The sequence below is a fragment of the Methylophaga sp. OBS1 genome, assembly GCF_026319365.1.
In genome coordinates, this window is the sequence record NZ_JAPDMS010000003.1 from 288,358 (window position 1) to 345,628 (window position 57,271).

Here is a 57,271-nt window from a genome sequence, read left to right on the forward strand (position 1 = left end):
TGCTGAAAACTGACATCGCGCTCTCGCTTCACCGCCAGTGCTGTCATAATCGCCGGTGGCAATGATTCCGCAGTCATCGGATGATAGAGCAGAGAAGTGACACCATGCCCCAGATCAGTCAGCACCTGGGCGTGGTCCCAATGGGATTCTCGACACAGACGGATAATCGGTATCAGACGCCACTCATCGAACTGATCCATCATCAAGCGGGTGGCTTCGGCATCAAAACCGGGCAAATCATCATCCACGATTAGCAAATCGACATCACAACGATCATCGTGAATACCTTGTCGCAGCATTTGCAGCACACCGTCACCATCAGCGGCAGTATCAATCTGGCTGAAGCCACTGACCTGAAGCAGGGTCTTAGTGAAAGCAGTGTCAGCAGCACGACTGCCACCGATAATGATTTTGGCATCAAGGAGATCAGCGACAGCGGCAGACGATGCCGGGTCGCTCTCACTCAAGTCTGCCCCTGGTCGCAGCGGCAAACGATCCTTGATTTCCGTCTTCATTTAATTATCGTCGCTACATCAGGGTGACCAAAAAGGATATGGTTTGACGATATATTTTTTATATATAAAAATCAACACTTAATGAGATTTTTATAATGCTATTTATAAGGTTTTTTGTGACCCAGTCGAGAAATTCAGGATCATTACCTGATTAAATTAACGGTTACCGCTCGGAATTTTCCTTTTTATTTACAGGCACTTTGCCCGAGACCAGATAGGCATACGCAATCACCTCAGCAATAACCCGATATAGCATCGGTGGAATCTCTTCGCCCAGGCTTAAGTCACTTAATAACTCGGCTAACAGCGCATCTTCCCTGAGCGGGATATTATGTTCTCTGGCTATTCTCAGGATTTCCTCAGCAATGGCGCCTTCACCGCTGGCAGTAACGATGGGGGCATTTTCGCCATCATATTGCAGGGCAATGGCGCGCAGAATGTCATCTCTTTCACTCATACTGAAATATCCAGCAAATGATGTGGCAGACTGACTTCTGGCTCGATCGTCAGCGGTTTGACCGGGGCTTGTCGGCAACTGAGAAGGCTCACATTGACACCCAGCTTTTCAAGACGTTGATTCAGTTCATTGATGTGACGAGACAGTAATTCAGTACTTTCCTGTCGTTCCGCCAATATCAGTACCTGTACATCCTGCTGATGCAACGTGATTCTTGCCTGCATCGGGCCCAGATTCTGCGTCTCCAGATTCAGTTGAACCTGCCAGATAGCCTCATCTTCCTGATTGCTATTGCTGCCATGCTGCTCCAGCCGCATCTGCAGCATCTCCAGTTGCTGTTTATCTTTCACCGGCAAATCAAACAACCAGACGTTACTACTGGGACTATCCGGATCACGTAGCATCGACAACTGGTTGAACTGTATTCGTGCTGACGCCGACTCCACGTCACGTAACAGCTCTCTCAATATCTGCCATTCCGCCGCTCTGATAGCGGCCTGCTGAGCCGGTGCGCCCGCCATTTCTCTCGCCTGAATAAATGCCTGCACTCCGGTCAGGTTGGCGGACTGCGATGGCTGAGCGGCAACCGGTGGTGTCTGGGTGTTTTGTCCGGCTAATCCGGACAAAAGTCCCAGTAATAATTGCATCGGTGTCTGACCACGACTCGCCAGCGCGGGTGGTACCTGAGCGGGCAGGTTTCTGAATTCCTGTGGCGTGCTGATTAACTGGCGCAGCGCTGTTTGTACTTCAGCAGGCAGCTTCTGCATCAATTGTGGATTATCCAGCACACGCGTCTGTCCAGGCTGGGCCAATTCCGTTCTGAGTTGCTGGGCAAGTTGCAGCAGATTGGCTTTCAGATCCTGTCCGACAATGCTTTGGTCAGCACCATTTTTCAGCCGGTTTTCCAGAAACAAACCACTGTTATTCAGCGCCTGACGAAGCCCCTCCGCCTGCTGTAGATTCTGACGCTCACTCAGCCCCTGCATTAGCTGGGTCAGACTCTGCCTGACCGGTTCGGACAATGTCATCGAGGAAGGTAATTGACCGAGGGTCGTCAAACTGGCTGCTGTACGGTTAAATTGCGGTAATAAATCCCGCTGGTATTGCTGAATCAGTTCCGCCCGGGTGGATGACCCTGCTTTGAGTTGCACTGCCAGTGGCTGCTCCTGCAATACTGCCAATGCCAGGCGTTGACCAGGGCGGAAGTTCTGATTTATCTGGCTGATATCGACTTCAATCTGCGATGGCAGTCTGGGCATGCCTGTCATCGCAGCTTGGCTTGCAAGGGGAGCAGCCAATGTCGGCGCCACCAGTAAACGGTTCTGCGCCAGCAGTTTGATGACTTCTACCGCAACTTGCTGGCCCTGTCTCAGCAATGCAGCAGGCTGAAAACTCTCGCCAGTCGCCGCACTGATACGAATCACAGGTTTGCCATTCTCAACCGCGCGTTCAAGCTGCACAGACTGACCTGGCTGCAGTGCCTGGCGAGTGTTCAACTGATACTGATTGTCACCTATCTGCACCCGGACTGTGTCTGCCGACACACGCGCGAGCACAGTCGCTTGCACCCGTTGCCCTTCTGCAACAGCAGCAAGCAAGCGTGTAGAGACATCCCTGACGACTTCCGGTTGCTGACCGGATGAGGGATTTATTTGCATGGATACGCTATCAGTTCAAACATAATGCTAGTATAGCAATGAGTAGATTGCGCAGAGCAACGGGCAATGAATCATTCATATGGACAATGGTATCTTCGCAGAAACGGAGAGATTTCCGGGCCTTTTAATGCGTCGGTGATCACTAAGCACTTGCAGATCGGCAGGCTATCCATGGAGGATGAAGTCTCTGCTGACAGTGAGCATTGGTTGCCACTGGCAAAACAACCGGCATTGCATCCAAGCCGGGATGACACTGACAAAGCCCGCCGCTATCTTGACGAGCGTACCGGACTGGATCGACGTAACAAGCGGAAAGCCCCTCCCCGGGAAGCGCGCAAAAGACGCGGGGATCGACGTTCACCTGAAGCCGAAGAGACCCAGTCACATCGTGCTTTACGACGATATCTGATGCAGCAGTTCCGTCAGCGAAAAGAAAAAATGTTCTGGCCGCTGCTGATGACTTTTGTCCTGTTGCTGGCGCTGACCATGATGGCGACGCTCTACCCCACCAAAATTCCGGTCCCCATGCCTAATTGCTCGGCACCGGCTGCGCCCGGCGTGAACTGGAATAATTGTCTGAAACCCGATCTTTCTCTGAACGGCAGCGATCTCAGCAATGCCAGCTTCCGCAACAGTCAGATGGTCAGGGCCGACTTGATGAATACTCTGCTAAGCAACGCCGACCTGGCTTACGTCAACCTGCATCAGGCTAATCTCAGTTACAGTAACTTGAGTCAGGCCAGTCTTTTCGGCAGTCAGTTGACCGAAGCCGATCTTGCTTACGCGGATTTGAGCGGGGCGGATCTTGCCTATGCCGACCTCAGTAACGCCAAACTGGGTGGTGCTGAACTCAGAGGAGCACGGCTGGATAAAGCCATCTGGATTGATGGGCGGGAATGTGCCCAGGGTTCTGTCGGTGAGTGTTTGCTCTCAAGCCAGTAGAGACTTTAGCTGGCGGTCCTGCGTTTTTGCCAGCAACAACTGCGACACAATGCTGCCCCATAAAGCCAGAAACATATCCCATTGCGCATCCCAGTTATCGCCCTGAGTGCCCAGAAATGCCTCTGCTGCCTGCTGGTTAATTTCAGCCACCCACCATTCGATAAATTCATAACAGGCACTGACGGCAAGACTGACGCAACAGAGTAGGAAAAACAGCCACTTGCCACGTTGTAAAGGTGAAGTCCTGAGTAACAACTCCCGCCCCAGCATCGCCGGGACCACACCCTGTACAAAATGCCCCAGCCGGTCGTAATGATTTCTGGCCAGATCCCACTCCTGCTGAATCCAGTCAAAAAGCGGATTCTCAGCATAGGTATAATGCCCGCCCACAATGAGAATCAGAGCGAACACGGCAATCACCCGGACAGTGATCAAGGTAAGTGGGAAAGCACGGTGACTGGCAAGTAATAGTGGGATGGCAATCATCACCGGCAAGACTTCCATCAACCAGGTAAGACGATCCGCAACCGGGTCAATTGCGGAATAGAGCAGACTGGCTGTGACAATCATCAGCCAGAGCAATTTTTCCCCGTTAATGCTCATATTGCGGCCTTCACCCAAAAATTCCGACCGCTAACAGGACTCAGTGCAGGGTTCTGGGGACAGCCAGCGTGAAGGCCGGTATCGCCACTTCGAATTGCTCACCATCATCCCCCACCATTTTGTAATGGCCCTGCATCATGCCCACTGGCGTGTCGAGCATGGCGGCACTGGTATAAGTAAACTCCTGCTCCGGAGCCAGATAAGGATGCAGTCCCACGACACCATCGCCCTCCACTTCCTGCTCATGGCCATCGCCACCGGTAATCTTCCAGTAACGGGACAACAGTCTTGCGGCAGCCTGACTGTGGTTTTTAATAGTGATGGTATAGGCAAACAGATAGCGGGCTTTATCGGGGTCGGATTCCTGATCCAGATAGGTGGTTTCTACATTAACTTGAATGTGATTATTTTCATCGCTCATACTTAATTATACATCGCTTTGGCCGCCAGCAAGCGGGCGCCGTTGAGTCCAACTTCCGGTTGCAGAACGAGCTTGACCGGGATGCCCTGCATCAAATCCTGCATCCGCCCTTTACTGTTGAAAGCCTCAAGAAAATTCGACTGCTCCAGTAACTCGAGGTTCTTGGCGGCGATACCGCCAGCGATATAGAGTCCAGCAGTGGGCATGACCGTCAACGCCAGATTACCGGCCTGCGCCCCGTAGATGCTGAAAAACATCGCCATCGCCTCACAGGCCAACGGATCCCTGTCGCGGGCGAAGACACTGATGGCATGGGCGCCATCGTCGTTGACCATAGCAACACGGCAGTCCGGATTTTCTTCCAGCTGTCGGTAATCACGCAGGAAGTTGTAAATGGTAACGAGCCCCTCGCCTGATACCACCCGTTCATAGGAGACATGACCGAAACGCTCCAGCAGGTGCTCAAACAATCTTAACTGCGTCCGGTCTGCCGGGGCGAAATCGCTATGCCCCCCTTCGGTCGGATACACCTGCCAGCCATTATCGTTAGCAATTAGATACGCCTGGCCCAGACCGGTGCCGGCGCCGATAACGGCCCGTGGTCCGAGGCGTTCATCACCAGCCTGCAGCACCAGTAACTCATCTTCACTCAGGCTCTCGATACCGTAGCCGACGGCCTCAAAATCATTGCACAGCATGACCTGTTTCAAATCAAACCGGGCCTTGATTTCAAGGCTGTTCAGTTGCCAGGGAAGATTGGTCACGCGGGCCGTTTCACCCTGCACCGGACCGGCTACGGCAAAGCAGGCAGTAATCTCACGGCAGTCAGTCACCGGCGTCAGAAACGCCGACAGCATCTGCTCAAAATCCGGGTAGTCAGCACTTTGATAGCGCTCTGCCAGAACCACTTCGCCGGCAGCCGTACTGAGCTGCATCAGCGTTTTGGTCCCACCAATATCGGCTGCGAGCAGATAGGCCATGATTACTGTCCGGCAGCGGCTTTATCCATAAACCAGTAATAATCATTTTCTGGTGCCAGACGCTGAACCGGCAGCCCGCTGACGGCATCAGTGGTGATGTCACGGACAATCTCGGCTTTGGCCTCGCCGGCAATAAACACGATGACCTGACGCGCGGCATTGATGACCGGATAGGTCATGGTCACCCGCCAGGAATCAAATTTCTCCACATAAAGGCTGGTGGTCAGCGTGTCGGTCACATCCAGCGCCGGTGTTTCCGGGAATAAAGAGGCGATATGACCATCGGGTCCCAGCCCCAGCAACAGCAAATCAAACGGCGCACCGTTCATCACTTCCTGCATGGTTTCAGCATAACGTTTGGCCACATCAGCGGGTTCATTACTCTCGGTGGGCATGCGGTGTACATTCTCAGCCGGGATCGGCACCAAATCGATCATCGCCTGACGCGCCATTTTGAAGTTACTGTCATCATGTGTTGGCGGCACGCAGCGCTCATCACCAAAAAACAGGTGGACCCGCGACCAGTCAATCTGCTCGACAAATGGTGATGTCGCCAGTTTCTGGTACAGACCTTTCGGTGTTGAACCACCGGCCAAAGCCACATAGAACACACCGCGCTTGGCGATAGCAGCCCTTGCGGTGGCGACAAAATGCTCTGCGGCGGCGTCAATCAGGCTGGCCGAGTCCGGCAGGATCTTTTGTTCTGCTTTCATGAATTTCCTCTATTACTGCTTATTTTCAAAATGAAACGTGAGCGGCTGGTGAACTGCCCGTTTTCGCACCCAGGTCACAGTTCTGACACAGCCTAATGGCTAGCATGATATATGAAAACAGCCCCCAGTTGAGATACTCTTGACGCTCACAAGCCAAATTCACAAGGACTGACTATGAAAGCTTTTTTCGTTCTGATTCCCCTACTGCTGCTGTCTCCTCTCGCTCAGGCAAATGATGCCATGCAGCTGGGCATTATCAATCTGGATGCCAGCGCGAGCCGCGAAGTGGAAAACGACGAACTGGTGACGCGGCTTGAGGTGACTGAAAGCGGTCGTGATCCGGCCAAACTCACCGATCTGGTTAATCAGAAGACCGCACTGGTGCTGGATGCAGTCAAAAACTTCAAAGCGATTGAAGCCGAAACATCCAGCTATAACACCCGCCCTGTATACAATGATGGCAAGATCACTGCCTGGCAGGTTTCTCAGCAACTGACGCTGGAAACCAGTGAGTTCGATCAGATGAGCCAGCTGATTGCCGATATCAGCTCCATGGCCAATATCCAGTCGATGCAGTTTCAGGTTTCCGACACTAAAGCCGAAGCCGTCAAACAGGAACTGCTGAAAGAGGCGATTGCCAAATTCAAATCCAAAGCACGAGACGTCGCCGGCGAATTTGATCGCTCCGGTTACGAGCTGGTGAACCTGTCGATCGATGGCAACGATTTTTCGCCGAGACCGATGATGGAACGTGCCACGATGATGGCCTCAGACAGCTTGAGCAAGGGCGCGCCAGCAGCCCTGGCAGGCGGTAAGAATGATGTAACACTGACGGTCAGAGGCAGTGTCCAGCTTAATCTGCAATAAACATTTCCGCTCAAAAAAGGCCTGCTTATGCAGGCCTTTTTTTATTTCAGGAACAAAGGGTAAGCCGGATTATCGGTCTCTTCCCAATAACTATAGCCCAGGGTATCGAGGAAAGTCTGAAACTCTTTCTCGTAGTCCGCCGGCACTTGGATCCCGACCAGCACCCGGCCATAAGCCGCACCATGATTGCGATAGTGGAACAGACTGATGTTCCAGCGCTTGCCGATACGAGTCAGAAAACGCAGCAAAGCACCCGGCCGCTCCGGAAACTCAAAACGGATCAGACGCTCATCAGTCACCTGCGGTGCATGACCACCGACCATGTAACGGATATGCAACTTGGCCATCTCATTATCGGTAAAGTCGACCCACTCGTAGCCGCCTTTATCCAGCAAATCAAATAGCTGCCGACGCTCTTCATCCTTGCCGTTAATGCGGACACCGACAAACACCTGCGCCTGTTGGTCATCAGCATAACGATAGTTGAACTCGGTTATCCCCCGATCGCCCAGTGACTTGCAGAACTGCTGGAAACTGCCCGGTTTTTCATCAATTTTGGTCGCAAACAAGACTTCTCTGCGTTCCCCGATTTCTGCACGCTCGGCAACGTGACGCAGACGATCGAAATTGATATTGGCGCCACTGTCGATTACCACCATGTGCTGGTTCTGCATCGGATTCTGCGCCAGGTATTTCTTGATACCGGCGACAGCCAAAGCGCCGGATGGCTCGGCAATCGAGCGGGTATCTTCGAAAATATCCATGATGGCCGCACACAACTCATCACTGTCAACGGTGACTACCTCATCGACAGTCTCACGGCAGATTCGAAATGGTTCTTCGCCGACCTGTCTCACTGCGGTACCGTCGGCAAACAAGCCAACCTGATCCAGTTTGACCCGTTCATCGGCCTCCAGTGCGGCTTTGAGACTGGCCGCATCGGCCGGCTCCACAGCGATGATTTTGATTTCCGGCCAGAAGGCTTTCACGTAAGCCGCGATGCCGGAAATCAGGCCGCCACCACCGACCGGGACAAAAATCGCATGCAGCGGATCCGGGTGCTGACGGATAATTTCCATCGCAATCGTGCCCTGACCGGCAATCACCTCCGGATCGTCGTAGGGGTGAATGAAAGTCCGCCCTTCTTTTTCGGAAATATCTTTGGCAAAGGCACCGGCATCGTCATAGCTGTTGCCGTGCAGATTGATTTCGGCGCCCAATGCCCGCACTGCTTCGATTTTGATCGGTGGCGTCGTTTTGGGCATAACAATAATGGCGGAAATGCCCATTTTATGAGCAGCGAGCGCCACCCCCTGGGCATGGTTACCGGCTGACGCACACACCACACCGCGGGCTTTCTCCGCTTCGCTCAACTGGCTCATGCGGTTGTAAGCACCGCGCAGCTTGAACGAAAATACCGGCTGCAAATCCTCGCGCTTGAGCAGAATCGTATTGTTCAGGCGCTTTGACAGCCTGGGCATCACATCCAGCGGCGTCTCCTGAGCAACATCGTAAACCCGGGCTTTGAGGATCTTTTCTACATAGGCTGTGAGCATTGCCATCCAAATTCAGTCAGTTATGAAAATCAGGGAGCCAACAAAGACGGCTCGTGACCGCTTACGTTACCATTGACACTGATTTATCTCTATAATTGCCGGGATAATTTTTTAAGCAATCTGAATTCAAGAGGAAGTAGATATGAACGCTGATGAAATGAAAAAGCAGGCTGCCTGGGCAGCGCTGGAATACATCAAAGGTGACGGCATCGTCGGTGTCGGTACCGGCTCTACTGTGAATCACTTTATCGATGCCCTGGCCACCATCAAAGGTCGCATTGAAGGGGCTGTTTCCAGCTCAGAAGCTTCCACTGAAAAACTCAAAGCCAATGGCATCAAAGTCTATGACTTGAATGAATGCAATGAAATCGAAGTCTATGTCGATGGTGCGGATGAATCCAATGCCTATCTGGAACTGGTCAAAGGTGGCGGCGGTGCACTGACGCGTGAAAAAATCATTGCTGCGGCGAGCAAACAATTTGTCTGTATCGTCGATGCCAGTAAACAGGTCGATGTGCTGGGCAAATTCCCATTGCCGGTGGAAGTGATTCCCATGGCGCGCAGCTACGTCGCCCGCGAAATCGTCAAACTGGGTGGTCAGCCTGTTTACCGTGAAGGCTTTATCACTGATAACGGCAACGTCATTCTCGATGTCCATGGCCTTGACATCATGGAGCCCATCAAAATGGAAAAAACCCTGAATGATATCGTCGGCGTGGTGACTAACGGCCTGTTTGCGATGCGCCCGGCAGATGTACTGCTGGTTGGTAGCGAAGAAGGCACCGAAACCGTTCACGCAAAATCCTGATAACCTGAGGCCGGTCGCCTGAAGCGGCCGGCCCGTTTTCTAACAATTGGCGACTCTATGTTCAGACCGCTCAGCCTCTATATCGGTATGCGCTACACCCGCGCAAAACGCCGCAACCACTTTATTTCCTTCATATCCCTGACTTCGATGCTGGGGGTCGCTCTGGGCGTCGCCGCCCTGATCACTGTCCTCTCAGTGATGAATGGCTTTGAAAAAGAACTGAAGGAACGCATTCTGGGCATGACCTCCCACGCGTTTATTACCGGTGCGGACGGTACCCTGCAGGACTGGCAGAGTCTGCAGGCCCGGATTCAGGACTTTCCGGACTTGCAGGACTCAGCACCCTTTGTTGAAGGTCAGGCAATGCTGAGTCAGGGCAACCGCGTTCGCGGCACCCTGGTTCGCGGTATTGATGTCGAACTGGAACAGACCGTATCCAGTATCGGTGACAAAGTGGTTCAGGGTCAGCTTTCAGCGCTGGAGGAAGGCAGTTTCGGCATTGTGCTGGGTAAAGATCTGGCCATGGCGATGGGCGTCGTCACCGGCGATAAAATCACCATGATTACCCCGCATGTCAGCCCGACGCCAGCGGGGGTGATTCCCCGTCTCAAACGCCTGACCGTGGTCGGTATTTTCGAAATCGGCATGTATGAGTACGACAGCGCGCTGGCGGTGATGAATATCCGTGATGCCGCCAAATTGTTCAAACTTCCCAATCAGGGTGTCACCGGTCTGCGGCTCGAGTTTGATGATGTGTTCCGCGCCCCGCAGCTGCTGAGAGCAGTGATGCAGGATGTGCCGACCCATTATCGCGGCGCCGACTGGACTTATCAGCACGCCAACTTTTTCCGTGCGCTTAAGACGGAAAAAACCGTGATGTTTGTGATTCTGATGTTGATTGTCGCCGTGGCGGCTTTTAATATCGTTTCCACCCTGGTCATGATGGTCACCGATAAACGCGCCGATATCGCCATCCTCAGAACACTGGGTATGACGCCGGGCAAGGTGATGGGCATCTTTATGGTTCAGGGTACGCTGATCGGCCTGATAGGTACCGCGCTGGGGGTTATCGGCGGTATCCTGCTGGCGCTGAATATCGAAACCCTGATTGCCAAGCTGGAAAACCTGATTGGCTACCAGTTCCTGCCTGCCGATGTCTATTACATCAGCAGCCTGCCCTCAGACCTGCAATACAACGATGTCAGCGTAATCGCCGTCACCGCTTTTGTATTGTCGATTCTTTCCACGCTCTACCCTTCCTGGCGAGCAGCCCAGGTGAAACCGGCCGAGGCGCTTCGTTATGACTGATTCCGTATTGTCTGCCAGCAACCTGGCCAAATCCTTTACCGATGGTGGCCTGGAAACCCATGTACTGGAGAATATCAATCTTGAAGTGAACAGGGGTGACCGGCTGGCGATTGTCGGCAGTTCCGGCTCCGGCAAAAGCACCCTGCTTCATATTCTGGGTGGTCTCGACAACCCGACTCAGGGCAAAGTGCTGGTCAGTGGCCAGGATATTCATGCCCTTGGCAACAAAGCGGCCTGCCGGCTGCGTAATCAGCAACTGGGCTTTGTCTATCAGTTTCATCATCTTCTGCCGGAGTTTACTGCGGTAGAGAATGTGGCGATGCCTCTGGTCATCGGTGGTATGGCGCCAAAGCCGGCGCAGCAGAAGGCACGTGAATTACTGGACAGAGTCGGCCTCGGTCACCGGCTGGAACACAAACCGGGCGAATTGTCCGGCGGTGAAAGGCAACGTGCGGCACTGGCTAGAGCCCTGATTACCGGGCCCACCTGCCTGCTGGCTGATGAACCGACCGGTAACCTGGATCACCGCACCGCACAGTCAATCTTTGAACTGTTGTTACAACTCAATAAAGATCTGGGCACCGCGCTGGTGATAGTCACGCATGACACCGAGCTAGCCGCAAAAATGGACCGGACGATGACCCTGATGGACGGCGTTTTACAGTCAGACGCCTGAGCGTGAATTGTGCTTGTGGGGGCGCTTGATCCAGCTGCGAATAACCACCAGCCGCCAACCGATGCGAACAAACAGCACGCCGACCAGCGCCGCCAGCAAGCCCAGAATAGTGCAGCCTAACAACAAGGGCTGCCAGATTTTCAGAAACTCGTAACTGAACCATTCCCAGGTGGGGCTGAAAGCATACTGCCCCATGGGGACTTCCAGAATCCAGGCCCCCAGTTTGTAGCTATAGAAGAAGATTGGCGCAAAGGTGAAGGGGTTGGTTACCCAGACCGCCATTGACGCCACCGGCAGGTTAACCCTGAGCCAGATAGCGAGTGCGGCGGCAATAAACATCTGACCCAGCACCGGCATAAAGCCGACAAATAAACCCAAGGCCATACCGCCCGCAACCGAACGCCGGTTCAGGTGCCAGAGCCTTGGCTCGGTCAGCCGTTGACCAAACTTGCGCAGATGGGGATGTTCGCGCATCGTTTCGTGATCTGGCATGATGCGTTTTAGGAATTTACGAGGCATCGTGTCTCAGTCGTGCAAAGTCGGCGTCATTATAGGGATATATGGTTAAAACCGCCATCGCGTTTTTGCTGGGCTGCACACTATGTCTGAACCTGAGTGAACTGCCCCGCTATGGATGGCTGCTGGCAGTGGCTTTGCCTTTTTTATGCTGGTTCAGACAAAGCGTGCTCAGCGCCTTCATTGTCGGCCTGTTATGGGCCGGATTTCAAGCGCAGCTCAGAATTGACCAGCGTCTGCCTGATGATCTCGTGGGTCATGACAGCGTGCTGACTGGCGTCATTGCTTCCATTCCTGAACAGCATGACAGGGTTTTACGTTTCAATTTCCAGCCCGACGATGATGCTTTCCCCAAACTGATTCGATTGAGCTGGTATTATCCCGGTGAGCGCCTGCCCGGCCCTGGTGAGCGCTGGCAGCTCGAGGTCAGACTCAAGCCACCCTCGGGCATGAAAAACCCCGGCAGCTTTGACTATGAAAAGTGGCTGTTTACAGAAGGCATCGGTGCCACTGGCTATATTCGCAAAAGCCCGTCCAACCAGCTGCTCGAACCGGCATCTGCCTGGCACCTCGATGCATGGCGACTGGATATTGAGCACCAACTCAACCGTTTGCTGGAGGATGCCCGACATCTGCCTTTTATTCTGGGCTTATCTGTAGGACAGCGTGAGCAACTGACGCCTGAACACTGGCAGGTACTGCGCGATACCGGCACCAGTCACTTGCTGGCGATCTCCGGCCTGCATATCGGACTTGCCGCCGCACTGGGCTTTTTTCTGTTTCGCTGGGGCTGGAGTCTGTCCCTGTATACCCTCAAGCTGTTACCGGCCAGACAGGTCGGCGCGCTGGGCGGGTTCAGCTTTGCCTTGTTTTATGCGCTGTTGGCCGGGATGGCTGTTCCGACGCAACGTGCGCTCATCATGGTCAGTACGGTTATGCTGGCCTTGCTGTTGAAACGCCCACTCTACCCCAGCCATATTCTGGCGCTCAGTCTGATAGTGGTATTGCTGTTTGATCCCTTTTCGGTGCTCAGCGCCGGTTTCTGGCTTTCCTATTCTGCTGTGGCGCTGATTCTGTTGACCTGCAGCTCACGGTTTCCGGCCAGCCGCATTAACTGGATTTCGATCCACCTGTGGCTGGCTTTAGGCTTAATGCCCTTGCTGATCATATTCTTTAATCAGGTTTCACTGATATCACCGCTGGCGAATCTGGTTGCGGTTCCGCTGGTGAGTTTTTTGGTTGTACCCTTGATTCTGGCCGGCATGTTGCTGTTGCCGCTGACTGTGACTATTAGCCAGTTTGTGCTGTCGGTGGCCGATGATTTACTTCACTGGCTCTGGCAGTTACTGAACTGGTTGTCTTCGTTGCCATTTGCCGACTGGCACGTAGCGGAAATGCCCTGGCAAATGACACTGCTGGTAGCACTGCTAAGTCTGCTGTTGTTATTGCCACGCGCCATGCCGGCAAAGTGGCTGGGGCTTTTACCTGTTGTTGCGCTCGTCAGCTATCATCCGGACAGGCCTGCAGCGGGTCAGATCTATGTCACTTTGCTTGATGTCGGTCAGGGTCTGTCTGCCGTCGTCGAAACCCACTCGCATACGCTGGTCTTTGATACCGGTCCCCGCTACAGCGAACGCTTTGATACCGGCACAGCAGTCGTTGCCCCCTATTTGCTGAGCCGTGGCATTGATCAAGTCGATACATTGGTTGTCAGTCACAGCGATAACGACCACATTGGCGGTGTGGCGGGCCTCAAATCACTGGTCTCAGTCACAGAGACGCTCAGCAGTGATACGGCGGCGCTGCCTGATGCCAGCCCCTGTATGGCAGGTCAGCAATGGCACTGGGATGGGGTGACGTTTGAAATCCTGTTGCCGCTTGGCAATCAGCATGGCAGTGACAATAACCGCTCCTGCGTGCTCAAAGTCACCGCGGCCAATCTCAGCCTGTTGCTGCCGGGAGATATTGAGCGCGATAGTGAAAATCAGCTGCTGGCCAGGTATGGCGGTCTACTAGACACCGATATTCTGGTGGTTCCCCATCATGGCAGCCGGACCTCCTCCACTACCAGCTTTGTGCAAGCGGTGAACCCCGTCTATGCGTTGTTTCCGGTAGGCTACCGTAATCGCTGGGGTTTTCCTAAACAAGACGTGCTTGAGCGCTATCTTGATCAGGGAAGCATCATTTTGCGCAGCGATCAGCATGGCGCAATTCTGTTCCGGGAAAATGGGGACTTTGTGACCTGGCGTCAAAACGCTGCCGGTCTGTGGACAGCAAACTACTGAGTCTCGTCTTTTTCAAGTATGATGAGCGCTGTCATCATTGGATCAACAGAGACGAAATATCATGCTGGAACTGTTTAAAGCAGGCGGTTGGTTGATGATACCGCTGTTTATCTGTTCGGTTATCTCCATTGCCATTATCGCCGAACGCTTCTGGAGTCTTCAGACCAGACGCATTGCCCCCTCAGAGCTGGTCACGCAGATCTGGCAGTGGCTGCAATACAATCAGGTGGATGAACAGCGCATCAAAGCCTTGCAGAATAACTCGCCGCTGGGCCAGATACTGGCTGCCGGTCTGACCAATCGCTACAGCTCCCGGGACATCACTAAAGAGAGCATTCAGGATGTGGGCCGCCATGTCACTGTGGCGATGGAGCGCAATCTCAATACCCTCGGCACTATCGCCGCGATCTCACCGCTTATCGGACTACTGGGTACGGTGGTCGGCATGATCAAGGTTTTTGCTGTGATTACGGCTGAAGGTGTAGGTAACCCGGAAACCCTGGCAGGTGGTATTTCAGAAGCGTTGATCACCACCGCTGCCGGTCTCGTGGTTGCGATCCCCAGCCTGATTTTCTACCGCTACTATCGTGGCAAAATCAGCAAGCTCGTCGTCGGCATGGAAGAGCAGGCCATGAAATTGATCGAAATTCTGCATGGCGAACGTCAATTTGATGTGGATGAGGAAACCCGTCGTGAATCTGTCACCACAACGCTCTGAAGATCCCGATGTCAATCTGACACCGATGATTGACGTCGTCTTTCTGCTGTTACTGTTTTTTATGGTCTCCACCAGCTTTATCCGCGAGAGTTCGCTGAAAGTGGACCTGCCGGAGGCGACCGGCGAAGCGATGGTCGAGCAGGCGCAGCCGATCGATATCGTGATTCAGGCTGATGGTCAGTTTCTGATCAATGATGAAGTGTTGGCGGTGGTGAACCGTGATAACCTGAAAACCCGATTACGCTCGGCTGCCGGGGACAATCAGGACCCGCACATCATCATCAGCGCCGATGCTGACGCTCAGTACCAGCATATTGTGACCGCCATGGATACGGCTCAGCAGATGGGCTACAGCAAGCTTACCCTGGCGACCCGACAAACCCGAACAGAGAACGAATGACAGATAACAATGTTGAAATCAGCGCTGTGCAGTTGTACAAGCGCCTGTTGAGCTATGCCAAGCCCTACTGGCGTGCCTTTGTGGCGGTCGTGCTGGCCATGGTGGTGTATGCCGGCACTGAAGCGGGCGTTGCCATGCTCATGAAACCCTTGATGGATCAGGGCTTTGTTGATCGCGATCCCAATATCATTCAGTATATTCCTGTCGCAATTATTGGCCTGTTTCTGGTGCGCGGACTGGCTGATTTTTTCACCACCTACGGCCTGGGCTGGATAGCGCGTAATGTGATCAAAACCCTGCGTGAGCAGATGTTCAACAAACTGCTGGTATTGCCTGCACCGTTTTATGATCACAGTACCTCAGGTCAGTTGATGTCTAAGCTGGTTTATGACGTAGAGCAGGTCGCATCAGCCGCCACGGATGCCGTTCTGACCATCATCCGTGACAGCCTGACTATCATTGGTCTATTGGTCTGGATGTTCTACCTCAGCGGCTTTTTATCCTTGCTGATTTTCTTTACCGTCCCTTTTATCGCTTTGCTGGTTTACTACGTCAGCATTCGTTTTCGCCGTATCAGCAAAAATATTCAGAACTCGATGGGCGATGTCAGTCATGTCTCCGGCGAAATCATTGAAGGACATCGTGAGGTAAAAACCTTTGGCGGCCAGACCTACGAAGCCAGACGATTTGATAAGGTGAATCAGGGCAACCGCCGCCAACAGATGAAAAAAATTGCAACCGATGCGGTCAGTCAGCCCCTGACCGCGCTGATTGCAGCTGTGGGGATGGCATTAGTGATTTATATTGCCACCCTTCCGCAGATGCTGGAACAGATCACGGTGGGCGACTTTATTTCCTTTATTACAGCGATGATGATGCTGCTGACACCGATGAAGCGACTGACCAAAGTCAATGCCAAGCTTCAGGCCGGGATTGCGGCGGCTGAGAGTATTTTCAATCTGCTGGATGAAGAGCCCGAAGTCGATGCAGGTCAGCGTCAACTTCAACGGGCACAGGGTCACATCGAATATCGTGATGTGAGCTTCAGCTACAAACCGGATAAGGGCCAGGTCCTCAGTCACATCAGCTTCAGTGCCAAACCGGGACAGACTATCGCCTTTGTCGGTCATTCCGGCAGTGGCAAAACCACCCTGGTCAGCCTGCTGGCGCGTTTTTACAACGTCAGTGAGGGGCAGATTCTGATTGATGGTATCGATATCAATGAACTGCAACTGGCGGATTTAAGACGCCAGATTTCATTGGTAAATCAACAGGTTGTGCTGTTCAACGACAGCATTGCTAACAATATCCGCTATGGCTTGCCCGACGAGATCAGTGAAGAAGCCATCATTGAGGCTGCCCGATCCGCCCATGCCTGGGATTTTATCCAGCGGTTACCGGACGGTTTGCATACCCAGGTCGGTGAAAACGGAGTACTGCTCTCCGGCGGACAGCGTCAGCGGCTGGCGATTGCCCGGGCGCTGCTGCGGGATGCGCCCATCCTGATCCTCGATGAAGCCACCTCGGCACTGGATACCGAAGCAGAACGTCATATTCAGGCAGCGCTGGAAAACCTGATGCAGCAACGCACCACACTGGTCATCGCCCACCGCCTGTCGACCATTGAAAAAGCCGATTTCATTGTAGTGATGCACAATGGTGAGATTATGGAAACCGGCACCCACGGCGAACTGCTGGCGAAAGGTAAGCACTATGCCGAACTGCATCGCCTGCAATTTCAGGAGCAGGCATAAATCCAATGAAATGGCTCAGTGACAGCTGGTACCGACCGCATCCGGTGCGCTGGCTGCTGTTACCGCTGAGCCTGCTTTATCGCCTTATCAGTGCCGCTCGCAGAAGCGCTTACCAGCGCGGTTGGCTGACCCGTCATAAAATGCGGGTCCCGGTGATTGTTGTTGGCAATATCAGTGTCGGCGGCACCGGTAAAACCCCCTTTGTCTTGTGGCTCTGTGCTCAGCTAAAACAAGCCGGATACACCCCGGGCATTATCAGCCGCGGTTATGGCGGCAAGGCCAAACAGTATCCACTTGATGTAAGGTGTGACACCGCCACGGGGGAAGCCGGTGACGAGCCGGTATTGATCGCCCGGCGCAGTGGCTGTCCGGTCGTCGTCGACCCGAACCGCAGTGCCGCAGCGGTACATCTGCTGAGTCAGCAGTCCTGTGATGTCATTATTTCCGATGATGGTCTTCAGCACTATGCGTTGGAACGTGATATCGAAATCTGTCTGGTCGACAGTGAGCGGCGTTTTGGCAATAAGCTCTGCCTGCCGGCAGGACCACTGCGTGAACCGATAGCTCGGCTGCAGTCGGTCGATTTTGTGGTTTATCACGGTGAAGCGGCGAGCCAGCGCTACCAGATGCAACTGGAGGCCCGTCGCTGGCATAATCTCGCCGAGCCGGAAAAGCAGCTACCACTGACCGCATTCCACGAGCAGGAAGTGCATGCTGTGGCCGGCATCGGCCACCCGCAGCGCTTTTTCGATTTATTGTGCGAGCAGGGCATCATTGTGCACCCGCATGCTTTTGACGACCATCATGACTTTTCTGCCGCCGATCTGGACTTTGCCGATGAGCTACCGGTACTGATGACTGAGAAGGATGCGGTAAAATGTCAGGCATTCACCCGGCCAAATCACTGGTATCTGCCGGTGACCGCGCGCATTGATGACAGCCTGGCCCAAGCCATACTGAACAAATTAAAGGATCCAAGCGATGGATAATGCCTTACTGGAAATTCTGGCCTGCCCCGCCTGCAAAAGTAGTCTGCATTACGACAAAGCCCGTCAGGAACTGGTTTGTCGAGGCTGCCGGCTGGCCTATCCTATCCGGGATGATATACCGGTCATGCTGATTGAAGAAGCACGTGAACTGGCCGCTGACGAAGAGATTTAAATCGGAATGAGTTTCAAAATTATTATCCCGGCCCGCTATGCTTCAAGCCGGCTGCCAGGCAAGCCTTTGCTGGACATTGGCGGCAAACCCATGATTCAGCATGTCTATGATCGTGCCTGTGAGAGTGATGCCGACACGGTTATTATCGCAACAGACGATGAGCGGATTGCTGCGTCTGCCAGCGCATTCGGCGCTGATGTCTGCATGACCGGCGTTGATCATCGTTCGGGCACTGATCGTTTAGCTGAAGTGGCGCAGACACGTCGTTTTGCCGACGATGACATCGTCATCAATGTGCAGGGCGATGAACCCTGCCTGCCGGCTTTGCTGATCAACCAGGTCGCGGCAGATTTGGCACAGCACACAGAGGCCGATATGGCCTCCCTGTTCAGCCGTATCCAACAGGAAAAGCAGGTTTTTGACCCGAATGTGGTGAAAGTGGTCATGGATGGCAGCGGCTACGCATTATATTTCAGCCGGGCGCCCATTCCCTGGATGCGCGACCACTTTAACAGTAATGCAGGGTTACCGCCGGAATTGCCACACTATCGCCATATTGGTCTTTACGGCTATCGTGCATCCTTTCTGAAACATTACGCTGAACTCACGCCTTGTCTGCTGGAAACCGAAGAATCTCTGGAACAATTGCGCGCGCTGTTCCACGGTAAGAAAATCCATATGACTGAGGCACTCATCAGCGCCGGTCATGGCGTCGATACTGAAGCTGATTTACTGGCTGTCAGGAAGATACTGACTGAGTAATCTGTCCAGTCCTGCCGCCACCAGTTCGGCATGCAGGTTACCCTCACCATCGAATACCGGCAACGTATAGGTTACCGGTACCGTGCGGTGCCCTTCACCGTACTGCGTGGCCTGTATGTCATGGTCGTTTTCCAGCACCTGCAATACCAGCTGACAGCCATCCAGCAATTCGATGATTTCACAGCGATGCTGATGATAAGTGACCTGCTGGCCGATTAAGGCCAGCAGATGTTCACAGGGAATATCACTTTTCCTGGGCATGAGATGTTGCACTCGCTTCGGGTTTGGCCTTGGACTTCTCTTCCTTGCCATTATCATCCGATGCGGTGTTTTTTTCTACACCCGATTCCTGCGCACTGGTTTCCGTCTTGTTTTTAGCCGGTGCAACCTTCTTGTTCTCAGCCGCTGACGCAGAGGCCGTGTCAGACCTTTTGACGGCTGCCGGTTTGTCCTGCTTGTTATCGGCAGCCGGCTTGTCGTCTGACTTGTCAGTCGGGCCTGATTTGCGATTGCTGTTGTCTGATGACGGACCATTGTCAGTTGAGTCAGATTTGGCCTTGCTATCATCAGACGCGTTGCTACCAGCCTTGTTCTCTCCGGTACGGCGACGACGGTTGCTGCCGCCGCCTGAGGTCGAACGAGTGCGCTTAGGCTTGCTGGCAGGCACTTTGTTGCCATCGACTTCAGGCTCTTTCTCCGGCTTGATCAGATTGCCATTGACTTCCGGCTCCGGCTCGGGAATCGCGTTGCCATTCACTTCCGGTTTCGGTTCAGGCGGTACATTGCCTTTTTCCTGTTCCTGTCTAATAGCCTGATCAGCCGTTTCCGGACGGGAGCGACGACGACGTCCGCCACGGCGTGAACGACGGCCGTTGCTGCTGCGTGATTTACCGTTGTCATCACTGTCAGCTCCTGACTTGTTAGCCTCAGGCGTTGTTTTCTTGTCATCAGACTTTTTATTGTCGTCTGCGGCGTCCTGACTATCTTGACGACGACGCGGTTTACGACGCTCATTTCCGCCGCGACCACCACGGTTGGCATTACGATTCTGCGGACGACCGGACTTTCTCTGTTCCGGCTTTTTATCTTTCTCTTTGGTTTTGTCGTCTTCTTCCACTTCAGGTTTACCAGTCAGGACATTGAGCAGACGTTTGAGCAAGCTTGGTTTTGGCTGCTCATCCTTTTCACGGGCGATAACAGGCGCCGGGGCCGCCGGTGAGATACCCGTCACAGCCGGTTGTTCCATGGTCGGTTTATCACGCAATACTACCGGCGTTTCGAGTTCGGGCGTCGTGATCATCTGGTGACTCACCTGCTGACGCACGGCGCCGTCTTTAATCCGTTCAATATCGTAATGCGGTGTTTCCAGATGCGGGTTGGGAATCATCACAATCTTGACGTTGTGACGTTGTTCAACCGCCTCAATCTGCATCCGCTTGTCATTGAGAATGAAGGTCGCCACCGGTACCGGCAGTTGCACCACCAGTTGGGTAATTTTGTCTTTGGTCGCTTCCTCTTCGACCAACCGCAGTACGGCGAGTCCCAGTGATTCGACACCACGAACATGGCCCAAACCGGCACAACGCGGGCAGATTTCCTGATGTGCCTCACCCAGCGCCGGACGTAGGCGCTGGCGTGACATTTCCAGCAGACCGAAACGTGAAATACGTCCCACTTGCACACGGGCGCGGTCGGCTTTTAAATGCTCACGGAGACGATTTTCTACTTCACGCTGGTTACGGCTCGGCCCCATATCGATGAAATCGATAACCACCAGACCGCCCAGATCGCGTAAACGCAATTGACGGGCAATCTCTTCGGCTGCTTCCAGATTGGTATTCAGCGCGGTTTCCTCGATATCACCGCCCTTGTTGGCACGGGCCGAGTTAACGTCGATGGAAATCAGCGCTTCAGTCGGGTCGATCACCAGCGCCCCACCGGAAGGCAAGCGCACTTCATGGCGGAAAGCGCTTTCTATCTGGCTTTCTACCTGGTAGCGGGTAAACAGCGGCACCTTGTCCTGGTAGAGTTTAAACTTGCTCAGTTCATGCGGCATCACCATACGCATAAAGTCATAACCGGTCTGGTAGACCTCGGGCGAGTCCACCAGGATTTCACCAATGTCTTTACGTAGGTAATCGCGCAGCGCGCGGATAATGATATTGCTTTCCTGATACACCAGAAACGGTGCACTGCGATCACGGGTCGCGACATCAATCGCGGTCCACAACTGCAGCAGGTATTCCAGATCCCATTGCAGTTCTTCGGGCTGCTTGCCGACACCGGCGGTGCGAACAATCATGCCCATATCATCGGGCACTTCCAGATGACGCAGCGTCTCCTGCAGTTCAGCCCGATCATCACCTTCAATACGACGGGAAATACCACCAGCACGTGGGCTGTTAGGCATCAACACCAGGTAACGACCGGCCAGACTGATGAAGGTAGTCAGTGCCGCGCCTTTGTTACCGCGCTCTTCTTTCTCGATTTGGACGACCAGTTCCTGACCGACTGAAAGCACATCCTGGACGTTGATGCGACCATTGTCGTCGCCGTCACGCTTTTTGAAATAGCTTTTGGAGATTTCCTTGAGAGGCAAAAAGCCCTGACGCTCTGAGCCGTAATCAACGAAAACGGCCTCCAGACTGGGTTCTACCCGGGTAATTTTACCTTTGTAGATATTGCCTTTTTTCTGCTCCCTGGAAGGAGTATCGATATCCAAGTCAAACAGGCGCTGGCCATCGACCATTGCCACACGCAACTCTTCTGAATGGGTTGCGTTAATTAAAATTCGTTTCATGCATTAACCTCAAAATTGAGGTTCCGGCATGTCCTGCCGCACACCACGCGATGTGGACGCTGGGCCAGTTGGGCCGACAGAGCGACGTCGTTTGTGTTAGTAATTAATTGCTGGTCATATTGCCACTCATGTGCCCGCCGTCAGGCCATGATTTTCCAATTCAATTCTTTGTCGATCGCAATAGGGTTCTGCGATATCGCTGTCGTTCGCGGTTAAATCTGAAACCGTCGAGTCGTAAATTAATTACTGTGTCGTCTTGTCTGTTGCGTCTTTCTATTTCTTTCTGATGGCAATCAAGACATGGGAACCTGATGTTCTTCACGGACTCCCGATGAGTCCACCTGCTGAACCCCTGTTCAGCCGTGTCGTATTTCTTTTCCGGGCGCCGCATCAACCTGCTTAGTGGGAGCGACGCGATGTTAGGTCTTCGTGGCCGAAGTCAGTATACTGACCTCATTTTTACACACGGACCAACGGTCGAATATAGCAGCCTCTTGCCCGCGCAGCAACTGCTAATTTGGCAGGCCCCGCCCGGCGGCGTCTGGCCTGCCGCAAGCGCTGGAGATCGAGGTAGATCTGAGGCCAGCTTTATTCACCGTCTTTGGGTAGAATATGCCCATCATAATAATTCGCTTTGCTGCTGGCAAAATTTGGCAGCCGGGGTTTCGCGACAACTACAGACATCCACCATGGCAGCTCATAAACCACAGTCGCAGAAAGTACAGTTTCTTGAAATTGACGCTAACCAGGCCGGACAGCGCATTGATAATTTCCTGCTCAGCCTGGAAAAAGGTGTGCCAAAAAGCCGGATTTACCGTGCGCTGCGCAAGGGGGAGGTTCGTGTCAACAAGGGCCGTATCAAGCAAACCTACAAACTACAGCCGGGGGACCTGGTCAGGGTGCCGCCACTGCGTGTCAGCGAAAAAAATGTGCCCGACACGATCAGTGACTCACTCAGAGAAGCGCTGCTGGCCAGTATTCTGTTCGAAGATGACAGCATGCTGGTTATCAATAAACCCGCCGGCCTTGCTGTTCACGCCGGCAGCCAGATCCAATTGGGTTTGATTGAGGCGCTGCGGGTCATCAAACCGCAACAGTCTTTCCTGGAACTGGTTCACCGCCTGGATCGCGATACTTCGGGCTGTTTGATGGTGGCCAAAAGCCGTGACAGTCTGTTGAGCCTGCAACAACAGATGCAGTCAGACCGCATCGACAAGCGTTATCTGACCCTGCTTAAAGGGGGGCTGGATAACAGGCAACAGCTGGTTGAGCAGCCATTGCAGAAAAATACGCTGTCGTCGGGCGAGCGGATGGTGGTCGTCAATCCAGACGGTAAAAAAGCCAAAACGCTGTTTCTGCAACATCAGGCCCTGTCGCTGGCCCAGCTGACCGAGGTCAAGCTCTTTACCGGCCGTACTCACCAGATTCGGGTTCATGCTGCCTGGCTGGGTCATCCCGTCGCCGGCGATGACAAATATGGTGATCGGGAATTCAACAAGACCCTGAAAGACTATGGACTTAAACGTCTGTTTCTCCATGCCTGGCGACTGGGTATCAGACACCCGCTCACTAACGAGTCCATGCAGCTTGAAGCACCGCTGCCGGAGAATTTGAAAACCGTGATCGACAAACTACAAAGCTCATGAATCGTTATCAACTGATCATTTTCGACTGGGATGGGACCCTGATGGATTCCACTGGTCATATCGTCAACTGCATGCGCCGGGCCATTACCAAACTGGAACTGGCGCCACTGGCTGATGAAGAAATCAGTCACATCATTGGCCTGGGCTTGCATGAGGCAGTACAGACACTGTATCCGGCGGGTAATGACGTACTCTGGCGCAGTCTCGCCGACTGCTACCGCCAAACCTGGCTTAGCAGTCCCGAAGAAACACCACTGTTTGAGAATGCCCGTGAATTACTGACGCGTCTGGCGGAACAGGATCTCTTCCTGGGTGTCGCCACGGGCAAAAGCCGCCGGGGTCTGGATAAAGTGCTCAAGGCGACCGGTCTGGGTGATCATTTTATTGCGACCCGTTGTGCCGATGAGTGCCATTCCAAACCCCACCCGCAGATGCTGATGGAGTTAATGGCATATACCGGCGTGACACCGGAACAGGCCATCATGATCGGAGATACCGAGTTTGATCTGATGATGGCGAGTAATGCCGGTGCTCATGGTCTGGGCATCACGCACGGTGCACATGATGAAGCCAAGCTGCTCGCCTGCTCACCCCGGGCGATTGTGCATGATCTCTATCAAGTTGAGACCTGGTTGCATCGCACGGCAAAACAGTTCTGATATTATGTCTATTTTCTTTTAAGGCAGGTAGTAATGGCGACATTTGGAGATTTCCCGCCAGACAATGGCGATAACAAACCCCGCAATTCAGCCGATGACAACCAGTGGGAACGCACTGTACTGAGAGATCTGGCTTTTGCTGCCATTAAAGAACAGCGTGCTAAACGGCGCTGGGGTTATGTCTTCAAGTTTCTGATTCTGCTGTACCTGGTTGGTTTCATGGTACTGGCCTATTCACCCGGTAAACTGTCTACCGTCGCAGAGCCACACACCGCCATGGTCGATATTCAGGGTGTGATCGCCTCTGATGCGGAAGCCAGTGCTGACATCCTGATCACCGGGATTCGTGATGCCTTTGAAAGTGAAACAGCCAAGGGACTCATCCTCAGACTCAATACACCGGGTGGCAGCCCGGTCCAGGCCGGGCTTATTAATGACGAAATCACGCGATTGCGCGCAGAACGTCCCGACTTCCCTGTCTACGCTGTGGTTCAGGATGTGTGTGCCTCCGGCGGCTACTATATCGCTGTCGCCGCCGATGAGATTTATGCCGACAAAGCCAGCATCGTCGGTTCTATCGGTGTCCGCATGGACAGCTTCGGTCTGACCGGCCTCATCGAAAAAATGGGCGTGGAGCGCCGTTCATTGACTGCTGGTGAGCACAAAGCCTTCCTCGATCCTTTCCTGCCGATGCAAGAGGAAGATATTGAACATGCTCAGCAGATGCTGGATACCATCCATCAGCAGTTCATCAATGTCGTCAAAGCCGGCCGTGGTGACAAGCTCGCTGACAACAATGATCTGTTCTCGGGGCTGTTCTGGTCCGGCGAGCAGGCAATGGAGCTGGGTCTGATTGACGGCTTTGCCGGTACTGGTAAAGTGGCCCGTGAAATCATCGGAGCCGAAGAGGTCATTGATTACACACCACGACCCAACTACCTGGATCAATTCGCTGGTAAACTCGGCGCATCAATTGCTAATCTGATGACCGAAAAAGCTAATTGGAGTCTGCAATGAGTCAGCCCCCTCTGACAGAAGAAGAAATGAAGGAACGCCAGGAGCGGTTCCGCTATGTTGACCTGAATCACCCCCTGATGCAGGTGCTGTTCCAGATGCAGTCGCCCGCCAAAAAACAGCCGGAGTCGCATTGATGAGCCTGACACCGGAAGCACTGGTCAATAAATCGCTGGCACTGGTATCGCCTCCCAGCACCTACCTGCAACTCAATAAACTGATCCAGGATCCGGACAGCGCACTGGATGATATCAGCGCGGTGATCAACACCGATCCAGCACTGGCGACCCGTCTGCTCAAAATCGTTAACAGTCCGTTTTATGGTTTTCCATCCCAAATCAATACCATCTCACGCGCCATCACGATTGTCGGCACCCGGGAATTAATGCATCTGGTATTGGCCACTTCGGTCATCAATGCTTTCCGCGGTATCCCGGCCTCCCTTATTGATATGGATGATTTCTGGCACCACAGCTTTGCCACCGCAATCACTGCCAAGCTGCTGGCTGAGGAATGTGGTCAGAAAGCCAGTGAACGCTTCTTTATTGCCGGACTGCTGCATAATATCGGTAGCCTGGTCCTGTATCAGTCGATGCCGGAACTGGCCGCTGAGGCGATTCGCAGTGCGGAGTTCGGTCATGAAGTACAATTTCAGGCCGAACAGCGCATTATCGGTTTTGATCACACGGAAGTTGGTTATGTCCTGGCCCGCCAGTGGCATTTACCCCACTCCCTGCAGGAAGTCGCGCGCTATCATCACCGTCCTTCAGATGCCGAGGACTTTCCGATTGATGTCGCCATTGTTCATATCGCAGACATCCTGGTTTCCGCCGTCCCCTTTGGTCACAGTGGTGATAACCACGTGCCGCCACTGGACCCCGCCGCCTGGGAGTTGTTGGGACTGAATGAGCTGCAAATGCCAATGTTGCTGCAACAGGTGGGTGAACAAATCGAACATCTGAGTTCTGTGATGCTGACACAGGACGCATCCTGAATCTGTTAATGATGAAATAAAAAAACTAAGAGGCTAACAATGAGAACGGTTCTTCTCGGTGCCCCCGGCTCCGGTAAAGGCACCCAAGGTGTCGTGCTTTCCAAAAAATTCAATATCCCGCAAATCTCGACCGGAGATTTGCTGCGTGCCGCCGTCAAAGCCGGTACGGAACTGGGTAAAAAAGCCAAAAGCGCGATGGACGCCGGTGCGCTGGTGTCAGACGATATCGTTATCGGCCTGATCCGCGAACGTCTGTCAGAAGCAGATGCCCAAAACGGCTATATTCTGGACGGTTTCCCACGCAATATTCCCCAGGCGGAAGCCCTTGATGAGATGCTGGAACAACTGGGCCAGCCGCTGCAGGGCGTCGTTCTGCTGGATGTACCTTTTGATGAACTGATGCAGCGACTGACCGGTCGCCGCACCTGTAAAGATTGTGGTGCTATCTACAATATCTACCTGTCGCCACCAAAAACTGAAGGCCATTGTGATCGCTGCGGCGGTGAACTGTTCCAGCGCGAGGATGATAATGAAGAAACCATTGCCAATCGCCTGAAAGTCTACGAAGAACAGACTGCACCGCTGGTCGGCTACTATCAGAAGCAAGACAAGCTGCATGCGATTCCCGGCACCGGTGATATTGACGAGATCACCAACAAAGTCGGCGCCGTATTCGACGAAATCTGACCCCTGACAACCGGCTCCCAGTGAGCCGGTTTCCATTTTATGGCCCGTATTCTCGGCATCGGCATTGCCACTATCGATATCATCAATCATGTCAGCAGCTACCCGGCTGAGGACGATGAAGTGCGTGCGTTATCCCAGCAGCAGGTACGCGGTGGTAACGTCACTAACACCCTGGTGGTGCTCAGCCAGCAAGGCCATGACTGTGACTGGTGCGGTGTTCTGATTGATGAAGCCGACACCGCCATCGTCGAGCAGGAGCTGCAGCAGTATCAGATCAATTACCAGCATTGCCAATGGCTCGACCAGGGCAAAATGCCGACCTCCTACATCACGCTCAGCGAGGCCAGTGGCAGCCGTAGTATTGTGCATTACCGTGATTGCCCGGAACTGCCTTTTTCTCATTTCAAAGCGCTCGACTTATCGCTTTATGACTGGCTGCATTTCGAGGGTCGCAATATCGATGAGCTGTCGCGAATGCTGCAATGGGTCAAACTCAACTATCCGACGCTACGCTGTTCTCTGGAAGTGGAAAAACCCCGACCGGGCATTGAAGCTTTATTTGAACTGTCTGATGTGCTGATGTTTTCCAGACCCTATGCTCAAAGTCGTGGCTACAAGACGGCAGCTGATTTTCTGAATAGCCTGAATCATGAGGGTCTGATGACCTGCAGCTGGGGCGAACAGGGTGCCTGGCTTAAACATCAGGGCATGGTCCTGCACAGTGCGGCCTTTCCACCAGAACAGGTGGTTGATACGCTGGGCGCCGGAGATACTTTTAACGCCGGGCTGATTTCAGCATTAGTGAATGACCTTTCTGCCGGTTTAGCGTTGGAACAGGCCTGCCGCCTTGCCGGTTGTAAGTGCGGTCAGACCGGCTTTGCCAATCTCGATAAAGCCTTATGAAAAAGATATTTGTCTGCCAAAGCGGCGAACTTGAAGAGTATCAAACCCGTGGCTTCACGGTTGAAGTGGGTGAGGATAGCCTCGATTTTTTCCTGCTCAAGCAGGATGGTGAGATTCGCGCTTACCTTAATTTCTGTCCGCATCTCGGCATTCCACTCAACTGGCAGCCGGATGCGTTTATGTCTATGGAAGGCACGCATATCCAGTGCAGTACGCATGGGGCGCTGTTTCAATTAGAAGATGGCTACTGTTTTTCCGGTCCCTGTCGTGGCCAGAGTCTGACACCCCTCAATATCGAAATCACAGAAAGTCAGGAAATTTACCTCGTCTCCTCCGACTGATAGGCTGAACGACCAATCAGGCAACAGGAGTTCATTATGACTGAATTGCTCGATAAATGGTCAGAAGCCGCAGTCACCAGCCTGGGTTTCTTCTGGATGGCACTGTGGGCCTTTGTGCTGGGCTATCTTATCAGCAGCATTATTCAGGTCATGGTATCGCGCCACGAAATGCGCAAACTGATGGGCGGTGACGGTCCCAAATCCATGTCGATAGGGACTCTGTTCGGTTTTATCTCAAGTTCCTGCAGCTTCGCTGCACTGGCCACTACCCGTGCCCTATTTCAGAAAGGTGCCAACTTCTCTCCATCAATCGCCTTCCTGCTCTCCTCCACCAACCTCGTCATCGAGCTTGGCTTTGTTATCGCGCTGTTTCTGGGCTGGCAATTTGTAGTGGGTGAGTATGTCGGCGGTATTATCCTGATATTGCTGGCCTGGTTATTTATCATGCTCACCAACCCGAAGCAGCTGATTCAACAGGCCCGTGACCGTAATCAGGATCACAGCGACAGCGATAATGAAGATGGTCATGCCTGGTCACGTCTGTTCGACAAGGAAATCTGGACAGCCATTAGTCAGAAGTATGTCATGGAATGGCAGATGGTCTGGAAGGACGTGCTGATTGGTTTCACCGTTGCCGGGATTATTTCCGCCTTTATCCCCACCGCGTTTTTTGAGTGGCTATTTATCGGCGCCGGCACTGATGATCCGGGGTTCTGGGCCTTATTGCAGCAGACGCTGGTTGGCCCCGTAGCCGCTTTTTTTACCTTTATCGGCTCAATGGGGAATATTCCACTGGCGGCGGTGTTGTTTGGTGAAGGGGTTGCCTTTGCCGGTGTGATGGCGTTCATTTTCTCTGATCTGGTGGTATTACCGGTACTGCGTATCAATGCCCAGTATTACGGCTGGAAAATGGCGCTTTATATCCTGCTGTTGCTATTTAGCTGTCTGGTAGCCACATCGCTGTTGATGCATTACGGGCTTCAGCTTTTCGACTGGCTGCCCGACCGCAGTCAGTGGACTTCCCCTGCCGAGCGGGAGCATTTCCAGCTTAACTACCAGTTCTGGCTCAATGTTATTTTCGGTCTGGCCTCATTATGGATGGTTGTCAGCTGGAAACGTCAGCAGAGTGGTCATAATCATCATGGCCACCATCATCATGGCGGTGGACAGCCTATTATGAACACGCTCTGTGTTCTGGCAGGCTTGTGGCTCTCAGCCGGGCTTATTCTGACCCTGTTCTAATAAGGGTAGCCACTGCCTGACGACAGCGTTCGATAGTGGCCTTGCGACCTTCGAGTTGCAGGGCCGCTGCCACTTCCGGGAACGACTGCCCCTGCAGAATTTTTTTGATCAACACGGCCTGCTCCCCGGCTGGCAGCTTATCCAGCGCGCCAACGGATATTTGCTGATGCAGCCACTGCCACAACAAGGGCTCGGTCGACTCAAAAGGACGCAGTTCAAAGGCAAATGTATTGAGTGCCTGCAAATCATCATCCCTCTTCTGAGGCAGATCCAGCGGCAAATTCCGAGACAGTGGCGACACCAGTCTGGCATCAAGTCGACGATGAGACTGTAGCAGCAGATACGGCCAGGCACTGGCAAAACCATGCCGCGCCTGCCTGACTACTGCTTCCGCCCTGGCATTCAGGGCTTTCAATAAAATCCCGGCTCGTTGACCACTGACTTCATCGGCCTGCTGTCCCACTCTGACTGGCACATAACCATTATTGAGCCAGAACTGTAAAAGCCTCGAATCAAGTGCAAAGCTGGTACCCAGGGCATCACAGCTTCCAGCAGAATAACGCTCAATTCCCTGCAGCAGTCGGCTCCCCAGTCCCTGTCCCTGCAGCGCGGGATGGACAGCAATCCGGATAATACGTTGATAATGGCATCGGCCGGCATTCATAACGCCGCTGTGAGCCAATAAGGTCTGCGGCAGCAGTTGCCCTTTGAGTCGGCGACGACCATTAAACACCTGCTGCGCCAGTCGGTCGTCCAGTGCAGCTTCATCCATCAGCCAGGCACAGGCAATCACATGCCCCTGCGCCTGTAATACCAGCAGCGAAATATCATCCCGATCCAACAACATCTGCAGATCAGAAGGCCGGGTCCGGTAATGCGCCAGCACCATCAGGCCGAAGACTTCTCTCAGCAGGGTTTCATCCGATGCCAGTTGCTGTTTACTGAGCATGGCAAACTCGGCCTGGCTCACTAATTCAGCGGGGAGCTGATCTGCATTGACGGGTTCGGCATCAAGCAGCAATGCATCAAAACTGAAGGCTTCCAGCCTGTCCCCCTCCGCCCAGCGCACCGGCTGAGTCAGCCTTATCTGCCGCCAGTTCGGCGTTAAGTTGTCCAGGGTCTTTTTGAAACGAACAGCAAAGCCCCGACCTGTGCCCTCGTAACCATGTTCGGTGGAAGCAAACACCACACGGGAATAATGCTGCAGCATGGCTTCAAGCATTTGCGCCGGGATGGCGGCCGCCTCATCGACAATCAGTAAATCTGCAGCCGGTTTCTCCGCAAGCAAAGCATCCGGGGCGACAAAGCGGATCTCAGATTGCTGCCAGATCAGAGTGTGTTGGCTGCGCTTGGCATCGCTTAACAGCCGAGAAGCGTGTTCCATCAGCGTGTCGATATTGCTGACTGAGGGTGCCGTCACCAGAACCCGTGACTTACCCTGCCGTAACAGTTCAGCCGCTGCCATGCCCAGCAAGGCGGTTTTACCGCGGCCACGATCCGAAACAATGACCAAGGGGCGGCGGCGATGGCCACTGACCACATGCAACACTGACTCAATCGCTTTTTGTTGCTCTGGTGTCGGCGTGATGTCTGCGACTGATGTCGTTTCAGTCACTTTAATTTCAGGCAGTGTCTCGCCCTGCTTGATTCGCCTGACTACAGAATAGCGTTCGCTGATTTTAAAGAAACGCTGTAACCACAAAGAATCCGGCAATACCGCAGGCAATAACACCAGTAGCCAGCCACCGGCACTCAGCGTGCCGATCAGGGCCCCGAAGGCATCAGCGGAAAACTTATCACGACCATCAAAGATAATCAGCTGGTTGCTGCGACCCAGATGCTGCAGTGCCTGTTTACTGCTGATGCAATCCTCTGTGCGATCTGGATGCTCGGATAACCAGCAACGCCTGGTTTTATCCGCTTTCTCATAGACCTGCACTGCCTGTTGCTGGAGCCATTCGCTGTCGCCCTGCAGGATAAGACAATGGCGTTGAGGCAGCTGCATCTTAATCAGTAATGCGGTGGCGGTGGTTCGTCACTTTGCTGCATCAGTTGGGTTTGATGCATGCTTTCCATCTGGGATTTAAGTGCGGCAATCTGGCTTTCGAGCCGGTCAATCTGCTGTTGTTGACTGGTCACCACCTCATTCAGCTGTTCCAGCAGGCCATCCTGAAACGCCAGTCTTGTCTGCAAATCAACGATATCGTCATTCATCAGATATCTCCGTCGTAAGACAGCGCCGGTCCCAACCAGCGTTCAGCGGTCGGCATATCCCAGCCTTTACGCTGGGCATAATCTTCCACCTGATCCTGGTCGATTTTACCCAGGCCGAAATAACGTGACTCAGGATGAGCGAAGTAGAAACCACTGACCGCCGCAGTTGGCAGCATCGCAAACGACTCGGTAATGGTCATGTCGGCATGGGTGACCGGGTCAATCAGTTCCCATAGCAGCCCTTTTTCGGTGTGATCGGGACAAGCCGGATAGCCTGGCGCCGGTCGGATACCACGGTACTTCTCATCGATCAGCGCTTCGTTATCAAGATTTTCCTCGCTGGCATAACCCCAGAATTCCTTACGTACCCGTTCATGCATACGTTCGGCAAAGGCCTCGGCGAGTCGATCAGCCAGTGCTTTCAGCATGATGCTGTGATAGTCATCATGATCGGCCTCAAAGCGCTCGACATGCTCATCAATGCCGATACCGGCCGTGACTGCGAAGGCGCCGATATAGTCTTTGACGCCACAGTCTTTGGGCGCCACAAAATCAGCAAGCGCGGCATTGGGCCGACCCGGCGGACGCTCGGTCTGCTGACGCAGACTGTGCAGGGTCATCAGCACTTCTTCACGATCATCATCCGTGTAGACTTCAATATCGTCATCATTGACGCTGTTGGCCGGGAACAGTCCAATCACGGCTTTGGCAGTCAGCCATTTCTCATCCACGATTTGCTTGAGCATCTTCTGGGCATCATGGAACAGATGGGTTGCATGCTCACCGACGATTTCATCTTCCAGGATACGTGGGTATTTACCGGCCAGTTCCCATGACTGGAAAAACGGGGTCCAGTCAATGCGGTCCACCAACTCTTCCAACGGATAGTCTGAAAACACTTCCAGACCCAGTTTGGCCGGCTTGGTGGGCTGATAAGCCTGCCAGTCAATCCTGGTCTTATTGGCACGCGCCTCGGCAATCGGCAACTGACGGCGTTTGCTTTTGCGACCGGTATGACGGGCACGTTTGTCTTCGTAATCTTTTTTAATGTCGGCAACAAAAGCGTCTCTGCCGTCACGGCTTACCAGCTTCTGAGCGACGCCCACCGCACGTGAGGCATCTTTCACATAGACACTGCAACCATGGTAATTAGGCTCGATTTTTACCGCCGTATGAATCAGGGAGGTGGTTGCCCCGCCGATCATCAACGGTATTTCAAAGCCCAGCCGCTCCATTTCCTTGGCGACATGCACCATTTCATCCAGCGACGGTGTGATCAGGCCAGACAAGCCGATGATATCGACATTTTCTTTTCTGGCAGTATCGAGAATGGTCTGAGCCGGCACCATCACTCCCAGGTCAATCACTTCGAAGTTATTACACTGCAACACTACGCCGACAATATTCTTGCCGATATCGTGTACATCGCCTTTGACGGTCGCCATCAGGATCTTGCCGTTATTCTCACTGGTATCGCCCTCTTCCTTGGCCGCTTCGATAAACGGCATCAGATAGGCAACGGCTTTTTTCATCACCCGGGCCGATTTCACGACCTGTGGCAGGAACATCTTACCCTCACCGAACAGATCACCGACCACGTTCATGCCATCCATCAGTGGGCCTTCAATCACCTCCAGCGGCTTGGCATAGGCCTGACGGGCTTCCTCGGTATCGTCTTCGACATAGTCGGCAATCCCTTTGACCAGGGCATGTTCAAGTCGCTTGGAGACCGGCAGTTCCCGCCAGGACAAATCTTCCTGTTTGACTGTACCACCGCCTTCGCCTTTATATTTTTCGGCGATTTCCAGCAATCGGTCGGTGGCATCATCACGGCGGTTCTGAATCACATCTTCGACGTGTTCACGCAGTTCTTCCGGTAGATCATCATAAATCGCCAGCTGACCGGCATTGACGATACCCATGTCCATCCCTGCCTTGATGGCGTGGTAGAGAAACACCGCATGAATTGCTTCACGTACCGGGTTGTTACCACGGAAGGAGAACGAGACGTTGGAGACACCGCCGCTAATCATCGCATGCGGCAGACTCTCCTTGATGTCGCGGGTGGCCTCGATAAAGTCCATCGCATAGTTATTGTGTTCTTCGATACCGGTCGCCACCGCGAAGATATTAGGGTCAAAGATGATGTCTTCCGGCGGGAAATGGACTTTCTCGGTCAGCACTTCGTAGCTGCGGGTGCATATTTCGCGCTTGCGCTCGCGGGTATCGGCCTGACCGACTTCATCGAAGGCCATCACGATGACTGCGGCGCCATAACGGCGTACCAATTTGGCCTGCTCGATAAACTTGTCTTCGCCTTCCTTGAGACTGATCGAGTTAACGATGCCCTTGCCCTGGATACATTTGAGCCCGGCTTCAATCACTTCCCATTTGGACGAGTCAATCATCACGGGTACGCGACTGATATCAGGTTCGGCAGCCAGCAGATTGAGGAAGGTCACCATCGCCTCTTTCGAGTCGAGCATGCCTTCATCCATGTTGATATCAATAATCTGGGCGCCGTTTTCGACCTGCTGACGGGCCACTTCCAGCGCCGTGTCGTAATCGCCTTCCTTGATAAGACGGGCAAAACGGGCCGAGCCGGTGACATTGGTACGCTCACCGACATTCACAAACAGGCTGTCTTCGGTGATGTTGAGCGGCTCAAGACCACTCAGGCGACAATGATGCAGATTCTTTTTCGGCTGGCGCGGTTTGATGCCCTCAACCGCTTCGGCGATCGCCTTGATATGCGCCGGCGCGGTACCGCAGCAACCACCGACAATATTCAAAAAGCCGGATTCGGCCCATTCCTTGATCTGCGCCGCCATGACTTCAGGTGACTCGTCATATTCACCGAACTCATTAGGCAGGCCGGCGTTGGGGTGGGCACTGACGTAGGTGGTGACCACGTTGGACAGTTCCTCCACGTACTGACGCAATTGCTCCGCACCCAGGGCACAGTTCAGACCAATACTGAGTGGCTGAATATGGGCCAGCGAATTCCAGAAAGCTTCTGCGGTCTGGCCTGACAAGGTACGACCACTGGCATCGGTAATGGTGCCGGAAATCATCACCGGCAGGTGAATGTCGTGATCTTCACAGAACTTGTCGATGGCAAACAAGGCCGCCTTGGCATTCAGCGTGTCAAATACGGTTTCCACCAGCAGCAGATCGACACCGCCATCGACCAGACCGCGAATTGACTCGGTATAGGCTTCCAGCAGTTCATCGAAATCGACATTGCGGTAACCGGGGTTGTTCACATCGGGAGAGATACTGGCGGTGCGGTTGGTGGGGCCCAGAACACCGGTGACAAAACGCGGTTTATCCGGGTTACTGGCGGTGAACTCGTCAGCGACTTCTCTGGCAAGCTCAGCCGAGACCTTGTTCAGCTCATACACCAGATCTTCCATCTGGTAGTCGGCCATCGCAATGGAAGTGCCGTTGAAGGTGTTGGTCTCGACGATATCGGCACCGGCTTCAAAATAAGCGCGGTGAATATCACGGATAATATTGGGCTGGGTCAGCGACAACAGGTCGTTATTGCCTTTGACATCGCAGGGATGGTTCTCAAAGCGCTCACCACGGAAATCCTTCTCTTCCAGCTGATAGCTTTGGATCAGGGTCCCCATCCCGCCATCGAGGATCAGGATTTTTTCTTCAAGCAGGGTGCGGAGTTGGTGGTAAGCGGTCATTAAAACGGTTTTCCTGTCAAACAGTTACACTTTGGAAAAACCGTGAATTATAGCAGATAAACGGGCTACGGCCGTCGATCATTGAGCACGGTGATGCAGCAAAAAGCAGTGGGAATGAACACTGCCCACTGCTTGCTCAAACTACGACTCACACCTTGAACAGCGACAGCCTGTCTTGTAATCCGTTCGCGGCTTCATCCAGGTCATTACCCACACGACTCAACTGTTGGGCCCCTTCTGTCGTTTTCTGAACCAGGTGAGATATCTGGGAGAGATTCTTACTCACTTCTTCACAGACGGCGCTTTGTTGTTCCGTGGCTGAGGCGGTTTGAAGTGACATTTCTGTCACCTCTTCAATCGCTTTACTGATTTCTATCAGTGCCTTTTCTGCTTCCTGTGCCAGTTTTACCGTTTCAGCCACTTGTTGGCCACTCGCCTGCATCGCGGTGGTCACTTCAAGATTGCCTTTATGAAGGGTGCTCAACTTGTTATGGATATCTACTGTGGCCTCCTGTGTTCGGCTTGCTAGTGCTCTGACTTCATCTGCTACAACGGCAAAACCACGCCCTTTTTCTCCTGCTCGCGCCGCTTCAATGGCAGCATTGAGAGCCAGCAGGTTGGTCTGCTCTGCAATCCCCTGGATCACCGTTAATATTTCAGCGATACCATCACTGTTTTTCTCCAGTTCCAACATCGCAGATTCAGACTGTTTTACTGATTCACTGACATGATTGATTGAGCTTGCCGTCTGCTTGACAAGACTAGTGCCGCACTCAGTGGCATCATTCGCCTGCTGAACAAATTGCGACGTTCTTTCGGCATTACCGGCAATTTGCTGCGCTGAGGCTGCCATCTCGGTAACAGCCGAGACCATCTCCTCTATCAGTTTCTGCTGCTCGAGCATCTGGGCATTAGTCTCTTCACTGATTTTGCGTCCTTCTGCAGACAAAGCGCTGACATGACTGCCGACAGGTAGAAGTTGTTGAACCAGTGAACGTAACTTTTCAATGAAGGTGTTCAGTAAGCCAGATAACTTACCGGTTTCATCACGCCTCGATACCGTTAACTGACGGGTTAAATCGCCTTCCCCCTCAGCGATTGAAGCGACAAGGTCGGTCATTGCTGAAAGCGGACGTGTACTATTTCTGGCAACAAACCAGACAACCACAACGCCTAAAGCCGCCAACAGCAATCCAAGTATCGTTGTTGTGGTTACAAAATTCACTTGTGCGGTCTTCAGAAACTGCTCTTGCTCTGACACGGTGGCCAGAACCACCTGCTCCGGGACCTCAATGTATGTCACCCAGTGCTGTTCACTGCCGGGGAGCGTAAACGGCGCCAGGACGATGAACTGTCCTTCAGCATTAATGATCTGGCGCTGTCCGTTAATCGATGTCTTTTTAATGCTTTCCTGGAGTTGTTGATTCAATACCAACAGGTTCTGACCGATTAAATCCGGTTGATGGCTGTGACCGGCGATCACGCCTCTGGGACTGACCAGCAATGTTTTCCCCTGCCCTTGGTATAGACCTTCTGCCACCGATTTGATTTTTGACTGAATAAAGCCAGCAGTGATATCCACGCCACTGATACCAACAAATCGTCCATGACGAGTCACCGGGGCCACCAGGCTGCTGAGCAGAACTTCTTCACCATCAATAGGGTATAGGTAGGGGTCAATGACACAACTATTCAACGTGTCTTTGGAGCAAAGATAATATTCGCCAGCCCGTATCCCGTTTTTATCCATCGTACTGTTCTCAAGACCAGCCAGCGGTTCTACAACAAAACCACCCTCTGTCCTCACGATGTAGGGTAAAAAACGGCCTGTGGCATCACTGCCTTTTGACTGCATGGCAAGATAATCACTGCCATCGAAGGCATTGGGTTCGAATGCGACATAGGTGCCGAGAAAATCAGGATTATCGGACAGCGTTTGCTGGAGAATATTGAGTGCCAGTTTGCGTTTATCTGAGTCGTTTGGCATCTGGATAAGGGCAGACATCGCTGATGCCGTCGCTTGCGCAGTCTGCAGCGCACGCTCAAGCGGAATCGACAACTGTGCCGATGTGTCATGAGCAATGACCGAGAGATAATCCTCTACCTGATCGCGAGTTAGATCGTAGCTGTGGCTGGACAGAGACTGTTTAATATTGCCGAACTGCCAAACACCGATGAGCGCGGTAACCAGCACGACACTCAGCAGACTTAAACCTGCCCAGAGGCTGAAACGTTGTTGAATGGATAAGTGCATCCTGTTCTCCCAAGGGATAAATCTCACTCACCGATTCCGGCCATGGTGACCGGTCCGGTGAAGACCAGATGCCCAATAAAATTCAAGTCAGTTTCCCCAAAAAACTGAATTTGGATTCTATTTGGCTATACCCCTTGTCCACAGGTGGATGCGAGAAATAATCGGTGTTCGATTATGAGCATGTCCATGTGGATGCCGCGAAACTCGCGACAAGTGCAAATCTGCCACAATTTTTACTGGATGGCAATCAGCATAAAATCAACGACAAACATGATGACTGCGAAGTCTGCGGGATTAATAAAGCCGCATACCGACTTTTTTGATGATGTCGCCCTCGACTTCCTTTACTACCCAGTGAATACCGTGCCAGTGAACATCATCCCCGACAACCGGGTGCCCGCCGACGCGACGGGCAATAAATTCACCCAGCGTGAGATGTTGCTGACGTCCGCTCACCGTCAGCCCATAAGCTTTGGCCACTTCCGTCAATGGTGCATCCCCATTGAGAACAAAAGCCCCAAAAAAGGCTTGTTGTGCTTTCGCGAGTTTGGTTTCTCCACTGAAGATTTGATTAAGTTGCTCCAGGTCTTCTTCACGGCTGATGACACACAATACGTCACCCATCTTAAGCCGGGTATTCCCTTTCGGATGTAACATCACTCTGCCGCGGAACAGGCCCGAGATTAGGGCACCAGAAGGGAATTGCAGCAATTGAATCGGTTGATCATCCAGGCTGGGATTTTCGACGGTATAAACGAAAATTTCATAATCCTGTTCAGGCAGAATACCCAGCGCCCCGCGCTGTTTCGGCGCCACCCCTTTGGGCACCTGAATCTGCATCCACCGCGCCATCAACGGCAATGTGCCACCCTGTATCAATAACGACAACAAGACCACGGCAAAAGCCACGTTGAAATAAAGGCCGGCATTATCGATGCCACCAATCACCGGGAAAATCGCCAGCACGATAGGTACCGCACCGCGCAGCCCCACCCAGGAGATAAAACCCAGCTCTCGCTTACGGAATTTGAAAAATGGCGTAATCGTCAGTAAAACAGCCAGCGGTCTGGCGACAAAGATCAACGCCAGTGCAATTAACAGAGATGGCAACGCAAACTGAATCATTTCGGAGGGCGTGACCAGCAGTCCCAGCACCAGGAAGAGGCCAATCTGACTCAGCCAGGCAAGTCCATCATGGACAGGCAGAATATGCTGGAGATGACGACCGGGCTGATTACCAATCAGCAACCCACAGAGGTAAATAGCCAGGAAGCCGCTGCCACCAATGACGCTAGCCAGACCAAAAGTTGAGAAGCCCATTGCCAGCGCCAGCAGTGAATATAAAGCCGGTGCCAGTTCCACCCGTTTCAGCATCCGGCTGGTCAACCAGCCACCGGCCAGCCCCACTGCGATACCGAGACCAAATTGTTGAAGGAAAAACAACACCGAATCCAGCGGCGTCTGGAAGTCTCCCACCAGCATTTCGATGAGCAGCAGAGTCAGAAAAATCGCCATCGGGTCATTGGTACCGGATTCGATTTCCAGCGTCGCCGCGACCCGCTCATTGATATTGATGCCCTGCCCACGCAGCATCGAAAATACAGCGGCGGCATCGGTGGAACCGACAATGGCCCCGATCAAGAGCCCTTCCAGCAGCGATAGTTCAAACACCCAGGTTGCTATCAGCCCGACGATGCCGCTGGTGACAAACACGCCCAGCGTCGACATGGTCAATGCCGGTTTGAATCCCACCCGGAAAGTTTTGAGGCGGGTTCTGAGGCCACCGTCCAGCAGGATCATCGCCAGTGCCAGGTGACCGATGAGAAACGCCTGCGAATAATCATCGAACCGGATGCCAAGTACACCATCCTCACCGGCCAGCATGCCCAGCGCCAGGAAGATAATCAGCAGGGGGAGTCCGAATAATGAGGAAAGACGACTGGCAAGAATACTGAGTGCGATCAGCATGCCGCTAAGGAGAAAAAGACTGTTGATGGAATCCATAATTCACATATCTGAAAGTTAAATTCAGATTAGCACAGGCACCGGGTTTTCGGCGATTAAGCCAAATGATAACGGTGAGGCTCAGGCGAAGGTTAGGCAATTTCGGCGAGATTTTAGCGCTGTGAGATCGCGATGACATACGGCCTGCCACCGGTGAGACGCGTTTAATTAATCAGCTGGTTTCCTTCTGAGTACATCCGTATTCCTGGACCAGATAAAGCGCTGCGCCAATTTGTTTGTATAGCGACTCAGGCGTGTCACGACTTTGAAACCGGCTTATACCAAAACGCGTCCTGACATAGCAGACTTAACTGGGAGCATAGTCTGCAATCTTTTTCCGTCGTTACCCTGCACGCTACCCAGCCAAGATTTCTGCAGACTGAATATGCTGAGTAAAAAGCCTGGAAAGCTTGATTAACAAGCAGTCCCCAGCTCCAAAATCTTCGGCACCGATTTTTCCCTTTTCTGACACCGCGCTTAAGGATAACAAGTCATCACGGGGTTTCTCAGCATGGGCGCGATCTAATTCTGTTTTTTCAAACTGACACTGCCTGTTTCCTCAAGCGTAATAAAGGGGATGAATTTACCGACATCAAAACGGGCCTTGAAAGCGTATCTCAGACTGTCTTTCTGTTCTGACAGTAGTTGATTAATCAAACGGGCACCACCCAGCAGATCCGGCGTCGCCTTGAGGGTGAATGTCGCTGTGCCGTAGCCTGGCACCTTGGGCAGATCCGGCTCAGCTCCGGTTAATATTCGTTGGTCTTCAATGTCCACTGAATAACTCATCCCCCTCAATGGCAAGGCGCTACGGTTGGGATTCACCACCTGGAGACCGATAAGAAAAGTCGGTGTGATACCGGTAGACTCCGGTGCCAACGCAAAGGAAGTGATATTGATCTGCGGTTTTTCATAGCTGGGTGACCAACTGGCGCAAGCGCTCAGTAACAGCAATATCGTGAGAAAAGCGATAGATTTCAGTCTGGACATATTCAATCCCTGCAATAATGAATACTGACTCAATGTCATCATTAGCCATGATGACTGCCTGAGTACAGATTTGTCTCACAATTCTCAGATAGATGACAAAAAAAAGCGTCGCACCCCGAGGGAGTGCGACGCTGATTGAAGCTTAGAAGCTAATCAACAAGCGGGTTACTCTACGCCGCGCTTGTCGAGCATTTCTTCACCTTCACCCATATCATGTGCGGGGTGCTCGGTGCCTTTAGACTCTTTAGCTTCCTCCAGATTTTCTTTGTATTTTTCGCTAACATCTTTATCTTTATTGTAGTTTTTGGATGTCACTTCTTCACCCATTTCGTGGGCGGGATGCTCTTCGCCTTTGTGGCTATCTTTGTCGTGATGTTCAGCCATTGCTGGTGTCATGGCAAAAAGCAGTGTAACTAAAAATGTAAGCAAACCTTGCTTAAACATATGTCCTCCTTTGTTTGATTACTCAAACATTGAGTAAGAAACTGATCAAAAAAACATTTTTAACCAGTTGCGGTTACACCATAACCAATATCCGCCAGCGGATCAAATCAGAAAAAATAAAACATAATCCATATAAATCATTAACTTATATAAATATTTAGGCTAAATTCAGCAATATCCCTAGGCCGGTCACGAGGATCTTCCTGCAGGAGAGCTGAGCCTTACTGAATCGCCTGTTTCAGCTTTGTTTGATGCAGTTGCTCATCCGCCACCGCACGGTTAACCCCATTGATCAGCGCTTTGAGGGCAGCGGTCGTGATGTTTTTATCCTGGCCGACCCCAAAAAGGGTTGCTCTGTCACCGACTTTGACTTCGACATAACTCACCGCGGCCGCATCAGAACCAGCGCTCATGCCGTGTTCATGATAATCCGCTACCGTCACTGTCTCCCCCAGGTGCTCGCTGATAGCTTTCGCAGCAGCGTCCAATGGGCCATTACCACGCCCGGCCAGTTCAATTCGATTTGCACCATGGCTTAAAACCATTTTGGTCACAACATCGCTGGTCTGCTCATCAATCACATGACTGCTCATGTAGCGGTAAGGTGACTCAACCTCTAAGTAGGATGCTTGAAACAGATTGACGATACTGGCGGTATCCACTTCTTTACTGGTTTCATCACTGACCTTTTGCACGATACGACTGAACTCAATTTGCAGACGACGTGGTAATTCAAAGCCGGCCGCGTTCTGCAAGAGGAAGCTGACCCCACCTTTGCCGGACTGACTGTTGACTCGGACCACGGCGTCGTAACTTCGGTTTAAGTCAGCCGGATCAATCGGCAAATAGGGCACCTGCCAGTAATTACCCTCTGTCTGCACCGCAAAGCCTTTTTTGATCGCATCCTGATGCGAACCGGAGAACGCAGTGAAGACGAGTTCACCGGCATAAGGATGACGCGGATGCACCGGTAACTGCGTGGTTTCTTCGTACATCTGACGGATCTGATCAATCTGGCTGAAATCCAGGCCTGGCTCAATCCCCTGCGAATACAGATTCAATGCCAGCGTGACCAGATCCACATTGCCGGTGCGTTCGCCGTTACCGAACAGACAGCCCTCCACCCGGTCAGCCCCCGCCATGACGGCCAGTTCCGCGGCCGCAACGGCCGTACCCCGGTCATTGTGAGGATGGACGCTGAGAATGATACTGTCACGATTGTTCAAATTGCGGTGCATCCATTCAATCTGATCGGCATAGGTATTGGGCGTCGACATTTCAACTGTGGCTGGCAGATTAAGGATAATTTTGTTATCAGGCGTCGGCTGCCAGATAGCCGTCACCGCATCACACACTTCTTTGGCAAATTCGATTTCGGTGCTGGAAAACACCTCCGGTGAGTACTGATAGACCCACTCGGTCTCCGGCTGTTTGCTGGTCATCTCTTTAACCCAACGGGTGCCCTGCTCGGCAATCGCTTTGACGCCGGCTTTATCGGTACGATAGACAACCTCACGGAACGTCGGTGAAATCGGATTATACATATGCAGAATCGCCCGTTTTGCACCTTTCAGCGATTCAACGGTACGGGCAATTAAATCTTCGCGCGCCTGGGTCAACACTTCGATAGTGACATCATCCGGGATCCGATTTTCTTCGATCAGGCGACGGACCACATTAAAGTCGGTTTCAGAGGCAGAGGGAAAGCCGACCTCGATTTCCTTGAAGCCGATACGTACCAGTTCATCGAAATAACGCAGCTTGGTCTCCACTGACATCGGGTCTATCAGAGCCTGATTACCATCACGCAGATCGGTGCTCATCCAGATTGGCGGCTGTTCCAGCACCGCATTGGGCCACTGGCGATCGGTTAATTTGATGGGCTCAAAGCGGCGGTACTTCTGAGCTGGGTTGGTAATCATCTCTGACTCCTGAAAGCATTAAATTCGGTTAGCTGAAAAACCTTCGCGTTCGTCTGACCTTGCCAGTCGGGTTAACTGGAAGCTTTTGCGAGCCTCGACCATCACTTGTGATGATGTGGGAGCACCCGTGCCAGCGAGAGCTTATGACTCATTCGCTACCGGTTTCAGCTATGGATAATAGTATAGAGAGATTGCAGTAGAATTAAATTGCCAATATTGCATTAAAATCAAAATTTATAGCATTTTATTGCTACAAACATCATTTAAATGGAATAATATTTCTCACTACACTTTATTGGGGATATAAGATGTCAGAAAAACTGGATCGCTACGATCAGATGATCCTCGACATCCTGCAAAAAAACGGGCGAATTACCAACCAGGAACTGGCAGAAGCCATCAAACTATCGCCTTCGCCCTGCCTGCGCCGTGTACGACAGATGGAAGAGGACGGCCTGATAGATGGTTATGTTGCCTTACTGAATGCCAAAAAACTGGGACTCAGTCTGATGGCCTTTATCGGCATCAGCATGGACCGACATACGCCGGAACGCTTCGAGAAGCTGGAATCAACTTTGGCTGGCTACTCCGAGGTACTGGAGTGTCATTTGATTACCGGCCAGGATGCCGACTACCTGCTGAAAGTCATCGTGCGGGATATGGACGCCTACCAGCATTTTCTGCTCAACAAGCTGACCCGCATCGAGGGTGTGACCGGCGTGCATACCTCTTTTGTCATGAAATCGCCGATTAACGCCACTGCGTTACCGGTGAATTAAATATCACGATGCGGTTTGAGACTGTTTTTGTCTGAGCTGCTGCCAGAGCCCAGCCACAAATAAAAACAGTGCAATCCAGACCAAGATAAAGGTCACCATCCGCTCTTGCGGGAAATGCTCGTTGAGCACAAACACGCCAATCAGAAACTGGATGGTCGGGTTGATATACATAATGAAGCCGACTATTGAGAGATTAATGCGGCTGGTTGCCATCGCAAACAACACCAGCGGCAGCGCGGTTAGAAAGCCTGACACTATCAGCAGAGTGGTGGTCGTATTATCCAGGCCAAAGCCCATCTGGCTGTCTGCAGACAGTAGCTGCCAGCCAACAAAGCCCAGAGCCAGTGGCAGCAACCACAAAGTCTCGATAGTCAGACCATTAAGGCCGTCAATCGGATGCACTTTCCTGACCAGACCATAAAAAGCAAAAGCAAAGGCCAGCACCACGCCAACCCAGGGCAAGGCGCCAAAACTCCAGAGTTCCCATAGCACCGCTACCGCTGCTAAAACCCCGGCCCAGGCCTGCAGGGGATGTAAAGCTTCTTTCAGAATCAACCGCCCCATCAGCAGACTGACCACCGGCATGATGAAATAACCCAGACTCGCTTCCAGCACCCGGTGTTGACCCACCGCCCAGATATAGACCAGCCAGTTAACGGCTATCAGCAGTGAAGACACACCGAGCCAGATCAGCGTCTTTTTATCCTGCAGCGCCTTCACCAGTAATCGGCCGCGTTGCAGCATTAATCCCAGGCTGAAGGTCGCCACCAGCGACCAGATAATCCGGTGCGACAACACCTCTACCGGTGATACATGGTTCAGGTAGCTGAAAAAGAGCGGGAAAATACCCCAGATGGAATAGGCCAGAACGGCCAGAACAAGACCCTGCATATGATGCTCAGTAATTTAAAGGCGTATGTTATCAATTTTCCGAGCTGTAATCGCGCGCGTAACCATCCCACAGCCAGTCTCTGAGCCGGATTTTCTCGCCATGAAAATCGATACCTTCCTGTTGCAGCCTGAGCTTCTGAAGTCGATAACTATCACTGTCAGGTGGCAGGGCAATTTCACCTTTCGCATTGATAACCCGATGCCAGGGTAATTGGGTATCTGCGGGCAAGTTCCTGAGAATATGCCCTACAGCGCGGGCATGGCCGGGGTAGCCGCAAAGACTGGCTATCTGCCCATAGGTCGCGACTTGACCTAACGGAATAGTGGCGATGGTCTGCCACACCATTTCTCTAAGCTGCTGATCCATTTTTACTCATTTTGCTTCCTCAGGACATATCGCGATCAGACGAAACTGGCCAGAAGTAAGTGCAGCGCCAAAGCCACAAACACCACTGCCGCGAGTTTATTTAACCTACGCTGTATTGCCGGTGAACGACGGAACAGGGTTTCCAGACTGCCAGCCATGACTGCCATAGCGCCAAATACAAGAAGAGTAGCGAGGATAAACAAACTACCGAGCAAGACTATCTCTTGCGTCACAGAACGAGACTCAGCCGGCAGAAACTGGGGCAGAAAAGCCAGGAAAAACAGTGATACCTTCGGGTTGGTGATATTCATGATAATCCCACGGCGATAAGACCAGAGAAAGCGGTATCTGTGTGCCTGGAACTGATCCAGTGCCAGCGTTTCAGCAGTGAGCGCCTGCCAGGCAAGATAAAGCAGATACATCGCACCGACTGTTTTGAGCACAGTCAAAGCCCAGACTGAACTCTGCAAAATCGCGGCAATACCCAATGCCACGATAGCGGTGTGAACCAGCAGGCCCGTGCATAGTCCGAGTACGACCGCCACCCCGGCCTGTTTCCCGTGGGTCAGGGAGTGCGTCATTACAAACAGGTTATCCGGTCCGGGCGATAAAGCCAGCAGCACCGAGGTGATAAAAAACCCCATCAAGGTCTCAAAGCCCATCTTTCCCCCTGTGACATTCTGGCGACATGTTCAAAACGTTGAATATGCTGCATGATAATCGCTGATTCTCTCACTTTATAAGCGAATGACATACACACTAAGCATTTCTGTTGGTCAACATAGTTCAGCTGGTATTAAAGCCATTAACCAGGATCGCTGTGGTGTCTTTGTACCAGGGGGCGATGAGACCATCACCCGTGGCATTGTGGCTGCCGTGGCGGACGGCATCAGCAGCAGTGAGGTCAGTCAGGAAGCCAGCAGTACGGTTATCGCGAGTCTGCTTGAAGACTATTACGCCACGCCGGAATCCTGGACCGTGCAAACCGCCGGTGAACGCGTGCTACAGTCGATCAATGCCTGGCTTTATGGGCGTAGTCGCAACAGTGAATACCGTTACGATAGCGATAAAGGTTACATCTGTACCCTGAGCGCAATCATCATTAAAGGTCATACCGCGCATCTGTTTCATGTCGGCGATAGCCGTATTTATCATTTAAACAATGCCCATTGCCGACAGCTCACCACCGATCATATCCAGAATGATGCCGAAACCGGCCCTATGCTGTCACGGGCAATGGGGTTGGACCCTCACCTGGTTTTTGATTACCAGAGCGTCGCCGCCAACGCGGGTGATATTTTTATGCTGGCAACAGATGGTGTGTATGACTTTATCAGCGAGCGTCAAATCCGCGAGGCTGTCCACCACTACAAAGACGACTTGCAACAGGCCGCCGAAAGCCTGGTCGAACTGGCGCTGAAAGCCGGTAGTGAGGACAACCTGACGATTCAGCTTATTCGAATCGATAGCGTCATCACAGCAGATGATCAGGGGCTTTTGAATGAGGCGACCACGTTGCCGCCACCGCCTACATTGGCACCGGGAATGTTATTTGAGGGCTATGAGATTCTGCGTGAGCTTTATGTCAGCAGCCGCAGCCATGTATTCCTGGCAAAACATAAAGACACTGGCAAACTGGTGGCATTGAAGACACTCTCAACCGATCTGGAAGAAGATCCCGATGCCATAGAGCGCTTCCTGATGGAAGACTGGATCGCAAAACGGCTGGATAATGTGCATTGCCTCAAGGCCTTTGACAGTCGGCGTGGGCGGCAGTCGCTATATACCGTCACCGAATATATTGAAGGCCAGACCCTGAAACAATGGCAGGAAGATCATCCCGCGCCCGCGCTGGATGAGGTAAGACGAATAGTCGAGCAAATCGGCAAGGGGCTACAGGCCATGCATCGTAAAGAGATGATTCATCAGGATATCCGGCCCGATAACATTCTGATTGATCAAAGCGGCACGGTAAAAATTATTGATTTTGGTTCAACACGCATTGCAGGACTGGCCGAACTCGGCGCCGAAAGCGAACTGATTCTGGGTACCGCCCAGTTCACAGCCCCCGAGTACTTTCTGGGCCAGGCCGGCACAGCACAGTCCGATATTTTTTCTCTGGGCGTGTTGACCTATCACCTGCTTTCCGGCGAATTGCCCTATGGTACGCGGGTGTCACGCGCCTTTAATGAAGCAGCGCAGAGAAAACTCAACTACCGTTCGCTGCTGCAATCGGATCGCAGTGTGCCTTTCTGGGTCGATGACACCCTACGAAAAGCGGTGCAGATTCAACCGCATAAACGTTACCAGGAAGTCGCCGAATTTATTTATGACCTGAACCACCCCAACAAAGCCTTTGTAAACAAAGCCCGTCCACCACTGATGGAGCGCAATCCGGTGTTATTCTGGCAATGCATCTCTTTAGGTTTATTGCTGACCCTGCTGTATCAGAACCTGCCTGTCTTTAGCTGACCATTTGCCTGTTGATTAATCAAATGGCTTTCATTGCAGTAAGTCAGCGCTGATTTGTGTCAGCTTAATATCAGACAAGCATGGAGCCAGATTATGTTGATGCCGTTTTTTTCGCCGATATCAGGCATAGGCCTGTTCTTCACCATCCTGCTCGCAGTCAGTCCAGTGCAGGCAATGCCCTCATCTCAACAACTTCCCGGCCTGCTGGAATTCAAGGAGTGGACGGTGCCATGGGAAGACTCGCGACCGCGTGACCCTTATGTCGCCCCTGACGGAACAGTCTGGTTTGTGGGTCAGGTCGGCAACTATGTTGCCCGCCTGCAACCGGATACCGGCAACATGAAAAAGTTTGATATTCCCGGCGCCGGACCTCACACCGTGGTAGTGAGTAATAAGGGCATTCCCTGGTACGCCGGCAACAAAGACAAGCATATCGGCAGAATGAACCCTGACAATGGAAAAGTCACACGGTTTCCGATGCCCGAAGGCATCAAGGATCCCCACACCATGGGCTGGACCTCAGACGGCAAGCTCTGGTTTACCGCACAATGGTCAAACTACATCGCTAAGCTCGATACCGTTACCGGGGATGTCGAAAAAATTGCTTTACCCAGAGAGAACATGCGCCCCTATGGCCTGGTGGTAGGGCCGGATGACCGGCCATGGATTGCTTTCATGGGTGAAAATGCCATTGGCACCGTCAATCCACGGACTATGACGCTGGAAGTGATAAAGACCGCCAGCAAAGATAGTCTGATTCGCCGTATCGGCATGACTTCGGATGGCCGGATCTGGTGGGGCGATAATGCGATGGGGCATCTCGGTGTCTATAACCCGAACACCCAGTCGATGCAGGAATGGTCGACGCCCGGGGGCGAATCAGCCGGCATTTATGCCCTGACTGTCGATGACAAGGACAGAGTCTGGTACGTGGAAACCGGCTTCCAGCCGAATCGTTTTGTCGGTTTTGATACGAAAACCGAATCTTTTATTTCGATTGATGCCGTGCCGTCAGGCGGTATAACGATTCGCCACATGGTGTTTGACAGTGCGTCCGGCGCCATCTGGTTTGCCACTGACGCCAACACTGTAGGCAGAGCCAAAGTACCGGACTAGCGCCGGCACCCGGGTGTCCTGGGTAAAAAGCTCAGAGAGACCTACTTTTTCTGGCAGCTGATCTGGAAACCATCAGCGACGCGCTGAAAATGAAAAGATTTGTCGCTGTTCATTTTGTCATAGCTCAAGTCGTCACCAGACAGGGCCAGATTGGTATAGGTGGTGATTTCCTGTGCCGGCTTTTTACCGTTCATATCCTCGATAGAACTGGCGGTTTCTATTAATTTACCGTCTTCGACCTGCCAGACACCGATTTCTTTCTGTACCCAGGAGAAGTTCTCACCCTCGCAGACCAGAAACAGCGCGGCATACCCCTGATCCTGCATCCGTCTGGTCAACCATTTCAGTGTCTCTCCCTCTTCCTGTTTTTCGCTGTACCAGGTACCAATCAACGCGTCATTGGCCGGCGCAGCCTGGGCGGGTAGAGACACTGAAATAACCCCCAGCATAGCGGGCAAAAAAATTCGGAACAGGTTCATGGTTTACCTCATTATTCGAGTTGAAATTTCATGCTGACGCGTCACCCTTCCGGATGCACACAGTGCAGCTCACCCTATGCTGATTTAAAGGGGCTCACAAGCGTTCATAGTCATAGTCAGGAAAGATTCCCAGCCTGCTGGATTTTCCGCAAATGTCGTGGTTTCGTCGCCAATAAAATCAGACCGTTGAAAATATTTGTATCGACCGAGATACGCCTCTGACTATTTACCTAACCGACCTGTCGCGGTCAGGTATTTCGGGTATGAAAATGGAGCGTGGCGGGTCCGGGAAAAGACCGGCTTAACAGAAAAAACTTTGGGGGAGTGATAGTTGGCTGCGCAGGGCTAATCAATCAGCGCAAACCAATGACTCAGATGCGGTGCTGACGATTAAAAACAGGAGGGACTTGTCATATTAACACTAAATACCGACTTGGGTAGCTGCAGCCGCTCAGACTGTTTACGCCACCAAAGCACTGAGGATAATTGCCCTTTGCAAGGCTGAGTTCTTTGATCATAATCAGGACAGGCCCCACCTAATCAACAAGAGGACTTCTTGCAGATGATTAAAAGACCCGCCGCCGGCAGACGCCTGTTCATTCTGGACACCAACGTGCTGATGCATGATCCGACTGCCATCTTCCGTTTTGACGAACACGATATCTACTTACCCATGGTGGTATTGGAAGAGCTGGATCGTGGCAAGAAAGGCTTATCCGAGGTCTCCCGCAACGTCAGGCAAGTCAGCCGGTTTCTGGATGAGTTGCTGCTTCAGGCGGAAGACAGTGACGCCATCACACAGGGTATTCCACTACCCAGCGTCGATAACGGGGATACCCATCACGCCAGCGGCCGCCTGTTCTTTCAGACTACCCAGATGCAACGGGAAATTCCCAAGGAACTACCCAGCCACCAGGGTGACAACGCCATCCTCAGTGTGGCAGTAGCTTTGCAGCAAACGGTCACTGACGCCACCGTGATTCTGGTTTCCAAAGATATTAACCTTCGGATCAAAGCCACGGTGCTGGGCATCTGCGCTGAGGATTATTACAACGATAAAGTGCTGGATGATGTGGATCTGCTCTACCGTGGTTCAGCCGAACTGCCTGCCGATTTCTGGGACGATCTAAACCGCCTGGAATCCTGGACTGCTGAGGGCCAGACATTCTACGAAGTGGAAGGTGATATTGTTAAAGACTGGCACCCGAACCAACTGATTTACTCGCCGGGTGAAACCAGCAATATTGAGGCAGTTGTGCGCTCGGTCAGCGAGAACAGTGCTGATATTCAGCTGGTTAACGATTATCGTAAGGACAACCACGCTGTCTGGGGGATTACCGCCCGCAATCGTGAGCAGAACTTTGCTTTGAATCTGCTGATGGACCCGGATATCGATTTTGTCACCCTGCTGGGCCAGGCTGGCACCGGTAAAACCCTGCTAACACTGGCCGCGGCATTAACTCAGACCATTGAGCATAAGCGTTACAGCGAAATCATTATGACCCGCGTTACAGTGCCGGTCGGGGAAGATATCGGCTTTTTGCCCGGCACCGAGGAAGAAAAAATGACGCCATGGATGGGTGCGTTGATGGATAACCTCGAGGTACTGAATAAAACAGAAGGCGGTGAATGGGGTCGTCAGGCCACCAATGATTTATTGCAACGCTGGATCAAAATCCGCTCGCTGAACTTTATGCGCGGCCGGACTTTCCTCAATCGCTTTATTATCATTGATGAGGCCCAGAACCTGACCTCTAAACAGATGAAAACGCTGATCACCCGTGCCGGTCCCGGCACTAAGATTGTCTGTCTGGGGAATATTGCTCAGATCGACACCCCCTATTTGAGTGAGACCACCTCGGGTCTGACCTATGTCGTCGATCATTTCAAGTATTGGCAGCACAGTGGTCATATCACTCTGATGCGCGGAGAACGCTCAAGACTGGCTGATTTCGCATCTGAGCACCTGTGACATTTTTAGAGCATTGCTTAAGCGACGCGACTGAGGGATACTGCCTGCTTTTCCCTCAGTCATTTTTGCTTTGAGGCTGGCAAAGCGTGCTGAAAATGATATAAAGGGACGTGTCTCAATAAATGGGTCACTCAACGGATAGTTAATGAAAAGCCGCTTCAGACGGGTTGAATTTGGATGAATATGATGCAATACGCTGGTTCAGACAGACGGGAGTTCTTTCGAATCAATGACACGGTCATTGTCGATTACAAAGTCATTGACCGGGACAATGTCTCAAATGTAGCGCATCATATCGCCCATGCCACCAGCGATGATGAAGGCAATGAAAAAGCACAGCTTCGGGCTATTCAAAACGCATTCAGTCATTTGATCGACCAGATCAATCATCACGATCGCGAAATAGCCAGAGCACTGCGAATGCTTGATGATAAAATCAATCTGATTTCCCAAAGTATTCAGCGTTACAACAATCCGGTTAACCCTAATGACCTCACCGAAGCTAATCTCAGTGGTGGTGGTATTGCCTTCATGGTTGCCGAGCCAGTTGAAATTCGTGGTCATGTGGAACTGCATCTTCAGTTACTGCCGACTGCGAACACCGTTCACGCGCTGGCCACTGTAATCTCCTGTGAAAAAATTCTATCGGCCCCCCCCGAGAAACCTTATCACCTGCGGATGGTGTTCACTCACATGGATGAACAGGATCGAAACCTGCTGGTCAAACATACCCTCAATCGTCAGGCAGAAATGTTACGCGGCGGTATCTCGAGTGAAGGGATGAGCCTGCGCGAATTCTAATCGCCGCGTTTCCATCAAGCTTGACGCTGAATATAGCTGTAATAAAGCAACGGGATCACCACCAGCGTTAAAGCCGTTGCAACCAGAATACCGAACAGTAACGCGACCGCCAGTCCGTTAAAGATCAGATCATCCAGAATAAATAAAGCCCCCAGCATGGCAGCCAACGCTGTCAGGGCGATGGGCTTGGCTCGCACTGATGCTGCCTGAATGACAGCCTTTTCTGCTGGCATCCCGGCAGCCATCGCTTCACGGATAAAGTCCACCAGCAAAATGGAATTACGCACAATAATCCCCGCCATCGCGATCATGCCAATCATTGATGTGGCGGTAAATTCTGCGCCCATCAGCGCATGCCCCGGCATCACCCCGATAATAGTCAGCGGAATCGGCACCATGATAATCAACGGCAGCAGATAGGAGCGGAACTGCGCCACAATCAGAATATAAATCAGCACAATGCCGACCGCATAGGCGAGCCCCATATCGCGGAAGGTCTCATAAGTTATCTGCCATTCGCCATCCCATTTGATGCTGTCCTTAACAGCCAGTGAAGGCGGTGAGAACAGGTACTGGTTAATGTGTTCGTCTTGCAGGCGCTGATAAATACTGAACATGCCATACAGCGGGCTATCTACCATCCCGGCCATATCGGCGGTGACAAAAACGACCGGCTGCAAGTCTTTATGATAAATCGTCTGCTGATGCGTGGTTTCAATCACCGTGACCACCTCGCCGAGGCTTATCATCTCACCCTGCTGGTTGCTGAGCCTGATAGTTAACAAAGCATCGAGATTACGTTTATCCGCAATGGGTAGCTGCAAGCGTAAAGGCACGGCATATTTCACCGCAGCATTGTGCAGATAGCCGATATCTTCGCCATCGAGCGCCAGCTTGATAGCCTGAACAATCTGCTGCTGGCTCAGGCCATAAAGCGCCGCTTTATTTCTGTCGATATCAATCACATTGCGTGGTGCCTTTGCCTCCACGCTGCTATCGATATCGACCACACCGTCTACGGCGGCAAAGTCCTGTTGAATCTTTTTGGCTGTCGCTAACTGCGCGCCATAATCCAGGCCATAAATTTCAGCCACAATCGGCGACTGCACCGGCGGCCCAGGTGGCACCTCTACCAATTTCAGATTGGCCTGCCACTGTGCTGCAATCTGCTGCAGGGGCTCGCGCAGACTCAGTGCAATATCATGACTGCTGCGCTCACGTAATGATTTATGCCGGAAATTTACCTGCACATCAGCCATATGCCAGTCATCACGCAGATAATACTGACGCACCAGCCCGTTGAAATTAATCGGTGAAGCACTGCCCACATAAGCCTGATAGTCGGTGACTTCCGGCACCTGCTGCAGATAAGCCGTCAGGTCTCTGACCGCCGCTGCGGTCGTTTCCAGCGGCGTGCCCTCAGGCATATCCACAACCAGTTGCAGCTCTGATTTATTATCAAAAGGCAGCATTTTCAGTACCACCAGTTTGGCCGCAACCAGTCCCACTGACAGCAGTATCAGGATAACCAGACCCAGCCACAATAAACCGCGATAGGCCCCTGCCCGGCGCGAGGTCACAAAAGGGGATAACAAACGATGGAAAAAACCGTTGCCGCCTTGCTGAGGCGACACCGGGTGATGGCGATGTCGGGCCAGCATCCTCAGCACCATCCAGGGCGTGATGATATAGGCCACCAGCAAAGACAAAATCATGCCGATACTGGCATTAATCGGAATCGGACTCATATACGGCCCCATCAGGCCGGACACAAAAGCCATCGGCAGCAAGGCAGCAATCACGGCAAAAGTCGCCAGAATCGTCGGTTGTCCGACTTCATCCACCGCCAGCGGGATCGCTTCACGCAAAGACTTTGCACCCAGCTGTAAATGACGATGAATATTTTCGACCACGACGATCGCATCATCGACCAGGATGCCAATCGAGAAAATCAGGGCAAACAGCGATACCCGGTTCAAGGTGAATCCCCAGGCCCAGGATGCAAACAGCATTAATAACAGCGTGATCACCACGGCGACACCGACAATAATCGCCTCCCGCCAGCCCAGCGCCAGTAACACCAGTGCCACTACAGCGATGGTGACGAAGATCAATTTATGAATCAGCGTTGCCGCCTTGTCATTCGCGGTTTCCCCATAGTTACGGGTGACGGTGATATTCACCGCATCGGGCACCATCACTCCACGTAGTGACTCGACCTGATCGAGGACCGCTGCGGCGATATCAGCAGCGTTATGGCCCGGTTGCTTGGCTATCGCCAGGGTCACGGCATCGAACTCACCCTGAGCGCTAAGGCCTTTATCTTCTGCAGCCTGCCCGCTACCAAACCAGACGTAGCGTTCAGCTTGTTCCGGACCATGACTTATCGTTGCAACATCACTGAGATACACCGGCTTGCCGTCATGTAAGCCGATGATCAGTTCCTGCAATGTCTGTGTCGACACAATCAACTCACCGGCCTGGATTGAAGTTGTCTGGTTGTGTTGCACCACACTACCGGCTTCAGCAGATTGATTGGCGGCGGTGATCGTCTCGGCAAGGTCAGACGGATCGATGTGATAGCTGGCTAACTTGACCGGATCCAGTGTGATACTGACGACACTGTCCGGACCGCCAATAGTGTAGATATCACGGGTTCCCTTAATACGCTTGAGCTCTGCCTCCAGCGCATGAGCGACCTGTTTAAGCTGGTAGGCATCCTGTTTGTCTTCCCGCCACAGGGTCAAAGTCAGGATGGGCACATCATCAATGCCCTTGGGTTTGATAATCGGTTGTGCCACGCCCAGTTCAGCCGGCAGCCAGTCACTGTTTGAGTAGATTTTATTGTAGAGGCGCACAATCGCTTCGGTGCGAGGTTCACCCACTTCAAACTGAGCGGTCAGCACTGCCATGCCGGGTTTAGAAACCGAGTAGACATGCTCCAGTCCCTCGATTTCACTGATGACCTGCTCGGCGGGGGTGGCGATCAGCTTTTCCACCTCGTTTGCGCTGGCACCGGGATAAGCGATAAAGACATTGGCAAAGGTCACATCAATCTGCGGCTCTTCCTCGCGCGGCGTCACCAGAATGGCAAACAAACCCAGCAAAACCGTCAGCAGAGCAATGAGCGGGGTCAGTGCATTATCCTGAAAAAAGGCAGCAATCCTTCCTGACAGCCCCATCTCTATTCACCCTGACTGTTTTTGATGATGCCGACGGCCTGTCTGGGCTCGATGATAACAACATCACCTGCTTGCAGACCTGCCAGAATCTCGCGTTCAGATCCCACCGTCCTGCCCGGCCTAACCTGACGAAGCTGAATATCATCGTTTTTGAGCAGATACACCGCACTGGCCTCCCCTCGCTGAACCACGGCTTCGGCAGGGACCAGCAATAGGGTTTCATCCTGGCCTTCCAGGCTCACTTTGACACTGCTGCCCGGGTACAAATGGTCCGCCTGCGCCAGCAAAGGAATCCGAAGGTCGAATGAATGACTGGCAGGATCAGCCTGTGGTATCAGCGTGGCCTCGCCTGCTGAGAGTGACTTGCCATCAATAGTCTCAACATTGGCAATCCTGGCCGGCAGCAAGTCATCGAGCAGACGCTGGGGGATCTGAATCACAACCCGAAGCGAGTCCAGTGAAACACCCGACATCAACAGTTGGCCGGGACTGGCCATTTCACCCACCTCAATCAGCCGCTCGGTCACAATACCGGCATAGGGCGCCTGCACCACGGTATAGGATAAGGCGACTTTTGCTTCAGCGACTTCGGCCTCGCGGGCTTTGATTTGCGCTGCCAGCACATTCACCCGGGCATTGGCAGCAGCTTTATCAGCTTCCGCTTTATCCAGTGCCGAACGGGTCACCTGTTTACGGGCAAAAAGATCGGCTATCCGTCCGGCTTCGGCCTGTGCTTCTTTTTGCCGGGCCAGGGCTTCCTGATATTGCGCCTTTTCTGCGAGTAGATTCGCCTCAGCGCGCATCAGCCGGGTTTTAATTTCATCGTCGCGGAAACGCAGAATGACCTGGTCTTGAGCAACCCGGTCATTCACATCCACATTGATCTCGATAACCTCCGCCGCGATACGCGAAGAGACGGTAGCCCGGTTTACCGCTTCAACCACCCCATCAAACTGATATTGGGCTGGTATCGTTTTTAGTGTGACGCTGGCAGTCGCCATAGAATCAGCGGCACTGTGCTGTGGTAGCAGCCATAAGCAAAGAGCGAAAAAAACCGGATAGTGGCTGAGCTTCATGAGCAGTCCCTGTACTGACATACTATATTAGTATTTACTAATTTATAATTATTACCGCTGTTTGTCTATACTGGCCGCCTTTAAGCAGTAATTGAAGAGTGACATGACAGAGCAGAATCTAGCCACGCTTTATAGTTTTCGTCGATGTCCCTATGCCATGCGTGCCCGGCTGGCGATTGCACAAAGCGGTATTCAGTGTGAACTCCGTGAAGTGGTACTCAAAGACAAACCGCAGCAGCTCATTGAACTTTCGCCCAAAGCGACCGTGCCGTTACTGCTGACGGCGGATGATAAGGTGATAGACGAAAGCATCGACATTGCTTTCTGGGCATTGGCCCAGCACGACCCCGACAACTGGTATCAGTCACTGACCAGTGAGCAGCATGAACAGATGCTGGCGTTGATCGAAAACAATGACGGTGAGTTCAAATATTTTCTGGACCGCTATAAATACGCAGATCGCTATCCGGAACAGGACGAGCGTTTTTACCGTGAACAAGGTGAAAAGACACTGACGCGGCTGGAACAGCTATTAACTGAGCATGACTGTTTATTGAGGGACAGCTGGACCCTCGCTGATATCGCGCTATTGCCGTTTATCCGCCAGTTCGCTTTTGTCGATAAAGCCTGGTTTGACAGTTCGCCCTACCCCAGAATCAGGGCGTGGCTGGAAGCGTTTCTTGAGAGTGACTTGTTTCGCTCCGTGATGAAAAAATACCCGCAATGGCAGGAAGGCGATGAGCCCGTGGTCTTTCCCTAGGGCTTGTTGATCTAGGGACAGCGGGTTCTGGCTTCTGCTGCAGGCAAATCGTAATACTGGTAACGACAGATCATGGTCTCGGTATTAGCTGCCTCGACATCCATACTTTTGAGCAGCGTCTGCCATAAGCTGATGCGCTCGGCGTTATCAATTAAATCACTGTCGTGATTGCGTTTATTCAGCCACAATCCGTCCCCGTTAAAACTGTAAACCGGATATAAATCCTCACGCTGAGTGGCGGGCAGGATCCGCATGTTGAGATTATCCAGTACTAAAGGCACGGCTTTCGGTGTTTCGTAATAACTGACCACCATATGCGCCTGGTTGAGTTCCAGCGCTTTAACATAGGTCAGTCGCAGCTTATCCTGCTCCATGCCCATGCCGGTCAGGGTAAAGTACTTGGCCATAGAAAAGTCTTCACAGTCACCACCGCCACTGACAATAGTCTGCAGCGGTGTGGCCCA

53 protein-coding genes (2 of these 53 running past the window's edge) are annotated in these 57,271 nt (G+C 52.6%); 27 read left to right on the forward strand and 26 right to left on the reverse strand.

Annotated elements, in window-relative coordinates; genetic code table 11:
- From OMQ46_RS10720 to OMQ46_RS10730, 3 genes are all read right to left on the reverse strand, one after another.
- Positions 1–515 carry the beginning of a putative bifunctional diguanylate cyclase/phosphodiesterase gene (locus OMQ46_RS10720; RefSeq protein WP_266236854.1) on the reverse strand. 1,336 nt of this gene lie to the left of the window's left edge, so the window shows 515 of its 1,851 coding nt (coding positions 1–515); the start codon lies at positions 513–515; its stop codon lies off the left edge, out of view.
- Positions 516–678: 163 nt separating this feature from the next.
- On the reverse strand, positions 679–972 hold the full coding sequence (locus OMQ46_RS10725) for an EscU/YscU/HrcU family type III secretion system export apparatus switch protein (RefSeq protein ID WP_266236856.1): 294 nt from the start codon (positions 970–972) through the stop codon (positions 679–681).
- Positions 969–2,630, reverse strand: coding sequence for a flagellar hook-length control protein FliK (locus OMQ46_RS10730; protein ID WP_266236857.1), 1,662 nt, complete (start codon positions 2,628–2,630; stop codon positions 969–971). The genes OMQ46_RS10725 and OMQ46_RS10730 overlap by 4 nt, the downstream gene beginning before the upstream one ends.
- 66 nt (positions 2,631–2,696) lie before the next feature.
- Between OMQ46_RS10730 and OMQ46_RS10735 the strand changes: the two genes are divergently transcribed.
- Positions 2,697–3,572, forward strand: a complete 876-nt coding sequence (locus OMQ46_RS10735; protein WP_266236858.1) for a pentapeptide repeat-containing protein — start codon at positions 2,697–2,699, stop codon at positions 3,570–3,572.
- Here the strand turns inward: OMQ46_RS10735 and OMQ46_RS10740 are convergent.
- Genes OMQ46_RS10740 through pgl form a run of 4 tightly spaced genes read right to left on the reverse strand, consistent with a single transcriptional unit; the run spans position 3,561 to position 6,289 of the window.
- A complete protein-coding gene (locus OMQ46_RS10740) occupies positions 3,561–4,175 on the reverse strand; it encodes a DUF2238 domain-containing protein (RefSeq protein ID WP_266236860.1) in 615 nt (204 codons plus the stop codon). The two genes, OMQ46_RS10735 and OMQ46_RS10740, sit on opposite strands and share 12 nt — an antisense overlap.
- A 40-nt stretch (positions 4,176–4,215) precedes the next feature.
- Positions 4,216–4,596 carry a Co2+/Mg2+ efflux protein ApaG gene (apaG, locus tag OMQ46_RS10745; protein WP_266236861.1) on the reverse strand — a complete coding sequence of 127 codons (381 nt, stop codon included), beginning with the start codon at positions 4,594–4,596 and terminating at the stop codon, positions 4,216–4,218.
- Positions 4,597–4,598: 2 nt separating this feature from the next.
- On the reverse strand, positions 4,599–5,576 hold the full coding sequence (locus OMQ46_RS10750; protein ID WP_266236862.1) for a glucokinase: 978 nt from the start codon (positions 5,574–5,576) through the stop codon (positions 4,599–4,601).
- A 2-nt stretch (positions 5,577–5,578) separates the two neighbouring features.
- On the reverse strand, positions 5,579–6,289 hold the full coding sequence (gene pgl, locus OMQ46_RS10755; protein ID WP_266236863.1) for a 6-phosphogluconolactonase: 711 nt from the start codon (positions 6,287–6,289) through the stop codon (positions 5,579–5,581).
- Between the two features lie 174 nt (positions 6,290–6,463).
- On the opposite strand from pgl, the gene OMQ46_RS10760 reads away from it, so the two are divergent.
- Positions 6,464–7,156: an SIMPL domain-containing protein gene (locus OMQ46_RS10760; RefSeq protein WP_266236864.1), complete on the forward strand. Its 693-nt coding sequence runs from the start codon at positions 6,464–6,466 to the stop codon at positions 7,154–7,156.
- A 41-nt stretch (positions 7,157–7,197) separates the two neighbouring features.
- On the opposite strand, the gene ilvA is transcribed toward OMQ46_RS10760, so the two are convergent.
- Entirely contained in the window at positions 7,198–8,712 is a 1,515-nt protein-coding gene (gene ilvA / locus OMQ46_RS10765) for a threonine ammonia-lyase, biosynthetic (protein ID WP_266237050.1), read from the reverse strand.
- A gap of 142 nt (positions 8,713–8,854) precedes the next feature.
- On the opposite strand from ilvA, the gene rpiA reads away from it, so the two are divergent.
- From rpiA to lolD, 3 genes are read left to right on the forward strand one after another with little or no spacing between them, the layout of a single operon-like run.
- Positions 8,855–9,520 (forward strand): ribose-5-phosphate isomerase RpiA, encoded by a 666-nt coding sequence (gene rpiA, locus OMQ46_RS10770; RefSeq protein ID WP_266236866.1) that lies wholly within the window; start codon positions 8,855–8,857, stop codon positions 9,518–9,520.
- 57 nt (positions 9,521–9,577) lie between these two features.
- The gene (locus OMQ46_RS10775) at positions 9,578–10,828 is read left to right on the forward strand and encodes a lipoprotein-releasing ABC transporter permease subunit (RefSeq protein ID WP_266236868.1); all 1,251 of its coding nucleotides are present in this window, start codon (positions 9,578–9,580) and stop codon (positions 10,826–10,828) included.
- Positions 10,821–11,504, forward strand: coding sequence for a lipoprotein-releasing ABC transporter ATP-binding protein LolD (lolD, locus tag OMQ46_RS10780; RefSeq protein ID WP_266236870.1), 684 nt, complete (start codon positions 10,821–10,823; stop codon positions 11,502–11,504). Before OMQ46_RS10775 ends, lolD begins: the two co-directional genes overlap by 8 nt.
- On the opposite strand, the gene OMQ46_RS10785 is transcribed toward lolD, so the two are convergent.
- A complete protein-coding gene (locus OMQ46_RS10785; protein ID WP_266236871.1) occupies positions 11,493–12,023 on the reverse strand; it encodes a DUF2062 domain-containing protein in 531 nt (176 codons plus the stop codon). The genes lolD and OMQ46_RS10785 overlap by 12 nt on opposite strands.
- 41 nt (positions 12,024–12,064) lie before the next feature.
- On the opposite strand from OMQ46_RS10785, the gene OMQ46_RS10790 reads away from it, so the two are divergent.
- From OMQ46_RS10790 to kdsB, 7 genes are all read left to right on the forward strand, one after another.
- Positions 12,065–14,305 carry a DNA internalization-related competence protein ComEC/Rec2 gene (locus tag OMQ46_RS10790; RefSeq protein ID WP_266236872.1) on the forward strand — a complete coding sequence of 747 codons (2,241 nt, stop codon included), beginning with the start codon at positions 12,065–12,067 and terminating at the stop codon, positions 14,303–14,305.
- A 61-nt stretch (positions 14,306–14,366) separates the two neighbouring features.
- Positions 14,367–15,023 (forward strand): MotA/TolQ/ExbB proton channel family protein, encoded by a 657-nt coding sequence (locus OMQ46_RS10795; protein WP_266236873.1) that lies wholly within the window; start codon positions 14,367–14,369, stop codon positions 15,021–15,023.
- On the forward strand, positions 14,998–15,423 hold the full coding sequence (locus OMQ46_RS10800) for an ExbD/TolR family protein (RefSeq protein ID WP_266236874.1): 426 nt from the start codon (positions 14,998–15,000) through the stop codon (positions 15,421–15,423). The genes OMQ46_RS10795 and OMQ46_RS10800 overlap by 26 nt, the downstream gene beginning before the upstream one ends.
- Positions 15,420–17,177: a lipid A export permease/ATP-binding protein MsbA gene (gene msbA / locus OMQ46_RS10805; protein WP_266236876.1), complete on the forward strand. Its 1,758-nt coding sequence runs from the start codon at positions 15,420–15,422 to the stop codon at positions 17,175–17,177. Before OMQ46_RS10800 ends, msbA begins: the two co-directional genes overlap by 4 nt.
- Before the next feature lie 5 nt (positions 17,178–17,182).
- Entirely contained in the window at positions 17,183–18,166 is a 984-nt protein-coding gene (lpxK, locus tag OMQ46_RS10810; RefSeq protein ID WP_266236877.1) for a tetraacyldisaccharide 4'-kinase, read from the forward strand.
- Positions 18,159–18,338, forward strand: a complete 180-nt coding sequence (locus OMQ46_RS10815; protein WP_266236879.1) for a Trm112 family protein — start codon at positions 18,159–18,161, stop codon at positions 18,336–18,338. Before lpxK ends, OMQ46_RS10815 begins: the two co-directional genes overlap by 8 nt.
- A gap of 6 nt (positions 18,339–18,344) precedes the next feature.
- A complete protein-coding gene (gene kdsB / locus OMQ46_RS10820) occupies positions 18,345–19,100 on the forward strand; it encodes a 3-deoxy-manno-octulosonate cytidylyltransferase (RefSeq protein WP_266236880.1) in 756 nt (251 codons plus the stop codon).
- Here the strand turns inward: kdsB and OMQ46_RS10825 are convergent.
- Positions 19,068–19,361 (reverse strand): hypothetical protein, encoded by a 294-nt coding sequence (locus tag OMQ46_RS10825; protein WP_266236881.1) that lies wholly within the window; start codon positions 19,359–19,361, stop codon positions 19,068–19,070. The genes kdsB and OMQ46_RS10825 overlap by 33 nt on opposite strands.
- Positions 19,345–21,900 carry an Rne/Rng family ribonuclease gene (locus OMQ46_RS10830; protein ID WP_266236882.1) on the reverse strand — a complete coding sequence of 852 codons (2,556 nt, stop codon included), beginning with the start codon at positions 21,898–21,900 and terminating at the stop codon, positions 19,345–19,347. Before OMQ46_RS10830 ends, OMQ46_RS10825 begins: the two co-directional genes overlap by 17 nt.
- A gap of 689 nt (positions 21,901–22,589) precedes the next feature.
- On the opposite strand from OMQ46_RS10830, the gene rluC reads away from it, so the two are divergent.
- From rluC to OMQ46_RS10875, 9 genes are read left to right on the forward strand one after another with little or no spacing between them, the layout of a single operon-like run.
- The gene (rluC, locus tag OMQ46_RS10835) at positions 22,590–23,546 is read left to right on the forward strand and encodes a 23S rRNA pseudouridine(955/2504/2580) synthase RluC (RefSeq protein ID WP_266236884.1); all 957 of its coding nucleotides are present in this window, start codon (positions 22,590–22,592) and stop codon (positions 23,544–23,546) included.
- Positions 23,543–24,205: an HAD-IA family hydrolase gene (locus OMQ46_RS10840; RefSeq protein WP_266236887.1), complete on the forward strand. Its 663-nt coding sequence runs from the start codon at positions 23,543–23,545 to the stop codon at positions 24,203–24,205. The genes rluC and OMQ46_RS10840 overlap by 4 nt, the downstream gene beginning before the upstream one ends.
- A 33-nt stretch (positions 24,206–24,238) precedes the next feature.
- Positions 24,239–25,222 carry a S49 family peptidase gene (locus OMQ46_RS10845; protein ID WP_266236888.1) on the forward strand — a complete coding sequence of 328 codons (984 nt, stop codon included), beginning with the start codon at positions 24,239–24,241 and terminating at the stop codon, positions 25,220–25,222.
- Entirely contained in the window at positions 25,219–25,356 is a 138-nt protein-coding gene (locus OMQ46_RS10850; RefSeq protein ID WP_266236889.1) for a hypothetical protein, read from the forward strand. Before OMQ46_RS10845 ends, OMQ46_RS10850 begins: the two co-directional genes overlap by 4 nt.
- Positions 25,356–26,213, forward strand: a complete 858-nt coding sequence (locus OMQ46_RS10855; RefSeq protein ID WP_266236890.1) for an HDOD domain-containing protein — start codon at positions 25,356–25,358, stop codon at positions 26,211–26,213. Before OMQ46_RS10850 ends, OMQ46_RS10855 begins: the two co-directional genes overlap by 1 nt.
- A 39-nt stretch (positions 26,214–26,252) precedes the next feature.
- A complete protein-coding gene (locus OMQ46_RS10860) occupies positions 26,253–26,900 on the forward strand; it encodes an adenylate kinase (RefSeq protein ID WP_266236891.1) in 648 nt (215 codons plus the stop codon).
- A 39-nt stretch (positions 26,901–26,939) separates the two neighbouring features.
- Positions 26,940–27,803: a PfkB family carbohydrate kinase gene (locus OMQ46_RS10865; RefSeq protein ID WP_266236892.1), complete on the forward strand. Its 864-nt coding sequence runs from the start codon at positions 26,940–26,942 to the stop codon at positions 27,801–27,803.
- Entirely contained in the window at positions 27,800–28,144 is a 345-nt protein-coding gene (locus tag OMQ46_RS10870) for a Rieske (2Fe-2S) protein (protein ID WP_266236893.1), read from the forward strand. Before OMQ46_RS10865 ends, OMQ46_RS10870 begins: the two co-directional genes overlap by 4 nt.
- A 36-nt stretch (positions 28,145–28,180) precedes the next feature.
- Entirely contained in the window at positions 28,181–29,386 is a 1,206-nt protein-coding gene (locus OMQ46_RS10875) for a permease (RefSeq protein WP_266236894.1), read from the forward strand.
- Here the strand turns inward: OMQ46_RS10875 and OMQ46_RS10880 are convergent.
- The 8 genes from OMQ46_RS10880 to leuA form a co-directional block, all read right to left on the reverse strand.
- Positions 29,367–31,391 carry a tRNA(Met) cytidine acetyltransferase TmcA gene (locus tag OMQ46_RS10880; RefSeq protein WP_266236895.1) on the reverse strand — a complete coding sequence of 675 codons (2,025 nt, stop codon included), beginning with the start codon at positions 31,389–31,391 and terminating at the stop codon, positions 29,367–29,369. The genes OMQ46_RS10875 and OMQ46_RS10880 overlap by 20 nt on opposite strands.
- Before the next feature lie 5 nt (positions 31,392–31,396).
- The gene (locus OMQ46_RS10885; RefSeq protein ID WP_266236896.1) at positions 31,397–31,600 is read right to left on the reverse strand and encodes a SlyX family protein; all 204 of its coding nucleotides are present in this window, start codon (positions 31,598–31,600) and stop codon (positions 31,397–31,399) included.
- Complete coding sequence (metH, locus tag OMQ46_RS10890) at positions 31,600–35,298, reverse strand: methionine synthase (RefSeq protein WP_266236898.1); 3,699 nt, start codon at positions 35,296–35,298, stop codon at positions 31,600–31,602. The genes OMQ46_RS10885 and metH overlap by 1 nt, the downstream gene beginning before the upstream one ends.
- 148 nt (positions 35,299–35,446) lie before the next feature.
- The gene (locus OMQ46_RS10895) at positions 35,447–37,552 is read right to left on the reverse strand and encodes a methyl-accepting chemotaxis protein (RefSeq protein WP_266236899.1); all 2,106 of its coding nucleotides are present in this window, start codon (positions 37,550–37,552) and stop codon (positions 35,447–35,449) included.
- A 294-nt stretch (positions 37,553–37,846) separates the two neighbouring features.
- Positions 37,847–39,556 (reverse strand): potassium/proton antiporter, encoded by a 1,710-nt coding sequence (locus OMQ46_RS10900; protein WP_266236900.1) that lies wholly within the window; start codon positions 39,554–39,556, stop codon positions 37,847–37,849.
- Positions 39,557–40,078: 522 nt separating this feature from the next.
- The gene (locus OMQ46_RS10905) at positions 40,079–40,546 is read right to left on the reverse strand and encodes an LEA type 2 family protein (protein WP_266236901.1); all 468 of its coding nucleotides are present in this window, start codon (positions 40,544–40,546) and stop codon (positions 40,079–40,081) included.
- A gap of 165 nt (positions 40,547–40,711) precedes the next feature.
- The gene (locus OMQ46_RS10910; RefSeq protein WP_266236902.1) at positions 40,712–40,990 is read right to left on the reverse strand and encodes a hypothetical protein; all 279 of its coding nucleotides are present in this window, start codon (positions 40,988–40,990) and stop codon (positions 40,712–40,714) included.
- A gap of 221 nt (positions 40,991–41,211) precedes the next feature.
- The gene (leuA, locus tag OMQ46_RS10915; protein ID WP_266236903.1) at positions 41,212–42,912 is read right to left on the reverse strand and encodes a 2-isopropylmalate synthase; all 1,701 of its coding nucleotides are present in this window, start codon (positions 42,910–42,912) and stop codon (positions 41,212–41,214) included.
- A 308-nt stretch (positions 42,913–43,220) separates the two neighbouring features.
- Here leuA and OMQ46_RS10920 point away from each other — a divergent pair, with 308 nt between their 5' ends.
- Positions 43,221–43,691, forward strand: coding sequence for an Lrp/AsnC family transcriptional regulator (locus OMQ46_RS10920; protein ID WP_266236905.1), 471 nt, complete (start codon positions 43,221–43,223; stop codon positions 43,689–43,691).
- Between the two features lie 3 nt (positions 43,692–43,694).
- On the opposite strand, the gene rarD is transcribed toward OMQ46_RS10920, so the two are convergent.
- The 3 genes from rarD to OMQ46_RS10935 are packed head-to-tail and all read right to left on the reverse strand — an operon-like array spanning position 43,695 to position 45,611.
- Positions 43,695–44,582 carry an EamA family transporter RarD gene (gene rarD, locus OMQ46_RS10925; protein ID WP_266236906.1) on the reverse strand — a complete coding sequence of 296 codons (888 nt, stop codon included), beginning with the start codon at positions 44,580–44,582 and terminating at the stop codon, positions 43,695–43,697.
- Between the two features lie 31 nt (positions 44,583–44,613).
- On the reverse strand, positions 44,614–44,949 hold the full coding sequence (locus tag OMQ46_RS10930; protein WP_266236907.1) for an MGMT family protein: 336 nt from the start codon (positions 44,947–44,949) through the stop codon (positions 44,614–44,616).
- Between the two features lie 35 nt (positions 44,950–44,984).
- Positions 44,985–45,611, reverse strand: a complete 627-nt coding sequence (locus tag OMQ46_RS10935; RefSeq protein WP_266236908.1) for a LysE family translocator — start codon at positions 45,609–45,611, stop codon at positions 44,985–44,987.
- Positions 45,612–45,696: 85 nt separating this feature from the next.
- Between OMQ46_RS10935 and OMQ46_RS10940 the strand changes: the two genes are divergently transcribed.
- A complete protein-coding gene (locus tag OMQ46_RS10940; protein ID WP_266236909.1) occupies positions 45,697–47,421 on the forward strand; it encodes a bifunctional protein-serine/threonine kinase/phosphatase in 1,725 nt (574 codons plus the stop codon).
- A gap of 93 nt (positions 47,422–47,514) precedes the next feature.
- Positions 47,515–48,537, forward strand: coding sequence for a lyase (locus OMQ46_RS10945; RefSeq protein WP_266236910.1), 1,023 nt, complete (start codon positions 47,515–47,517; stop codon positions 48,535–48,537).
- Between the two features lie 41 nt (positions 48,538–48,578).
- On the opposite strand, the gene OMQ46_RS10950 is transcribed toward OMQ46_RS10945, so the two are convergent.
- Complete coding sequence (locus OMQ46_RS10950; protein WP_266236911.1) at positions 48,579–49,016, reverse strand: hypothetical protein; 438 nt, start codon at positions 49,014–49,016, stop codon at positions 48,579–48,581.
- Positions 49,017–49,578: 562 nt separating this feature from the next.
- Here OMQ46_RS10950 and OMQ46_RS10955 point away from each other — a divergent pair.
- Entirely contained in the window at positions 49,579–50,988 is a 1,410-nt protein-coding gene (locus tag OMQ46_RS10955; protein ID WP_266236912.1) for a PhoH family protein, read from the forward strand.
- A gap of 183 nt (positions 50,989–51,171) precedes the next feature.
- Entirely contained in the window at positions 51,172–51,789 is a 618-nt protein-coding gene (locus tag OMQ46_RS10960) for a PilZ domain-containing protein (RefSeq protein ID WP_266236914.1), read from the forward strand.
- A gap of 14 nt (positions 51,790–51,803) precedes the next feature.
- Here the strand turns inward: OMQ46_RS10960 and OMQ46_RS10965 are convergent, their stop codons facing one another.
- Both OMQ46_RS10965 and OMQ46_RS10970 read right to left on the reverse strand, forming a co-directional pair.
- Positions 51,804–54,971, reverse strand: coding sequence for an efflux RND transporter permease subunit (locus OMQ46_RS10965; RefSeq protein ID WP_266236915.1), 3,168 nt, complete (start codon positions 54,969–54,971; stop codon positions 51,804–51,806).
- A gap of 2 nt (positions 54,972–54,973) precedes the next feature.
- The gene (locus OMQ46_RS10970) at positions 54,974–55,972 is read right to left on the reverse strand and encodes an efflux RND transporter periplasmic adaptor subunit (RefSeq protein WP_266236917.1); all 999 of its coding nucleotides are present in this window, start codon (positions 55,970–55,972) and stop codon (positions 54,974–54,976) included.
- Positions 55,973–56,150: 178 nt separating this feature from the next.
- Here OMQ46_RS10970 and OMQ46_RS10975 point away from each other — a divergent pair, with 178 nt between their 5' ends.
- On the forward strand, positions 56,151–56,807 hold the full coding sequence (locus OMQ46_RS10975) for a glutathione S-transferase (protein ID WP_266236919.1): 657 nt from the start codon (positions 56,151–56,153) through the stop codon (positions 56,805–56,807).
- 11 nt (positions 56,808–56,818) lie between these two features.
- Here OMQ46_RS10975 and OMQ46_RS10980 read toward each other — a convergent pair whose 3' ends face one another.
- Positions 56,819–57,271 carry the 3' portion of a transglutaminase-like cysteine peptidase gene (locus OMQ46_RS10980; protein ID WP_266236921.1) on the reverse strand. The gene runs 228 nt beyond the window's last position, so only the last 453 of its 681 coding nucleotides appear in the window; its start codon lies beyond the right edge, outside the window; it ends in the stop codon at positions 56,819–56,821.

What these genes read in the sequence shown, in the direction of transcription:
- OMQ46_RS10725 (WP_266236856.1), bottom strand. Translation starts at nt 972, where the DNA reads ATGAGTGAAAGAGATGACATTCTGCGCGCCATTGCCCTGCAATATGAT.
- OMQ46_RS10730 (WP_266236857.1), bottom strand. Translation starts at nt 2,630, where the DNA reads ATGCAAATAAATCCCTCATCCGGTCAGCAACCGGAAGTCGTCAGGGAT.
- OMQ46_RS10735 (WP_266236858.1), top strand. Translation starts at nt 2,697, where the DNA reads ATGAATCATTCATATGGACAATGGTATCTTCGCAGAAACGGAGAGATT.
- OMQ46_RS10740 (WP_266236860.1), bottom strand. Translation starts at nt 4,175, where the DNA reads ATGAGCATTAACGGGGAAAAATTGCTCTGGCTGATGATTGTCACAGCC.
- apaG (WP_266236861.1), bottom strand. Translation starts at nt 4,596, where the DNA reads ATGAGCGATGAAAATAATCACATTCAAGTTAATGTAGAAACCACCTAT.
- OMQ46_RS10750 (WP_266236862.1), bottom strand. Translation starts at nt 5,576, where the DNA reads ATGGCCTATCTGCTCGCAGCCGATATTGGTGGGACCAAAACGCTGATG.
- pgl (WP_266236863.1), bottom strand. Translation starts at nt 6,289, where the DNA reads ATGAAAGCAGAACAAAAGATCCTGCCGGACTCGGCCAGCCTGATTGAC.
- OMQ46_RS10760 (WP_266236864.1), top strand. Translation starts at nt 6,464, where the DNA reads ATGAAAGCTTTTTTCGTTCTGATTCCCCTACTGCTGCTGTCTCCTCTC.
- ilvA (WP_266237050.1), bottom strand. Translation starts at nt 8,712, where the DNA reads ATGCTCACAGCCTATGTAGAAAAGATCCTCAAAGCCCGGGTTTACGAT.
- rpiA (WP_266236866.1), top strand. Translation starts at nt 8,855, where the DNA reads ATGAACGCTGATGAAATGAAAAAGCAGGCTGCCTGGGCAGCGCTGGAA.
- OMQ46_RS10775 (WP_266236868.1), top strand. Translation starts at nt 9,578, where the DNA reads ATGTTCAGACCGCTCAGCCTCTATATCGGTATGCGCTACACCCGCGCA.
- lolD (WP_266236870.1), top strand. Translation starts at nt 10,821, where the DNA reads ATGACTGATTCCGTATTGTCTGCCAGCAACCTGGCCAAATCCTTTACC.
- OMQ46_RS10785 (WP_266236871.1), bottom strand. Translation starts at nt 12,023, where the DNA reads ATGCCTCGTAAATTCCTAAAACGCATCATGCCAGATCACGAAACGATG.
- OMQ46_RS10790 (WP_266236872.1), top strand. Translation starts at nt 12,065, where the DNA reads ATGGTTAAAACCGCCATCGCGTTTTTGCTGGGCTGCACACTATGTCTG.
- OMQ46_RS10795 (WP_266236873.1), top strand. Translation starts at nt 14,367, where the DNA reads ATGCTGGAACTGTTTAAAGCAGGCGGTTGGTTGATGATACCGCTGTTT.
- msbA (WP_266236876.1), top strand. Translation starts at nt 15,420, where the DNA reads ATGACAGATAACAATGTTGAAATCAGCGCTGTGCAGTTGTACAAGCGC.
- lpxK (WP_266236877.1), top strand. Translation starts at nt 17,183, where the DNA reads ATGAAATGGCTCAGTGACAGCTGGTACCGACCGCATCCGGTGCGCTGG.
- OMQ46_RS10815 (WP_266236879.1), top strand. Translation starts at nt 18,159, where the DNA reads ATGGATAATGCCTTACTGGAAATTCTGGCCTGCCCCGCCTGCAAAAGT.
- kdsB (WP_266236880.1), top strand. Translation starts at nt 18,345, where the DNA reads ATGAGTTTCAAAATTATTATCCCGGCCCGCTATGCTTCAAGCCGGCTG.
- OMQ46_RS10825 (WP_266236881.1), bottom strand. Translation starts at nt 19,361, where the DNA reads ATGCCCAGGAAAAGTGATATTCCCTGTGAACATCTGCTGGCCTTAATC.
- OMQ46_RS10830 (WP_266236882.1), bottom strand. Translation starts at nt 21,900, where the DNA reads ATGAAACGAATTTTAATTAACGCAACCCATTCAGAAGAGTTGCGTGTG.
- rluC (WP_266236884.1), top strand. Translation starts at nt 22,590, where the DNA reads ATGGCAGCTCATAAACCACAGTCGCAGAAAGTACAGTTTCTTGAAATT.
- OMQ46_RS10840 (WP_266236887.1), top strand. Translation starts at nt 23,543, where the DNA reads ATGAATCGTTATCAACTGATCATTTTCGACTGGGATGGGACCCTGATG.
- OMQ46_RS10845 (WP_266236888.1), top strand. Translation starts at nt 24,239, where the DNA reads ATGGCGACATTTGGAGATTTCCCGCCAGACAATGGCGATAACAAACCC.
- OMQ46_RS10850 (WP_266236889.1), top strand. Translation starts at nt 25,219, where the DNA reads ATGAGTCAGCCCCCTCTGACAGAAGAAGAAATGAAGGAACGCCAGGAG.
- OMQ46_RS10855 (WP_266236890.1), top strand. Translation starts at nt 25,356, where the DNA reads ATGAGCCTGACACCGGAAGCACTGGTCAATAAATCGCTGGCACTGGTA.
- OMQ46_RS10860 (WP_266236891.1), top strand. Translation starts at nt 26,253, where the DNA reads ATGAGAACGGTTCTTCTCGGTGCCCCCGGCTCCGGTAAAGGCACCCAA.
- OMQ46_RS10865 (WP_266236892.1), top strand. Translation starts at nt 26,940, where the DNA reads ATGGCCCGTATTCTCGGCATCGGCATTGCCACTATCGATATCATCAAT.
- OMQ46_RS10870 (WP_266236893.1), top strand. Translation starts at nt 27,800, where the DNA reads ATGAAAAAGATATTTGTCTGCCAAAGCGGCGAACTTGAAGAGTATCAA.
- OMQ46_RS10875 (WP_266236894.1), top strand. Translation starts at nt 28,181, where the DNA reads ATGACTGAATTGCTCGATAAATGGTCAGAAGCCGCAGTCACCAGCCTG.
- OMQ46_RS10880 (WP_266236895.1), bottom strand. Translation starts at nt 31,391, where the DNA reads ATGCAGCTGCCTCAACGCCATTGTCTTATCCTGCAGGGCGACAGCGAA.
- OMQ46_RS10885 (WP_266236896.1), bottom strand. Translation starts at nt 31,600, where the DNA reads ATGAATGACGATATCGTTGATTTGCAGACAAGACTGGCGTTTCAGGAT.
- metH (WP_266236898.1), bottom strand. Translation starts at nt 35,298, where the DNA reads ATGACCGCTTACCACCAACTCCGCACCCTGCTTGAAGAAAAAATCCTG.
- OMQ46_RS10895 (WP_266236899.1), bottom strand. Translation starts at nt 37,552, where the DNA reads ATGCACTTATCCATTCAACAACGTTTCAGCCTCTGGGCAGGTTTAAGT.
- OMQ46_RS10900 (WP_266236900.1), bottom strand. Translation starts at nt 39,556, where the DNA reads ATGGATTCCATCAACAGTCTTTTTCTCCTTAGCGGCATGCTGATCGCA.
- OMQ46_RS10905 (WP_266236901.1), bottom strand. Translation starts at nt 40,546, where the DNA reads ATGTCCAGACTGAAATCTATCGCTTTTCTCACGATATTGCTGTTACTG.
- OMQ46_RS10910 (WP_266236902.1), bottom strand. Translation starts at nt 40,990, where the DNA reads ATGTTTAAGCAAGGTTTGCTTACATTTTTAGTTACACTGCTTTTTGCC.
- leuA (WP_266236903.1), bottom strand. Translation starts at nt 42,912, where the DNA reads ATGATTACCAACCCAGCTCAGAAGTACCGCCGCTTTGAGCCCATCAAA.
- OMQ46_RS10920 (WP_266236905.1), top strand. Translation starts at nt 43,221, where the DNA reads ATGTCAGAAAAACTGGATCGCTACGATCAGATGATCCTCGACATCCTG.
- rarD (WP_266236906.1), bottom strand. Translation starts at nt 44,582, where the DNA reads ATGCAGGGTCTTGTTCTGGCCGTTCTGGCCTATTCCATCTGGGGTATT.
- OMQ46_RS10930 (WP_266236907.1), bottom strand. Translation starts at nt 44,949, where the DNA reads ATGGATCAGCAGCTTAGAGAAATGGTGTGGCAGACCATCGCCACTATT.
- OMQ46_RS10935 (WP_266236908.1), bottom strand. Translation starts at nt 45,611, where the DNA reads ATGGGCTTTGAGACCTTGATGGGGTTTTTTATCACCTCGGTGCTGCTG.
- OMQ46_RS10940 (WP_266236909.1), top strand. Translation starts at nt 45,697, where the DNA reads ATGACATACACACTAAGCATTTCTGTTGGTCAACATAGTTCAGCTGGT.
- OMQ46_RS10945 (WP_266236910.1), top strand. Translation starts at nt 47,515, where the DNA reads ATGTTGATGCCGTTTTTTTCGCCGATATCAGGCATAGGCCTGTTCTTC.
- OMQ46_RS10950 (WP_266236911.1), bottom strand. Translation starts at nt 49,016, where the DNA reads ATGAACCTGTTCCGAATTTTTTTGCCCGCTATGCTGGGGGTTATTTCA.
- OMQ46_RS10955 (WP_266236912.1), top strand. Translation starts at nt 49,579, where the DNA reads ATGATTAAAAGACCCGCCGCCGGCAGACGCCTGTTCATTCTGGACACC.
- OMQ46_RS10960 (WP_266236914.1), top strand. Translation starts at nt 51,172, where the DNA reads ATGATGCAATACGCTGGTTCAGACAGACGGGAGTTCTTTCGAATCAAT.
- OMQ46_RS10965 (WP_266236915.1), bottom strand. Translation starts at nt 54,971, where the DNA reads ATGGGGCTGTCAGGAAGGATTGCTGCCTTTTTTCAGGATAATGCACTG.
- OMQ46_RS10970 (WP_266236917.1), bottom strand. Translation starts at nt 55,972, where the DNA reads ATGGCGACTGCCAGCGTCACACTAAAAACGATACCAGCCCAATATCAG.
- OMQ46_RS10975 (WP_266236919.1), top strand. Translation starts at nt 56,151, where the DNA reads ATGACAGAGCAGAATCTAGCCACGCTTTATAGTTTTCGTCGATGTCCC.